Consider the following 55,763-nt stretch of genomic DNA (forward strand, 5'->3'; position numbering starts at 1 on the left):
TTTCGGCCATCTTCACGCTGCCGCAGGTGACCTTCGCGCGGCAGGTGCCGCACACCCCGCCGGCGCAGGCGAACGGAACGTCCGGGCGGACCCGCAGCGCGGCGTTCAGCACGGTCTCATTGGTGCGCACCGGGGACTTGACCTCACCCTGCAGTCCATCGAGCTTGAAGGTGATTTCGTAGCTTTCCTCGTTCTCATCCACCTCGACCGGGCGGCCGATCTGGCCCTGCGGCCGGTTCGGCTCACCGGTGGTGAACAGTTCGAAGCGGACCTTGTCGGCCGGGACCTGCAGTTCGGAGAGCTGGTCGCGCACCAGCTGGACCAGTTCGAAGGGACCGCACAGGAACCATTCGTCCACATCGTCGTGCGGGATGACGGAGTTCAGCAGGGCGGTGAGCTTCTCGGCGTCAATGCGCCCGGAGAGCAGCGGGGAGATGCGCTGCTCCCGGCTGAGCACGTGGTGCAGGGCCATCCGTGAGGGGTAGCGGTCCTTCAGGTCCGCCAGCTCCTCCAGGAACATCACGTCCATGGCGGCCTTGTTCGCGTAGATCAGGTCAAAGCGCGTGTTCTCGTTGGCTTCCAGGATGGTGCGGGCAATGGCCAGCACCGGGGTGATCCCGCTGCCCGCGGCAACGGCTACGAAGTGGTCCTGGGTGAGCGTATCCACGCTGGTCGGGTCGTTCATCCCGGTGAGCTTGTGCTTGGAGATGAAGGCGCCGGCCGGGCTCATCACATCGATCTGCTCGCCGGCCTCCAGTTCCTCGTTCGCCCAGGTGGAGAACACCCCGCCCAGGTCGCGCTTGATCGCGACCTTGATCTCGCTGCCGGTCGGTGCGGCACAGATCGAGTAGGAGCGGCGCACTTCCTGCAGCTCGCCCTCGGCGTTGGGCAGTTCCTTGCGCAGGGCCACGTACTGCCCGGCGACGTAGTCGTATTCCTCGGACAGCTCCGGCGGGATCGCGAAGGTCACCTCGATGGAGTCCTTGGTCAAGCGGCGGACCTCGGAGACGGTCAACCGGTGGAAGGTGGCCCGCCGGCGCGTCGGTGTGGTTTGTTCAGTCATGAAAGCACCTTGAAGTAGTCGAAAGGTTCCAAACAGTCGCTGCAGGTGTACAGCGCCTTGCACGCGGTCGAACCGAAGCGGGCGAGTTCACGGGTCTTCAGGGAGTGGCAGCGCGGGCATTTCACGCTCAGCCCCAGGGTCACCGGGCCGCGGTGGCCGGTGCCGGTGGGCGGGGCAATGCCGTATTCGCTGAGTTTGCGTTTGCCGTCCTCGCTCATCCAGTCGGTGGTCCAGGCCGGTGAGAGCACCAGCTTGACGTCCACCTTCTGGTAACCGGCGTCCTCGAAGGCGTGGTGCAGGTCCTGGGTGATCACGTCCATGGCCGGGCAGCCGGAGTAGGTCGGTGTGATGGTCACCTGGACGGTGCCATCCTCCAGCTGCTCGACCCCGCGCAGGATCCCCAGATCGGCGATGCTCAGCACGGGGATCTCCGGGTCATTGACCTTGGAGGCGATGTGCTGCAGCTTCTCGTGATCGGTGCTCATGCTTTGCTTCGTCATCTCTGCTCACCCATTCGGTTCGAAAAGATTGCTACCAGGTCGCGCCCGGGTGCTTGCGGGCCAGGACCTGCATTTCGGCCAGAATGTAGCCCAGGTATTCCGAGTGTTCGCCCTGGCGTCCACGGCACATGGCCTGCGGCACCTGCGGGGCTTCCAGTCCGGCGGCGTCCAGGACGCGGGTGATTTCCGCATCCCAGGCTGCGCGCAGGGTGGAGGGGCGCACGGCGATGCCTTCAAGCTCATCGTGCAGCGGCTCGTCGGCGAACATCTCCGAGACGTAGGGCCACATGATTTCCAGTGCGTGGCGCATCTTGGCGGCCGATTCCTCGGTGCCAAGGCCCAGGCGGATGGTCCACTGCTCGGCGTGGTCGTGGTGGTAGTGCACTTCCTTCTCGGCCTTGGCGGCGATGGCCGCCAGGGTTTCATCCGAGGAGTTCATCAGCTCACGGTAGAGCAGCATCTGGAAGGTCGAGACGAACAGCATCCGGATGATCGTCACCCCGAAGTGCCCGTTGTCCTGCTCCACGATGTGCAGGGAGGTGAAGTCCTCTTCCTCACGGAAGTAGGCCAGCTCATCCTCGGTCTTGTCCCACGCCAGCCCGGCGTAGGTCAGGAACGAGCGGGCGTGGCCCAGCAGGTCCAGGGTGATGTTCCCCAGTGCCACGTCCTCTTCGAGTTCCGGGGCGCGTGAGACCCAGTGGGCCATGCGCTGGGAGAGGATGAGCGAGTCGTCCCCCAGGCGCAGCGCGTACTGGGCGACCGCCTCGGAGGGCTTGACCCCATCCTGGGCGATGTCCTCCGGGCGCAGCGCGTTGCCCGGGGTGACCCGGGTGGCCGAGGCCAGCGCGTCGCCGAAGCTGTCCAGGGTGGCATCCAGTTCATCGGACTTCACAGGTGCTTCACCCCTTCGCTGGCCTTGTAGTAGGTGGCGTGGCGGTAGTCCTTGCCCTTGGGCGATTCAAAGAATTCATCCTTCGCCCCCGGGTCGGAGGAGATGATGTCATCGGACTTCACGACCCACAGCGACACACCTTCGTTGCGCCGGGTGTACAGATCCCGTGCATTGCGCACGGCCATCTGGGCGTCCGGTGCGTGCAGCGAACCGGCATGTACGTGGGACAGGCCACGGGAGGAACGCACGAAGACTTCCCACAGCGGCCACTGGTTCTTCTGGGTGCTCATCGTTTAGGCGACCTCACTTTGTGCTTGCTTGTTGGCGTATGCTGCGGCGGCTTCGCGCACCCAGGCACCTTCGCGGTGGGCGGCGCGGCGGCGCTCCATGCGGTGGGCGTTCATCGGACCGCCACCCTTGATCACGCTCATGAACTCATCCCAGTTCAGATCCTTGTGGATCCACTTGCCCGACTCCTGATCGAAGCGCAGTTCCGGGTCCGGCAGGGTCAGGCCCAGCACCTTGACCTGTTCGGCGATCATGCCCACGAAACGCTGGCGCAGGTCGTCGTTGGAGAAGCGCTTGATCTTCCAGGCCATGGACTGCTTGGAGTTCGGGGACTGCTCATCAGGCGGCCCGAACATCATCAGCGAGGGCTCGTAGAAGCGGTTGATGGCGTCCTGGGCCATCTTCTTCTGCGCCTCGGTGCCGCGGGAGAGGGCCAGCAGGATCTCGAACCCCTGGCGCTGGTGGAAGGACTCTTCCTTGCAGATGCGCACCATGGCCCGGCCGTACGGGCCATAGGAGGCGCGGCACAGCGGCACCTGGTTGGCGATGGCCGCACCATCGACCAGCCAGCCGATGGCCCCCATGTCCGCCCATGTGCGGGCCGGGTAGTTGAAGATCGAGGAGTACTTGGCCCGGCCGGTGAGCAGCTGCTCGTTCAGCTCATCGCGTGCGGTGCCCAGGGTCTCGGCCGCCGAGTACAGGTACAGGCCGTGGCCCGCCTCGTCCTGCACCTTGGCGATCAGGATGGCCTTGCGCTTCAGCGACGGGGCGCGGGTGATCCAGTTGGCTTCTGGCTGCATGCCGATGATTTCCGAGTGCGCGTGCTGCGAGACCTGGCGGGTCAGGGTCTTGCGGTAGGCCTCGGGCATCCAGTCGCGGGGCTCGATGCGCGAATCGTCGTCGATGATGGCATCGAAACGGGCCTGCGACTGCTGTTCCTCATAACTGGGAACGGCGCTAAGCTGCGAATCATTCTGTGTGGTTGCGGCCATGGTTCACCTCACTGATGTCAAAGATATTTACCGACCGTTCGTTCAGTATATTGGTGAGTCACGCATCACGTCAACATGAGTCACCGCTTACAGCACAAGCTGCGCCGCACGGCCCGCTCCCCCGCCCAATGGCCGGAAGCGGCCGGCGAAATCCGCAGGTTCTTCCGGCCCCTTGCCCTCCCGCCGGCGGTAGTCGCCTCCCAACACGAAGGCGCCCGCCCCGGTCTCCGGCCCCAAGGGCCAGGACACCGGAACGGGCGCCGTCTGCGTGGCGGCAGCCAGCCGTTAGAGCACCTTGGACAGGAAGTCCTGGGTGCGGGCCTGCTGCGGGTTGCCGAACAGCTCGGAGGGGACGTTTTCCTCGCACACCACTCCGTCGGCCATGAACACCACCCGGTCGGCCACCTCGCGGGCAAAGCCCATCTCGTGGGTGACCAGCACCATCGTCATGCCCTCATCGGCCAGTTCCTTGATCACCTGCAGCACCTCACCGACCATTTCCGGGTCCAGGGCGCTGGTGGCCTCGTCGAAGAGCATGATGCCCGGGCTCATCGCCAGCGCGCGGGCAATCGCCACACGCTGCTTCTGCCCACCGGAGAGGGAGGCGGGGCGGGCATCGGCCTTCTCCTCCAGCCCCACCCGGCGCAGCAGCTCCAGGGCGCGGGTGCGGGCCTCGGAACGCGACATCTTGCGCAGCTCCACGGGGGCGAGCATGATGTTCTGCGCCACCGACATGTGCGGGAACAGGTTGAAGTGCTGGAAGACCATGCCCACGTGGCGGCGGACCTCATTGATGTCCACCTTGGGGTCGGTGACGTCAAAGCCATCGACCACCACGGTGCCGCCGGTGATTTCCTCCAGCTTGTTCAGGCACCGCAGCAGCGTGGACTTGCCCGACCCGGAAGGCCCGATCACGCAGACCACCTCGCCCTCGGCCACCTGCAGGTCAATGCCCTGCAGCACCTCGTTGCTGCCAAAGGACTTGCGCAGCCCCTCGACCTGGATCTTCGGTTGGCGTGACCGCTTTTCGCTGACTTCACTCACTTGTTAAACCTCCGATCGGCGAAGTTCGCCAGTTTGGTCAGGGCCAGGATGGCCACCAGGTAGATCACGGCCACGATCAGCAGCGTCTCGGTGACCCGGAAGTTCGCCGCGTAGATCTGCTGGCCCTGGTAGAGCAGTTCGCCAAAACCGATGGCCAGCAGCAGTGAGGAGTCCTTGAGCATGATGATCAGCTGGTTGATCAGCGACGGGGTCATGATCTTGAACGCCTGCGGGATCACGACCTTCTGCATTGACTTGCCGTATCCCAGGCCCAGCGAGCGGGAGGCCTCCAACTGTCCAGGGTCCACCGACTGCACGCCGCCGCGCACGATTTCGGCGATGTAGGCCGCGCCGTTCAGGGACAGGGTCAGCACGCCGGCCACCCAGATGTTCACGCTCTGCCCGATCAGCTGGGCCAGACCGAAGTAGAAGAAGAACGCCCACACCAGGATCGGGGTGCCGCGGAAGAGGTTGATGAAGCCGGTGGCCAGTCCGCGGGCGAAGATGTTGCGGGAGATCTTCAGGAATCCGAAGAGCAGACCCAGCGCCATCGCCACCACGAAGGAGATCCCGGTGACCACCAGGGTGTTCTTCAGACCCATCATCAGGGCCGGGAAGGACTGCTTGAGCAGGTCGAAGAAGCCGCCGGAACTGGAGGCGGCCGGATCGGCCAGGTAGGAGTCCAGGATCTTGTCGTACTCCCCGCTGTCCTTCAGCTTGGCCAGCCCGTCATTGAAGGCGGCCAGCAGCGCGGAGTTCTTGCCCTTGTTCACCGCGAACCCGTAGGATCCGGCCGGCTCCTTCTCGGTCACGGTCTTCAGCCCGTTGCCCTGGGCGATGCCGTAGGCCAGCACCGGATAGTCATCGAAGACCGCCACCGCGGTGCCGGCCTTGACCGACTCATACATGGTGGCCGACTGGTCCAGCGACTTGACCTCGAACCCGTATTCGTCGGCGATCGACTTGGCGAAGGTTTCCCCCTCGGAGCCGGTCTTGGCGACCACGGTCTTGCCCTTGAGGTCCTCGTAGCCCTTGATGTCCTCGTTGCCGCGTTCGATGGCCATCTGGATGCCGGACTCGAAGTAGGGTTCGGAGAAGTCGTAGACTTCCTTGCGCTCGTCGGTGATCGACATGCCGGCGATCACGCCGTCGACCTGGTTTGAGCTCAGCGCCTGCAGGGCCGCGTTGAAGCCCAGGGAGCGGATCTCAACATTGAACCCCTCCTCCTCGGCGATGGCGCGCAGCAGGTCCATGTCGATGCCCACCAGATCCCCGCCCTGGCGGAACTCAAAGGGGGCGAAGGTGGTGTCGGTGCCGATGACGAAGGTCTTGCCCTCGACGCCGTCCTCGGGCTGGGCCACGGCGCCGGGGACGCCGATGACCAGGGCCAGCATGGCCAGTAGGGTGCTGGCCAGCCAGCGGCGCCACTGCCGCGGGCCGCTGGCCCGGCGCGGTCGCAGTTGCTCTGGCCGCGCAGAATTCTGTGTAGTTGTCACCAAGTTTCACTCTTTCTTCCAAGGTGCGGTTCCAAGGTGTTGTGCTTGTTATCTGGGTCATACCTCCTTGCTTTAGCCTAAAGCCATCGGTGAGTAGAAGGTACCCGCCGCGCTTTGGCGATCCTCCGGCCGGGGCGACGCGCCGGTTCGCGCAGGGCTAGATCCATCCCCGGCAGGGCGATGGTGGGTTTAGATGGGATCATGCATTCCGAATCGAAGATCCCGCACCCCCCGGTGGCCGCCAAGCGCCCCACCAGCCGCACCCACCACGGTGATACCTTCACCGATGACTATGAATGGCTGCGCGAGAAGCAGAACCCGCAGGTCATCGAGCACCTCCAGGCCGAGAATCGCTACACCGAGGCGATCAGCGCGAACCAGGAGCAGCTGCGCCAGGAGATCTTCGATGAGATCAAGTCCCGCACGGTGGAAACCGACCTGTCGGTTCCCACCCGGCGCCGCGGCTGGTGGTACTTCACCCGCTCCGTGGAGGGCCAGCCCTACCTGATCCACAGTCGGGTCAAGGCCGCGGACACCGGGGACCTGGAGGCGGACTGGACCCCGCCGGTGATTGACCCGGCCGCCGAGCTGCCCGGGGAGCAGGTGCTGGTGGACGGCAACCGGCTGGCCGAGGGCGAATCCTTCTTCGCGCTGGGCGGGATGGCCATCAATGAGACGAGCAACCTGCTGGCCTACTGCGTGGACACCACCGGGGATGAGCGCTTCACCCTCTACCTGAAGGACCTGCAGACCGGGCAGCTGCTGGCTGACACCATCGAGGGCGTGTTCTACGGGTTGGCCTTCTCCCCCGATTCGCGCCGCGTGTTCTACACCGTGGTGGATGAGACCTGGCGCCCCCACCAGATCCGGGCACACGTGCTGGGCACCGACCCGAGTAAGGATGCGGTGATTTTCCAGGAAGATGACCCGGGCATGTGGCTGGGCTTTGAGCTCAGCGCCGACCGGGAGCACCTGCTGATCTCCAGCGGCAACTCCGAATACTCCGAGACCAGCGTGCTGGATCTGCGGGATCCGGCCGCCGAGGTCCAGCTGCTGGTGGACCGTTCCCTGCGCCTGCTGCACGCGGTGGACCTGCTGCCCGGCGAGCGCGCCGACGAGGTGCTGATTACCCACGACCACCAGGCACCGAACAACCGGATCTCCCTGGTGCCCCGCGATCAACTCGGTGCCGCAGCCGATCCCGGGCAGTGGCCCGATGTGGTGCCGCACCGGCCCACCGTCAAATGCGAGGGCGCTCTGATCACCGCCACCCACCTGGTGCTCTCGGTGCGCCGGGACACCTGCGAGCGGGTGGAGCTGCTGCCGCTGCAGGGGCTGGGCACCGACGCCCAGCAGCCAGTGCTGGAGCCGCAGTTCGAGGAGCAGCTGTTCACCGCCTCCCCGGTGTTCGCCTCCCTGGAATCCCCGGTCGCGCGCATCGCCTACACCTCGGACTTCACGCCGGCCCGGGTCTATGACCTGGTCCTGGAGGACCACCGGCTACTGTTGCGCAAGCAGACCCCGGTGAACAACTATGACGCGGCCAACTACCGGGCCACCCGGCACTGGGCCAGCGCCGCGGACGGGACCCAGATCCCGCTGACCGTGATGCACCGGGTAGATGTGGATCTCTCCCGCCCGCAGCCCACCCTCATCTACGGGTACGGATCCTATGAGATGTCCATGGACCCGGGCTTTGGCATCCCCCGGCTGAGCCTGCTGGACCGCGGGGTGGTGTTCGTGGTGGCCCACGTGCGCGGCGGCGGCGAACTGGGACGCGACTGGTACCTGCAGGGCAAGAAGCTGAACAAGAAGAACACGTTCACCGATTTCGTGGACGCCACCACCTACCTGATCGAGAAGGGCATCGCCGACCCGCAGCGGATCGTGGCGTTGGGCGGTTCGGCTGGCGGGCTGCTGATGGGCGCGGTCGCGAACCTCGCCCCGCAGCTGTACGCGGGCATCATCGCCCAGGTGCCGTTCGTGGATGCGCTGACCTCCATCCTGGATCCGGAGCTGCCGCTCTCGGCCCTGGAGTGGGAGGAATGGGGCAACCCGATCCAGGACCGCGAGGTGTACGAGTACATGAAGTCCTACTCCCCGTATGAGAACATCCGCCCGGTGCCCTACCCGCGCATCGCCGCGGTCACCTCCCTGCACGACACCCGGGTGCTGTATGTGGAGCCGGCCAAGTGGGTGGCGAAGCTGCGTGAGGTGGGCACCGGCACCAAGCCGATCGTGCTGAAGACCGAGATGGAAGGCGGGCACGGCGGTGCCTCCGGCCGCTACGAGGGCTGGAAGAACCGGGCGTGGGATTATGCGTTCGCCCTCGATGCCCTGGGGCTGAACCCGGCCGGGAACAGCTGATGAGCTCCCCGCGGCCGGTGGAACTGCAGTGGCTGGAGCATGCCCGGTGGTGCGCCGAACCGGCGTTCACCAGGCTGCTTGGACTGGCCGCGGACCCACCGGACGCGGCACGGCTGCAGGGCCTGGTGCAGCACTGCGCGCAGCTGCACCTGCTCGGGGCGTTTGCCTCCCCCGGAGAGTTGGTGGGCCTGGCCGCCTACCGGCGCCGTCCGGGGCAGTGTGTGGAACTGGAATACCTGGCGGTGCTGCCGCAGGCGCAGCACCGCCAGGTGGCTTCGGCCCTGGTGCAGGCGCTGCGCACGGCCGAGCAGGCCACGGTGGTGGCCGCCACGGATGATGACGCCATCGGCTTCTACCGGGCCCGCGGCTTTCTGGTTTCCCGGGCGCCGCGGGATCCGCGCTGGCCCGCGGCCACCCGCTACTGGTGCACGCTGGCGCACCCGGCCGCCCTGCGTCAGCGGCCCACCGGCGATCCGGGGCTTCAGTATCTTGACGGGGCACCGGCCCCGGGCAGCATCCAGGTGGTGCCCGCCGACCCGGGCTGGGCGCAGCACTTTGAGCAGCTGGCCGAGCGCCTGCGCCGGGCCCTGGGGGCCACCGCGCAGGTGGTTGAGCATGTGGGCTCGACCTCGGTGCCTGCGCTGGCGGCCAAGCCGGTCATTGACATCAACCTGCTGGTGGATGATCCGCGGGACGAGGATTCCTACGTGCCGCAGCTGCGCGCGGCCGGGCTGCTGTTCTGGTTGCGGGAGCCGGGCTGGCACCAGCACCGGTTGTTCAAGCAGCTGGCCACCGGCAGCACGCTGGAGGCCAATATCCACCTCTTCGCGCTGGGCAGCGCCGAGCACTGCCGGATGGTGCTGCTGCGTGACCGGTTGCGCTCCGACCCGGCCATGCGGCGGGCGTACGCTCGGGCCAAGCTCGACGCGGCCGGCCAACTCAATGAGCGCACCGCTCACCAGGGTCTGGTCATGGACTACAACCGGATCAAGGAGCCGTTCATCCTGGGCCTGCTGGAGCAAATCGTCCACGGATTCCCGGAAGACTCTTTGCCCACCACGGCGTGAAACAGTAGACACCCCGACTTGACTTGAGTCACAATTCATTATTACCTAATGATCGTTCGGTAAATAATTCCTGCAGGGGTGCCCATGAGCGAAACACAAGTCGAAAAGTCCCTCCCCCACGCCATCCTGGCCAATGACTACGCCACCGAATGGATGGGCATTGAAGTGCTGCAGCTGGGGGACGGCACCGCCACCATCACCATGCAACTGCGCAAGGAGATGCTCAACGGTTTCGGCATCGCCCACGGCGGGATGGTCTTCGCCCTGGCCGATACGGCCTTCGCCCTGAGCTGCAACCCGGCCGAGGGCAGCGACAAAACCATCACGGTGGCCTCCGGGGTGGACATCAACTTCCTCAAGCCAGGCATTCCCGGACGCACGCTGACCGCCCACGGACAGCGGGTCGCCCAACAGGGCCGCAGCGGCGTGTACGACATCCGAGTCACCCAGGACACCCCGCAGGGAGACGAGGAACTGCTGGCCGTCTTCCGCGGCCGCTCGCGCACCATCCCCAAGCCGGCCTGACACCGCTCCCGACCAGGCCCCGGGGCGTCCCACCAGAAGGCGGCGCAGCAAAAGCCCGGGCAGCCTGGCTCCCCCGCACCGGTCCGCCGGTGCGCACGGCCCCACCACATCACGAACGAAAGATTTGAGCATGACCCAGAACCCCGAACGCGAAGAGCTACCCAACCCGCTGGATCCCGAGGAACTGATGAGCCGGGATGAGATCGAATCGATCCAGCTCACCCGGTTGCAGGAAACCATCGCCTACGCCTACCAGAATGTTCCGTACTACCGCCAGAAGTACGACGCGGCCGGTGTGCACCCGGGGGACATGAAGGAATTGTCCGACCTGGCCAAGTTCCCCTTCACCGAGAAGGAGGACCTGCGCAAGTCCTACCCGTTCGGGATGTTCGCGGTACCCCAGCACCAGATCGCCCGCCTGCACGCCTCCTCGGGCACCACCGGGCGGGCCACCGTGGTCGGCTACACCCAGAAGGACCTGGATGACTGGGCCCGACTCGGGGCCCGCTGCCTGCGCCTGTCCGGGGTCAAGCCGGGCTGGAAGGTGCACAACGCCTACGGCTACGGCCTGTTCACCGGCGGGCTGGGCGCCCACGCGGCGGCCGAGAAGCTGGGCACCACGGTCATCCCGATGTCCGGGGGCCAGACCGAAAAGCAGATTACCCTGATCCACGACTTCCAGCCCGACGCCATCCTGTGCACCCCCACCTACCTGCTGACCATTGGCGATGCGATGCAGCGCATGGGCCTGGATCCGCGCGGCACCTCGCTGAAGGTGGCGGTGCTTGGCGCCGAGCCGTGGACCGAGGAGATGCGCCACGAGCTGGAGGAGATGTTCGGGCTGGACGCCTGCGACATCTATGGCCTCAGTGAGGTCATGGGTCCGGGAGTGGCCGGGGAATCCAATGAGCTCAAGGACGGCAGCCACATCTGGGAGGACTACTTCCGCCCGGAGATCCTGGACGCCTACGACGAAACCAAGGTGCTGCCCGACGGGCAGCACGGCGAACTGGTGTTCACCTCGCTGACCAAGCAGGCGCTGCCGATCATCCGCTACCGCACCCATGACCTGACCCGGCTGCTGCCCGGCACCGCCCGGCCCGGGCACCGCCGCATGGGCCGGATCACCGGGCGCAGCGATGACATGATCATCCTGCGCGGGGTGAACCTGTTCCCCAGCCAGATCGAGGAACTGATCCTGAAGGTCCCGGCCCTCTCCCCGCATTTCCAGCTGGTGCTCACCCGCCCCGGACGCATGGACCAGCTGGCGGTCAAGGTCGAGCGCCGCAGTGACGCGACCGCCCACGAGGTCTCCACCGCCGGGCAGGAACTGGCCTCGCTGATCAAGATCCACATTGGCTCCAGCTGCGCCATCGAGGTCGTTGAGCCCGAGACCCTGGAGCGCTCCATGGGCAAGCTCAAGCGCATCTACGACATGCGCAACCTGTAGCGTTCGCATCCGCCACCCGGCGGGTACGGCCACAACGGGGTGTGGGGGCAAACCGGTGTTTGCGCCCACACTCCGTTTTTGTCTTCCGTAATGGGATAATCGAGGAATCATGTCTGAAACCGAAACAGTTAACGTCTCCGCCCGTCGGGGCCGGCCCGGCTACGACCAGGACTCCGTGCTGGCGATCGCGGTGGAGCTTTTCAACCTCCACGGCTATGACGCCACCAGCATGGGCAAGCTCGCCGACCGGCTGGGGATCAGCAAGTCCGCGATTTACCATCACGTGCCCTCCAAGGAGGACCTGCTGCGCCTGGCCCTGGATGAGGCCCTGATCCCGCTGGAGGCGGTGGTCGAGGACGAGCACACCCACGGGCGCAGCGCCGACGAGCGCCTGGAATACTTCCTGCGCGCCACCGTGCGGATCCTGGTTGCCAAGCGCTCCTACGTCACCCTGCTGCTGCGCCTGCGCGGCAACACCGCCCTGGAACGCGCTGCCCTGGAGCGCCGCCGCGCGGTGGACCGCAAGCTGGCAGAACTGGTGACCCTGGCCCAGCAGGAAGGCTCCCTGCGCCAGGACCTGGAGCCACGCACCACCGCCCGCCTGCTGTTCGGCATGATCAACTCGGTCGTCGACTGGTACCGGGAGGATGGTGTGATCACCGCCGCAGGCCTGGAGCAGCACGCGATTTCCATGGTGTTTGACGGGCTGCACGTCCAGCGCCCCTAGCGCCCCGGGGTGCCAGCTCCCGGGTGGCCGGCTGAGATTGCTTCACAGGTTTCAGATATAGCATCGTGAAGGTGCATGGTGATGCGCTGGGCCCGGTCCCGGACCGGGTGATCCTCCCTGCCCCGCCGGCAGGCAGCGCCCGCCGACCCCTATCATTGCCGAACTAGCTAAGTAGTGTCGTGGAAGAACTATTCTTTAATCTTTTCTCGCAGCTGCCGGGCACCCAGTCCGGGACCCAGGTTGCCCTGTTTTCGCTCAGCGCCCTGCTCTCGGTGATTGCCTGCCTGCTGCTGGCGCACCGCAACGACCTGGGCTGGTGGGCACAGATGCTCTCGGTCTTCGCCGGGCCGCTAGTCATTGCCCTGCAGTACGACCTGAAGCTGCTGATCTACGCGCTGCCCTACTTCATCCTCGCGGCCTTCGGCCTGTGGCGCTTCTCCCGCTATGAATTCCAGGGAAAGTTCACCCGGAAGGTCACCCTGGGCACGTTTGGTCCCGGCGCCTGGGCGCTGAGCGTCATCCTGGTGGCGGTGCTCACCGCGCTGCACCTGGGTGAGATGCTCACCAGCGGTTTTGCCTTTACCGCCGGCACCTCGGTGATCTGGGTCAGTTTCCTGTCCGAGGCGCTGGTGATCACCTCCTTCGTCCTGATCGCCTGCGGCTGGCGTCCGGGCTGGCTGCTCATGGCCCTTGGCTCGCTGGCGTACGTGGTGGCGATCTTCAGCAACAACCCGGCCCTGGCCCTGCTGGGCACCTGGGTGTTCATGGTCCTGGCCTCGCTCTACGGCTGGTGGGCATGGCGTAAGCTGCCGCGGCGCACCGACGCTGCCGCCGAGGCCACACTGGAGACCCAACCCTAGCCGTTAGCGCCCAGGGAAAGAACTCCCCGTCGGAACCTGCTGCCCCTTGGGGGCGGCGGTTCTGGCGGGGAGTTCTTTGCATCAGCTCGTTGCGGATTCACCGCACCGCGGGAGACCAAAGCCCAGCGGCCCGCCGCCGGCGCATGATGTGCCGGCGGCGGGCCGCTGGGTGGCTGCCCCAGTTGGGCAGCCGGACTGGGGAACTAGTCGGTCCAGTTGGCGTAGATGGAATTCTGCTTTTCGACCAGGGTCAGCACATCGTAGGTGGCCACGATCTCGTCATTCTGGTTGTGCAGCACCGCATCCCAGGCCACTTCCCCGTACTCGTCGGTGACGCGCGGGGTGATCCTCTTGGCGGTCAGGGTCACCCGAATCGAGTCCCCCGCCCCCACCGGGGTGATGAAGCGCAGGTTCTCCAACCCGTAGTTGGCCAGCACCGGCCCCGGCGCCGGTTCCACGAACAGTCCCGCGGCCCAGGAGACCAGCAGGTAGCCGTGGGCCACGATGCCCGGGAAGAACGGGTTGGCTTCGGCGGCCTTCTGGTTGGTGTGCGCGTAGAAGGTGTCCCCGGTTTCATTGGCGAAAGCGGTGATCTCCGCCAAGGTCACCTCCCGCAGGTCCGAGGCCAGCGCGTCGCCGATGCGCAGCTCGGCCAGCGACTTGCGGAACGGGTGCACATTGCCCGGCTGCGCCCCATACTTGGCGCTGCCGGCGATCTGCCGGTCCGCCCCCGTGTGCCAGACCCCGGTCAGCGCGGTCAGCATGTTCGGCGAGCCCTGCACGGCGGTGCGCTGCATGTGGTGCATCACCGAGCGGATGCCGCCCAGCTCCTCGCCGCCGCCGGCGCGTCCCGGCCCACCGTGGACCAGGTGCGGCACCGGGGATCCGTGTCCGGTGGAGGTGCGGGCGGTTTCCCGGTTCAGGATGTGCACGCGCCCGTGGTGGGCGGCGATGCCCAGGGTCAGGGCACGCATCGCCTCGGGGTCATTGGTGCACACCGTGGCCACCAGGGAGCCGGCGCCCTGCGCGGCCAGCTCCACCGCCTCATCCAGGCTGCGGTACCCGACCACGGAGGAGACCGGGCCGAACGCCTCACGCGAGTGCAGGATCGGGTTGGCCGGATCGGACCAGCGCAGCACCACCGGGGCCATGAACGCCCCGTCCTGGGCGATCTCGGTGCGTTCGCCGCTGGTGCGCACCCGCGGGGCATCCAGCGAGCCGTAGGCCAGTTCGCCGCCGGCGTCCAGCATGTCCTGCACCGCCTGGCGCACGTCGCGCAGCTGGTCCAGGGAGGCCAGCGCGCCCATGGTCACGCCCTCCACGCGTGGATCGCCGATCACGGTGCGGGCCTCGATGCGCTCGCCGACGGCCTTGATGACGGCGTCAACCAGCTGCTCGGGCACGATGCTGCGTCGGATGGCGGTGCACTTCTGCCCGGCCTTGCTGGTCATCTCGCTGACTACGGCCTTGACGAAGGCGTTGAACTCCTCGGTGCCCTCGACCGCGTCCGGGCCGAGGATTGCGGCGTTCAGCGAGTCGGTTTCCGAGGTGAACTTCACCCCGCCATCCACCACGTTGCGGTGGGCCTTGAGCTTGTTGGCGGTCGCCGCCGACCCGGTGAAGGCCACCATGTCCCGGTAGTCCATGTGGTCCAGCAGATCCCGGGCCGAACCGGAAAGCAGCTGCAGCGAGCCGTCGGGCAGGAGTCCGGAGTCCAGCATCATGCGCACCACGGCCTCGGAGAGGTAACCGGTGGGGCTGGCGGGCTTGACTATGGTCGGGACCCCGGCGATGAAGGCCGGGGCGAACTTTTCCAGCATTCCCCAGACCGGGAAGTTGAACGCGTTGATCTGCACGGTCACCCCGGCCATGGGGGTGAAGATGTGGGTGCCGATGAAGGACCCGTCCTTGCTCAGCGGCTCGGTGGGCCCATCCAGGATCACATTGGAGTTGGGCAGTTCACGCCGCCCCTTGGAGGAGAAGGTGAACAGCACCCCGATGCCGCCATCGATGTCGACCATCGAATCGATCTTCGTGGCACCGGTGCGGTAGGAGATCTCGTAGAGCTCTTCGCGGCGCTCGTTCAGGTAGAGCGCCAATTCCTTGAGCTTCAGGGCGCGCTGGTGCAGCGAGAGACCGGACAGTTCACGCTGTCCCACGGTGCGTCCGTAGTCCAGTGCGCCGGCCACGTCCAGCGCTCGGGCGCTGACGGTGGCAACGGGCTGGCCGGTGTTCGCATCGAGCACCTGCGTGCCGCCCTCGGCCTGCGGGCTGATCCATTCTCCGGCGATGAAACTAGGCACCACAGTGGCTTGGGCAGTCGACATCGACACAATTCCTTCCTGAACGATCGGTCAGTATTAGGATTAAGAGTAACAGTATTGCGTGATAGCCAACACTTTGAAAGGTCCGCCATGTCACAGAATGCGCCCCGCGCCACCCCTGCGCCCGGCTCGCCCCAACCCGAGGCGCTGGAGCCCTGGACGATCGAACTGGGCGAGCTGGATCAGAAGATGGGCGTGCGGATCATCGAGGAATCCGTGCAGCGCGTCGTGGCGCGCATGCCGGTGGCCGGCAACACCCAGTCCTTCGGCCTGCTGCACGGCGGGGCCTCGCTGGCCGTGGGCGAGGCGGTGGGCTCCTGGGCCGCCGTGAAGTTCGCCTCGACCTTCGGCAAGGTGGTGGTCGGCGTGGATGTCAATGCCACCCATCACCGCTCGGCCACCGGCGGCGAGGTGACCATCACCGCCACCCCGATCAAGCTGGGGCGGCGGCTCACCAGCCACGAGGTCATCATCACCGATGACCAGGACCGCCGGATCTGCACCCTGCGCATCACCAACCTGGTGGTGGACAGGCCCGCCCACTAGACGCCTCTCGCCAATGGCCGGGGCGCCGGCGGCGGTTAGCGGCCAGGACGGGAGTCCGCCTGGGCCTGCGACACCACCTGGCGCAGCCGCTGCACCGTGGCTTCGGACAGGCCCAGGCGGAGCAGGAACTCCTGCGGATCACCCACCCAGCGCATGAACTCCTTGAGCGCGGAAGCCCGGCTGGCGAGGATCGGAGTAAGTTTTCCGTCGGGCAGGTGGCTTTCGTGCGGGTGGCGGTACCCGCTGACCCGGTGCCATTCATTGATGCCGCGGGTCGCCAGGGCGTCCTGCTCCAACACCTCATCGCCACGCCCGGCCAGGGCCAGCAGCAGGCTGGCCACCAATCCGGTGCGGTCCCGGCCCGCCGAGCAGTGCAACACCACCCCACCCTCGCCCGCGGCAAGCTCGGTGAAGACCTCCCGCAGCCGGTGGGGAAACTCCTCGCACACCAGGCGATACATCGACGGGTGGTTCATGTACGGAACGGCCACGGCCGCGAACCGCTCATTACCGGCATCCTCCAGGGGCAGGTTGACCACCCGGATGCCCTCCAGCGCATCGGGACGCACCCGCGGGTCCAGTGCCCGGGCCTTGTTTTCCCCGGGATTGCGCAGATCCAGCACCCGCCGCACGCCGGACTCCCGCAGCTGCCGCCAGCCGGCCTCGGTCAGCCATTCGCGCCGGCCCATCCGGTAGACCGAGCCGGCAATGCGCCGGGCATTGACCGATCCATCCCACGTCACATCCCCGGCGCCGCGCCGGTAGGTCCCTGGTTCCATCATGCTCCCATTGCACCACAACGCCGCCTCAGGCTACGCTATGAACTGATTGAGTTTCATCAATCGGTATTTGTTCCAAGGAGGGATCCCGATGGCTGTTCTGACTTCACCCCATGCCCCATCCCGTCTTTCCAAGGACCGATTGTGTATCACTCTTCTGCCACAAACCGATTAGACCCCACCGCCGAACCTTTTGAACCCACCCGCCGCCGGCAGTGGCGCTGGGATGAATCCGGCCCGGAACCGCTGCCCGCCAGCCAACGCCACTCCACCTGGACCGGCATTGAGAAGGGTGCGCGCGGCCCGCGCCCGTATCCTTCCTGGCTGATCGAGGAGGCGGCCGCCATCGACACCGAGCTGGGCTTGATCAAGTCCGGCAAGGAGGCCGAGGTGCATCTGCTGGAACGCGCCACCGAGCAGCGGCGGGTCCTGCTGGCCGCCAAACGCTACCGCGCCAGCGAACACCGGCAGTTCACCCGCTCCCAGGCCTACAGCGAGGGCCGCGCCGCACGGCGTTCACGGGATAACCGCGCGGTAAGCAACAATTCCAGCTACGGCCGCCAGGTCGCCGCCGGACAATGGGCCGCCGCCGAATTCCACTACCTCACCCTTTGCCACCAGGCCGGGATCCCGGTTCCCTACCCGGTGCAGATCGATGGGACCGAGCTGCTGTTGGAATTCATCAGCGACCCGCAACACCCGCAGCTGGCGGCCCCGCGCCTGCAGCAGCTGCGCCGGGAGGATGAGCGGCTGCCGCAGCTGTGGGACCAAGCCGTGCGGATCCTGGAGGGGTTCGCGGCGGCCGGCCTGGCCCATGGGGACCTATCGGCCTACAACCTCCTGGTCGCCGGCCGGCGCCTGGTGGTGATCGACGTGCCGCAGTGCGTGGATTTGGCCGGCAACGCCAATGGCCTGGATTACCTGCACCGGGACTGCGTGAATCTGTGCGCCTGGTTCGCCTCGAAGAACCTGGAGCGTGATCCGGACGCGCTGTTCACCAGCCTGCTGGCGGTGATGTTCAGCTAAATCCGGCTCGCGGGCACCGGTTAAGCGCCGCAGGGGCGTGCCGCCGTAGGCAGCACGCCCCTGGTGGACCGTTTCCGGTGTCCTGGGCTCTTCTAGTCCTGGGACCAGTCGTAGAACCCCTGGCCGCTCTTGCGTCCCAGCTTGCCCTCGGCCACCAGCTCACGCAGGATCTGCGGCGGCTCGAAGCGCTCCCCCAGTTCCTGATGCAGGTATTCGGCAATACCCAGGCGCACGTCCAGGCCGACAATGTCGGTGGTCTTCAGCGGCCCGGTCGGGTGCTTGTAACCCAGCACCATGGCGTTGTCGATGTCCTCGGCGCTGGCCACGCCCTCCTGGACCATGCGCATCGCCTCCAGGGCGATGGCCACTCCCAGGCGGGAGGAGGCGAAGCCGGGGGCGTCATTGACCACCACTGCGGTCTTGCCCAGCGCGGCAACCCAGCCGCGGGCCTGGTCCACCAGTTCGGCGTCGGTCTGCTTGCCGATCACCACCTCGATCAGCGTCGAGGCCGGGACCGGGTTGAAGAAGTGCAGGCCCAGGAAGCGGGAGGGGCGGGACAGCTCGCCGGCCAGCCCGGAGACCGAAAGGCTGGAGGTGTTCGAGGCCAGCACCGCCGTGGGCGCCAGGACCTTTTCCACACCCTGCAGCGAGGAAACCTTCAGGTCCCAGATTTCCGGGACGGCCTCGACCACCAGCTGGCAGTCGGCAAACTGCTGGTAGTCGGTGCCCACGCTCAGCCGGGCCCCGAGCTGCTCACGGGTCTCGGACAGGGTGCCGCGGGCCAGGGACTTGTCCACCGAACCCATGACGCGTTCGCGGGCGGCGGCCGCCGAAGCCTCGTCGCGTTCAATGACGCGCACCTGGGCGCCGCTGATCAAAAATGCATGGGCGATGCCGGCGCCCATGCGCCCGCCGCCCAGCACGCCTACTGTTGCCGGAAGGGAATTGTTCATCGTCGCCTACTTCTTCTTTCGATCCAAAAACGCCTGCATGCGGTCAAACTTGGCCTGGGACTCAAAGAGCATCCCCTGGGCCAGGGTGTCGATCACCGGGTGCACCTCACGCGGGGTGTGGAACACGGCCTTGGTGATCCGCACCGCCAACGGGTCCTGGGCGCAAATCCGGTCGGTGAGCGCGTCCGCCGCGGCCTGCAGCTGCTGCGGGGCATGCAGTTCGGTGATCAGCCCGGCCTGCAGGCACTGGCTGCCGGTGAGCACCTTGCCGGCCAGCAGGATCTCCTTGGCCATCGGTTCACCAACCAGTTCCTTCAGCCGCCAGGTGGCCCCGGCGGCGGCCATGATTCCCAGGTTGGTTTCCGGGTTGCCCATGCGCAGCGCCTCGGTGCCGATGCGGAAGTCCGCCGCGTAGGCCAATTCCGCTCCCCCGCCCAGGGCGTAGCCATCCAGTGCCGCGATGACCGGCATCGGCAGCTTGGCGATCCGGTCAAAGATGGTGGAGTTGATCCCGGCCAGCGCATCATCACGCCGGCGTTCGCGCAGCTGGGCGATATCCGCCCCGGAGGCGAAGATTCCCTTGACGCCCTTGGGGTGCTCTTCGCTGGGTTCCTGGCCGGGGGTACCGGCCAGGATCAGCACCTTCGGGGTGGCCTCCAGGTGGCTGCACACCGCGTGCAGCTCATCGACCATCACCTGGTCGATGGCGTTGCGCACCTTGGGTCGGTGCAGGCGCACCCACAGCCGGTCCTCGCGCTCGCTGATCTGCAAGGTGGTGAAGTCTGTGGCATTCAGGCTCACTGGGACTAGACCCCCTCAACCAAAAGCGCGGTGCCCTGTCCCACGCCCACGCACATCGTGGCCACGCCAAGCTTGCGCCCGGTTCCGCTCAGTTCGCGTTCCATGCGCCCCAGCAGGGTGATCACGATGCGCGAACCGCTGGAACCCAGCGGGTGGCCCAGGGCGATGGCCCCGCCGTCGTTGTTCACGATTCCGGCGTCCACGCCCAGTTCGCGCATGCTGGCCAGGGACTGGGAGGCGAAGGCCTCGTTGATTTCCATGGCTCCCAGCTCATCGATGCCGATGCCGGCGCGCTCGAGCACCTTGTTGGTGGCCGGCACCGGGCCCATGCCCATGATTTGTGGGGCCAGGCCGGCGGCCTGGCCGTCGATGATGCGGGCGCGCGGGGTCAGCCCGAAGCGTTTGATGGCCCGTTCGGAGACGACCAGGATCGCCGAGGCGCCGTCGTTCAGGGAGGAGGCGTTGCCGGCGGTGACCACGCTGCCGCCCTTGACCACCGGACGCAGCCCGGCCAGCGCGTCCAGGGAGGTTTCGGGGCGGGGTCCTTCGTCGGTGTCCACCACGTGTTCGCCCTTGCGGGTCTTGACGCTCACCGGCACGATTTCCTCGGCAAAGCGCCCGGCCTGGATCGCGGCGATGGCCTTCTGGTGGGACTGGTAGGCGAATTCGTCGCAGTCCTCGCGGGAGATGTTATAGACCCGGGCCACTTCCTCGGCCGTCTCGGGCATGGAGTAGGTGGCTTTGCCCTCGCGGGCCAGTTCCCCGGAGAGGAACCGCGAGTTGGTAAAGCGCCAGCCGATGGAGGTGTCGAAGGTGGCTCCGGGCTTGGCGAAGGCCTTGGTCGGCTTTTCCATGACCCACGGGGCGCGGGACATTGATTCCACCCCGCCGGCGACGACGATGTCCGCCGCACCGGCCTTGATCATGTGGCTGGCCATGGTGATGGCGCTCATCCCCGAGGCGCACAGCCGATTGACGGTGATGCCCGGTACGGTGTCCGGGTACCCGGCCAGCAGCCAGGCCATGCGGGCCACGTTGCGGTTTTCCTCCCCGGCACCGTTGGCGTTGCCGTAGATGACCTCATCCACGGCCGAGGGGTCGATCCCGGCCTGTTCGATGACGCTGCGAATCGTCAGCGCCGCCATGTCATCCGGACGCACCGAACTCAGTGCCCCTCCGTAGCGGCCCACGGGCGTGCGCGCGCCACCGACCAAAAATGCCTCGGTCATGAAAACTCCTTTGTCTGCTGGCCCGATGCGCCCCGCCCGCCGTGCGGGCCGGACGCTGGGAATGCCGGACCGGACAGGGGCGGGAAACGCCCCTGAATACTTACCGACCATTCGTTCACTATTAGAATCCCATTGTGCCAATGTGGTGGTCAAGAACGCGAATGTGAACCAAGCAACAGTATAGGGCTAGTTAGTGAGGTCAGACGGGGTTTATCCGAATCCGCAGGCAAAGAATTCCATGTCAAAGCCTTGATATCTTCCGCAACGCCAAGTAGTCTCTTCTGCTTGACCGACTCTGGACCTGATTCCAGATCGTGGACCGTTACCAAGGCCGTGCCGCGGGCACCGGTTTTGGGCATCCGGTCGACGGAAAGCTGAACGACGACGGAGCAGTAATGCCACCGGTAAGCAGCCAACCAGATAACTCCGATAATTCACCACATTTCACTCCCGATCTGGACCTGGACATTGGCCCAGACATGAACACTGCCGCCGGGCGCAGCGAAATCCGCAAGGCCACGGCCGCATCGGCGATGGGTAACCTGACCGAGTGGTTCGACTACGGCATCTACGCCGTGGCGGTCACCTACATTACTGCCCACTTCTTCCCCTCCGAGGGTGGCACCCTGATGGCCCTGGCCACCTTCGCCCTCTCCTTCCTGGTGCGCCCGCTGGGCGGGCTGGTGTGGGGCCCGCTGGGCGACAAGCTGGGCCGCAAGAAAATCCTGGCCCTGACCATCCTGATGATGTCCGGGGCAACCTTCCTGATCGGTGCGCTGCCGACCTTCCAGCAGGTGGGCGTGCTGGCGCCGGTCCTGCTGGTGCTGCTGCGCATGATCCAGGGATTCTCCACCGGCGGCGAGTACGGCGGGGCGGCGACCTTCATGGCCGAATACGCCCCGGACCGCAAGCGCGGCTTCTTCGGCTCCTTCCTGGAATTCGGCACCCTGGGCGGCTTCGCCCTGGGTACTGCCGTGATGCTGGGCATGCAGCTGCTGCTGTCCGAGGACGCCATGATGGCCTGGGGCTGGCGCATCCCGTTCTTCCTGGCCCTGCCCATGGGCCTGGTCGGGCTGTACCTGCGTAACAAGATCGAGGACACCCCGGTATTCCAGGAGCTGGAGGAGGCCGGCGAGGTCGAGCAGGGCAGCTCACTGAAGGAACTGGTCAGCGAATACTGGCGCCCCATGCTGGTGATGACCGGCCTGGTCATCGCGCTGAACGTGGTCAACTACACCCTGCTGACCTACATGCCCACCTACCTGGAACAGCAGCTGGGGCTGAGCTCCAACGCCTCGCTGGCGGTCATCCTGATCGGTGAGGTCGCCATGATGGGCGTGATCCCGTTTGCCGGCTCCCTTTCCGACAAGGTGGGCCGCAAGCCGATGTGGTACACCTCGGTGATTGGCCTGTTCGTGTTGGCCCTGCCGATGTTCTGGCTGATGGGCCAAAGCTTCGCCTGGGCGATCGTGGCCTTCGCGGTCCTGGGCCTGCTCTACATCCCGCAGCTGGCCACCATCACCGCCACCTTCCCGGCGATGTTCCCCTCCCAGGTGCGCTTCGCCGGGTTCGCGATCACCTACAACGTGGCCACCGCCATCTTTGGCGGCACCGCGGCGATGGCCAACGAGGCGCTCATTGACGCCACCGGGTTCCTGCTGATTCCGGCGGTGTACATGATGGCCGCCTGTCTCATCGGCATGGTCGCCATCCGCTTCATGCCCGAAACCGCCGGCGCTTCGCTGCGCGGCACCGAGATCCCCGATGCCCTGGACACCGGCATCCTGGCCCAGGTGCCGCCGCGCACCGAAACCCAGGCCTAGTCGCCCACCGGGCCTCCGGCCCACTGGACGACCACGCCCCATGCAGGGCGAGCCGCGGGGTGGGAACACGACTGCTTGATCGTGTTCCCACCCCGCGGCTGTGTTGTTTGGCCCCGCCGCCCCGCACCGTGCGCGGCACACGCCGAGCCCCGGGTGAGATGCCCGCGCGGCGGTGAAGGGACTAGCATGCATAGGGTGAGTAGCCATAATAATTCCGCCCTGCCCGAGCAGGTTTCCGACATCTTTGACGCCCAGCGCTGGCGTGAGGTTGAAGGGTTCGACTTCACCGACATCACCTATCACCGCCAGGTGGAGCGTGACGCCAATGCGGCGGTGGTCCGTGACCTGCCCACCGTGCGCATCGCCTTCAACCGCCCCGAGGTGCGCAACGCCTTCCGCCCGCATACCGTTGATGAGCTCTACCGGGCCATGGATCATGCGCGGATGACCAGTGACGTGGCAACGGTCCTGCTCACCGGCAACGGCCCCTCCCCCAAGGACGGCGGGCATTCCTTCTGCTCCGGCGGGGACCAGCGCATCCGCGGCCGCGACGGCTACCGCTACGCCGAGGGTGAGACCCGGGAATCCATCGACCCGGCCCGCGCCGGGCGGCTGCACATCCTTGAGGTCCAGCGCCTGATGCGTACCATGCCCAAGGTGGTCATTGCCGTGGTCAACGGCTGGGCGGCCGGTGGCGGGCATTCGCTGCACGTGGTCTCGGACCTGAGCATCGCCTCCAAGCAGCACGGCAAGTTCAAGCAGACCGACGCCACCGTGGGTTCCTTCGACGCCGGCTATGGTTCGGCGTTGCTGGCCCGCCAGGTGGGGCAGAAGGCGGCCCGCGAAATCTTCTTCCTGGCCCGCGAATACTCGGCCGAGGACATGGTGCGCATGGGCGCGGTCAACGAGGCGGTGGAGCACGAGCAGCTCGAAGAGGTGGCCCTGCAGTACGCCGCCGACATTGCCCGCCAGTCCCCGCAGGCCCTGCGCATGCTCAAGTTCGCCTTCAACCTGGCCGATGACGGGCTGGCCGGCCAACAGGTCTTCGCCGGGGAGGCGACCCGCATGGCCTACATGACCGATGAGGCGGTGGAGGGACGCGACGCCTTCCTGGGCAAGCGCGAACCGAACTGGGCCGACTACCCGTACTACTTCTAGGGCCGGACCAGGCAATGCAACCGAACTCGCTGCACGAGCAGGTGCACACCGCACTGTCCCGGGCCATCAATGAAGGCGGCCCGGCCATTGAGGTGGTCGCCGACGCCGGGACGCCCGAAGGCGCCCGCGTGGAGTACCTGCAGCCCCAGCAGCTGCCGGGATTCACCGATCCGCTGCTGGTGGTGCGCACCTCCGGCTCCACCGGGCGGGCCAAGCGCACGGTGCTGTCCACCGCGGCGATGGCCGCCAGTTCACAGGCCACCGCCGAGTTCCTGGGGCTGCAGGGCCAGTGGCTGCTGGCCCTGCCGGTGCACTACATCGCCGGGCTGAGCGTGCTGACCCGTTCCCTGTTTGCCGGCACCACCCCGGTGGCCATGGAAACGAACGGCGGGTTCAGCGCCCAGAAGTTCACCGAGGCCGCCGAGCAGCTCACCGAGGCCAACAAGCTCACCTCCCTGGTGCCCACCCAGTTGGCCCGGCTGCTGGATAACCCGGCGCCGCGCACCGTCTCGGCCCTGAAGTCCCTTGACGCGATCCTGCTCGGCGGGGCACGGGCCAGCCGTGACCTGCTCACCGCCGCCCGGCACCTGGGGCTGAAGATCTTCCAGACCTACGGGTCCTCGGAGACCGCCGGCGGGCTGGTCTACAACGGCACCGCCCTGCCCGGGGTGAGCCTGCGGGAGGAAAACGGGCGGATTCTGGTCAGCGGCCCGATGCTGGCCGACGGATATCTTGCCGATCCACAGGCCACCGCCCGGCACTTTGTGCTGCGCGAGGGCCGGCGCTGGTACCTGACCGATGACCTGGGCAGCATTGAGAACAACAAGCTGCAGATCCACGGCCGGGTGGATGACGTCATCAATACCGGTGGAATCAAGCTCTCGGCCGGGCAGGTGGAGGGGCTGCTGGATGAGTTCTTTGACCAGTGCCTGGTGGTTCCGGTGCCCGACGGGCAGTGGGGTCAGGCGGTGGGTCTGGCGTTCAGCGGCCCCAGCGACACCGCCCCGGCGTTCGAGGCGGTGCGGCGCACCTTCGGAGCCCCGGCCGTGCCCAAGCGGGTGCGCCACTACCCGCAGGGCCTGCCGCTGCTGCCCAACGGGAAGGTCAACCGCCGGCTGGTGATTGAGCAGCTCTCCGCCATGTGAGCCAGCCCCATGGATTCGCGTCGAATGGGTTTTCGGGCGAAAATAGAGGGTCAGTCTTCCCTTCCCGAAAGGAATCCCCCGTGGCCTCCATCTCCCAGTGGGTTGCCGGAGCGCGTCTGCGCACCCTGCCGATCGTCATCGCCCCGGTGGTGATCGGAACGGCTGCCGCGGCCGGCGCTGCCGGTGAAGTGCACTGGGTTCGGGCCCTGCTGGCGCTGCTGGTCGGCCTGCTGCTGCAGGTCGGGGTGAACTATTCCAATGACTACTCCGACGGCATCCGCGGCACGGACGCGGACCGGGTCGGCCCGCTGCGGCTGACCGGCTCGGGGGCCGCCGAACCCCGGCAGGTGCGCAACGCGGCCTTCGGATGCTTCGGGCTGGCCGCCCTGGCCGGGCTGGTGCTGGTGATCATCTCCGCCTCCTGGCCGCTGCTGCTGGTCGGGGTGGCGGCGATTTTCGCCGCCTGGGGCTACACCGGTGGACGCAACCCCTACGGCTACCGCGGCTGGGGTGACGTGTACGTATTCATCTTCTTCGGCCTGGTGGCGACCATGGGCACCACCTACACCCAAATCGGGCGGATCACCGAGGCCTCACTGATCGGGGCGGTGGGCACCGGCCTGATCGGCACCGCCCTGCTGATGGCCAACAACGTGCGGGACATCGCCACCGACAAGCCGGCGGGCAAACTGACCCTGGCGGTGCGCCTGGGCGACCAGTTGGCCCGCATCAGCTATGTGGCCATGGTGGCGGTCGCCATCATCCTGCCGGTGCTGCTGACCACCACCTACCCGTGGATGTGGCTGATCCTGGCCACCGCATTGGCGGCCATCCGCCCGTGCTGGCTGATGCTGCGCCAGCCGGACGCGTCCCGGCTGGTCCCGGTGCTGAAGCAGACCGGGATCCTGAACCTGGCCTACGCCCTGCTGTTCACCCTGGCCATCGTGCTGCAGCTGCTGGGCTAGCAGCACCGGGCGTGACGCCCTCGGCTACTGGCCGTCGTGGCGCTGCTGTTCGTCGAAGGCGTCCTCGACGTCCTCATCGGCCCGCTGCTTCGGGGTCTTGCGGCTGCTGGTGCGGGAAAAGAGCCGCTGCACATCCGCCCCGGCGGCCAGCCGAAGCTTGTTGAAGAACAGGTAGGTGACCGCAAAGGCGATGATCAGCCCGATCAGCGCGGCAACAAAGATCGGCCAGCCCATCAGCTGCCAGAGCGCGAAGAAAACGATGAGGAAGATCCCCAGGCGGAGCACGGAGTATTTTAGAAACTGCACATAGTCCAGTCTACCGAGCAATAAGCCGAGGTATTTTTACTAGACTAGGTATATGGTCCGCTTTATTATCTTCGCAGCACTCGTCGCCGTTGCGGTAACGATCTACACCCTGATCGACTGTGCCCGCACCGACCGCCATCAGGTGCGCTCGCTTCCCAAGGCGGCGTGGCTCGTGGTGATCCTGCTGCTGCCGCTGATCGGCGCCGGACTGTGGTACGTGCTGGGTCGTCCCGGCGTCTTCTCCGCCCCGGCCGCCGCCCCGCGCAGCAACGCGCCGGATGACGACGAGGACTTCCTGCGTCAGCTGGAGGTGTGGCGCCGCCAGCAGCAGCGTGAAGCCGAACTGAACCAGCGTGAGGCGGATCTCAAGCGCAAGGAAGCCGAATCCGGTGAGGATCACGCCGATCCGGAGGACCACAACCACAACGGTTCTGCGGGCAATCCGAACTCCAAGGACAACTAGTCCCCACCCCGGCGGGCGGCTCCTAGGCGCTGGCCCGGGCGCACCGCCACCCCTCGGGCATCTGCCCGGTGGCCAAGAACTCCCCCAGCCAGCGTGCCGCGGCATCCTCCAGCCCCTCATCGGCCTGCGGGTAGATGATGGGCTCTTCCTTCGCGTTGTGCTTCTCCAGCGTCTGCAGCAGCCGCTGACACAGCTGGCGGGCTTCTGCCCCGCCCCACTGCCCCTGGCGCTGATCCAGGGCGTCCAGCAGGTCCCACAGCCGCCCGTGCTCACGCTCCATCACGAACAGGGCCATGTCCAGTGACCCGCCACGCAACGACGGGAAGAGGATCACCTCTTCCAGGTAAATGTGCCGCCGCAGGGCCGCCAGGGCGGCCCCCAGGGACTCCCGGGCCCGGGCACCGGTGGCTTGGCGGGCCAGGAAGTCCTCAATCCCCGAATCAATCCGGCGGTGTTCGGCCTCCAGCGCCGCCGCCAGCTGCTCTCCGCTCATGGTTGTTCCCCTTCCCGGCCCCAAGTCCGCCCACCGATAGGTGGCCAGGCCGCGTGCCTGCGGCAGCGTCGCCTGGGGCTTTCTTGTCTCCAGCGTCATCCCGGCCCGGGCGGAAGTCAACCAGAACAGGGAACGGTCAAGCCCGCGCCGATGATGCCACCGCGGAGGGTGAAGACAAAAAGGGCGCCGACGCAGTTGACCGCGTCGGCGCCCTGAGTACTGCCGGGACTAGATTCCGGCGTAGGAATGCAGGCCGTTGAAGTAGATGTTGACCACCGTAAAGTTGAAGATCACGCAACCGTAGCCGATGATCGACAGCCAAGCCGAACGCGGCCCGGTCCAGCCGCCGGTGGCGCGCGCGTGCAGGTAGCCGGCATAGACCACCCAGATCACGAATGACCATACTTCCTTCGGGTCCCAACCCCAGTAGCGTCCCCAGGCCGCCTCGGCCCAGATGGCGCCGGCCATCACGGTGAAGGTCCACATCACGAACGCGATGGTGTTGATCCGGTAGGCGAAGTTCTCCAGGGCACCGGCCCCGGGCACCAGACGCATGAACGGCAGCCGGTCGTTCTTGCCCTCGGCCAGGCGGTTCATCCGGGAGTGCTGCAGCAGCTGCAGCACGTTCATGGCGAAGCTGATGGAGAACAATGCCGAGGCCAGCACCGCGATGGACACGTGGATCACAATCCAGGGGCTCTGCAGCGCCGGCACCAGGTGGCCAACCGGGGTGGGGAAGCCGATGGTGGCCGCGCACAGCATCAGGGTCACCAGTCCGATGATGAAGGTGCCCATGAAGCGCAGGTCCTTCAGCAGCAGTGCCACCACGTACACGGCCGCGACCACGAACGCACCGGTGGTGAGGAACTCGTACATGTTGCCCCAGGGCACCCGGTTCGCGGCCAGCGCCCGGGAAACCACGGCGAAACCGTGCATCAGCACGCCCAGCCAGGTCAGCACGACGGCGATGCGGGCCATGCCGCGTTTGGCGGAGCTGGCGGTGTAGGTCATCTTGTCGTTGACCACGTGCTCGCCCATCAGGTCGGCGCGCGCGTTCTTGGTCCGCCGCGGTTTGCCGCCCGAGGCGCCGGCGGTCACCAGCGACTTCTGGTCGCTTTGCAGGGCGGCGGCGTCCAGTTCGGCGATGGTCTTGTTCGACTGCACCAGATCCAGTGCGTAGAAGATGAACGCGACCGCGTACACCATGGCCGACAGCAGCATGAACAGCTGGCTGTACACCCCAAGGGTCTCGTTAATGGGTTCCAAGGCGCTGTTAGTGCCCACGGTCTTCTCCTAGTTCGTGCTCGTCCGAATCCGGCTCATCAGCCACCGGCCATGTTTTCTCAAAGATGCGCCGCAGTTCGCGGGCCTCGTTTTCCAGCCGCGGGTCCTCGCCGCGGGCCAGCAGCGCGAACTCGATGCCGCGCTGCCCACCCTCATCGGTGAGCTTGACCCACACGCGCCGGCGCGGGGTGAACAGCGAAACCGCCAGCCCCACCAGGGCCAGCCCGGCGAAGATCGCAATCGGCAGCTTGCCCGGGTCGGCGTTGATGTCCACCGCGATGTACCGCTTCAAGTCCTCGAAGGTGATGCTACCGGCATTGTCCGGCAATTCGTAGGTCTGCCCGGCTTCCAGGATGATGCCGCCGGCGTCCTGGGAACGCGAGTTCAGCTCGGTCATCTTCTCGGTGTCCAGTACGTACACGTTCTGCGGCACCCCGTCATCCACGCCCAAATCCCCGGCGTAGGAGTTCAGGTGCAGCTGCGGGTTGATGGCGTTGGGGTCCCCGGAGATGCCAAAGCCGTTCTCGTCCAGCATCGCTGTGGGCAGCAGGAATCCCTGGAAGCCCAGCTGTTCGGGCTTGGCGTCGGGGACCTTGGCCACCATCAGGGAGGTGTACACCGAGTCCTGCGGCACCGAAACCACCGGGCCGGAGAATGCCACATCCCCGTTGCCGTCACGCACCGTGACCACCGGGGCGTAGCCGTTGCCCACCAGGTACACATCCGCGCCGTTGATGCGCAGCGGATGGTTGACCTTCAGCTCTTCCTTTTCCGGCTCCGCGTCCGGGGAGCGCCGGGTGGTCACGTGCGCGGTGAAGTCCAGCGGCTGGCCGAAGTGGGTTTCGGATTCCCGGTCGAAGAGGATGTCGAACTTGTCCAGGGTCACCGAATACGGTTCCAGGTTCTCGGCATCAAAATAGGTGCCCGGGGAGAAGGAGTCGTAGGAAACCAGCGAGTTCACGAACGTCTCGCCCTCCACGATGACCCGCTGCCCGCCGTAGCCGAAAGCCCCGCCCAGGGCCATGGACAACAGCACGCCGACCAGGGAGATGTGGAAGGTGAGGTTGCCGATTTCACGGGTGTAGCCGCGTTCGGCGGCCACCGAGGCCCCGGCCCCGCTCCCCCGGGCCTCGGCGCGGTAGCCGCGGCGCTTGAGGATCTTGTGGGCGGTGGCGATGACCTCGTCCTCGCCGGGCAGCTGCCCGGCGCTGGCGGCAAATTCCAGGCGGGTGTACTGCGGCAGCCGGTTCAAGCGCGCGGGGGTGCGCGGCGGCGGGGTGCGCAGCGCCTTGGCGTGCTTCTTGATGCGCGGGATGATGCAGCCGACCAGCGAAATGAACAGCAGAATGTAGATCGCGGAGAACCACGCCGAGGAGTACACGTCAAAGAGCTGGAACCGGTCCAGCCACGGCGCGCTGTCCGGGTTGTCCACGAAGTACTGGTTCACCATTTCCGGGTTCACCCGGCGCTGCGGGAAAATCGAGCCCGGCACCGCGGCGACCGCCAACAGCAGCAGCAGGAACAGCGCGGTGGGCATGGAGGTCAGCTGGGTCCAGATCCAGCGCAGCATGCCCAGCGGGCCCAGGGCCGGGGCATCGCCCCGGTTGTTTTTCCCGCCCTTGCCCTTGCGGGTCTTGGTGGCACCGCCGGTGCCGCGGCCGGCCGCGGTGCTCCCGGCGGTACCGGGTGCGTCGGCAGGTGCGGACGGGTGCGGGGTGTGATCGCGTTGTGCCATCAGATCGGCAACCTCACTTCATTGGCAAACCAGTTCTGCAATTCGGCCACCCAGCTGCCCCACAGGCCGGTGGCCATGACGATGCCCAGCGCAATCAGCAATCCGCCACCAAAGCGCATGATCGCCAGTTGGTGCCGGCGGAAGAAGTCCAAGGTGCCCATGCCGCGGCGCATCCCCAGGGCGATCAGCACGAACGGCACGCCCAGCCCGAGGCAGTAGAAGAAGGTCAGCAGCGCGCCGCGGGCCACGTTCGCGTCGGTGCCGGTGCTCATGATCAGCACCGCCGAGAGGGTCGGGCCAATGCACGGGGCCCAGCCCAGACCGAAGGTCAGCCCGAGCACCGGGGCTCCCCACAACCCGGCCGGGGGCCGGCGGTGGATCTTGCGGTCGCGCTGCAGGAAGGAGATCCCGCCCATGAACACCACGCCCATGATGATCACCACCACGCCCAGCAGCTGGGTCACCCAGGCGCCGTTGAAGCGCATCCACGCGGTCACCTGGCTGAAGAGCACCCCGGCGGAGATGAACACCACCGAGAACCCCAGGATGAACAGCAGCACCCCGGCCAACACCCGGCCGCGGCGGTGTTCACGCAGATCCGCCCCGGTCAGCCCGGTGACGTATCCCAGATACCCGGGAACCAGCGGCAGCACGCAGGGAGAGAGGAAGGAGACCAGCCCGGCCAGCAGGGCCACCGGTCCGGCAAGAAACAGCGACCCGTCCAGCGCGATCTGGGAAAACTGGTTGGTCGTCACGGCCAGGTTCACAGTTCCTCGTTCAGTCCAGACTTGATCAGGGCACGCAGGGTGGTTTCCTCCACGGCACCGATCACCCGGGCGCGCACCCGGCCCTGGCGGTCGAGCACCAGGGTGGTGGGCACCGCCTGCAGCGGCACGTATTGGGTCATGGCCAGCTGGATCTTCCCGTCGGTGTCCTGCACGGACTCATAGGGGATCTTGAAGGTGCGTTCGAAGGCCAGCGCCGCTTCCTTCTCATCACGCACGTTCACGCCCAAGAAATGGACCTTTTCCCCGAATTCCTCGCTGAGCTTGCGCAGGTGTGGGGCCTCGATGCGGCACGGGGCGCAGGCGGCGTACCAGAAGTTCATGACCACCGGCGCGCCCTGGAACTGGGCCAGCTCCACCTTGGTGCCCTGATAGGTGCTGGCGCTGATCTGCACCGGGTCGGTGCGCTTTTCGACCGCGTATTCCTCCACCGCGCCGTCCCCGGCGATGTAGTTCTTGTTGTCCCCGCTGCGGGCCTGTTCGGCCAGCGGGTCATCGGTGGCGCAGGCGGCCAGCGGAATCACCGCGGCGGCCAGGAACGCCGAACGCAACAGGCTCCGCCGCCCGATGCGTGCTGCGGGATTCGACGAATCAGTCATGGGTGTCAGGCTCCAGGGATGTTTGCGGCACCGGCCAGCAGGTCGGCGCACGGTTCGTGGTACGACAGGTTCACCAACTGGTCGTCCGAGAATTCAAAACTGGTGATCGAGGTCAGCGTGCATTCGCGCTGGCGCGGATCATGCCACAGGCGCTGGCCCTGGGAGGCGCGGCGGGTCACCCAGATCGGCAGCTGGTGGGAGACGATGACCACCTCGGCGCCGTCCCCGGCCTCGGCGACCGCGGCCCTGCGGTGCTCCTGCATGGCCAGGCGCATCCGATCGACCTGTTCGCTGTAGGGTTCGCCCCAGGAGGGCTTGAGCGGGTTGATGATGTAGGGCCAGTAGCGCGGCTCCCGCAGGCGGTTGGCAATGCGGGACAGACCCTCAAAACGGTTCCCGGCCTCGATGACCCGCTCATCGGTGAGGATCGGCAGTTCCAGGGCCGCGGCGGTGGGGGCAGCGGTTTGCTGGGCCCGCAGCAGCGGGGAGGCGACCAGGCGCACCAGTTTCGCGCCCTCCGCGGCCTGCTCGCCGAAGTGCTTTCCGGCGCGTTCGGCCATTTCCATTCCCAGTTCGGATAACCCGTAACCGGGGATCCGCCCGTAGAGGATGCGATCGGGGTTCTGCACTTCCCCATGGCGCAGCAAATGGACGGTCGATTTAGGCATGGACTCATTCTCTCAAAGATTTTCGGGAAAACCGTCGGATTGTGGCCACACTCAAGTTTTCACAGCCTGCGCATGGGATTCGCATATACAAAAACCATCCTTTCGGAGGTGTCCGGCGCAAACCCCCATCCACTAGGGTTGTGGTAGATAATCCAGCAGTCGCATGAAGGAAGTTCCCATGAGTTCCACTGACCCGAACCAGCCCGGCGACCAGCCGCAGGGTTCCACGCCCTACAACCCCTACGGGGGTGCGGCGCCCCAACCCCCGGCGTACGGCTCCAACCCGTACGGGCAGCCGGATCCTTCACAACAAGCCAATCCCTATGCCCAGCCCCCGCAGTACGCCTACCCGCCAGCCGGCGGGTACGCTCCGGTGCAGCCCCCGGCAGAGCGTCCCCGCACCCTGCAGCTGGCGTTCTGGCTGATCCTGGCCGCCGGTGTGGTCTCGGCCCTGAGCAGCTGGCTGCTGGACCGCACCCAGTTCTTCGCCGGCATCATCCGTTCGGAGTGGGACCTGTTCCAGTCCGAACTGCGCCGCCAGATGGAAGCGGATCCGAGCCTGGGCAATGACCCGCAGCTGCAGCAGATGCTGGAGAACCCCGACCAGATGATGAACGCGATTTCCGGGGCGATGACCGCCTTCACCATGGTCTCGATTGTCCTGACCCTGATCGCCTACTTCCTGGTTGGCTTCTTCGTTGGCCGCGGCGTGAACGCCATGCGCATCATCGCCACCATCCTGGCCGCCCTGTCGCTGCTGGGCCTGCTGAGCGTGGTGCCGACCATCGCCATGTACGCCAATGCCGCGGACGTGGGAATGTTGACCACCGCCTACGTGGCCAGCGTGCTGCTGGGCATCGCCGGCGTCGTGTGCTCCTGGCTGCGTCCCTCCAGCCAGTACATTGCCCAGCGCCGCGCCGCCCGGCAGGCCGGCTACCGCTAGACCACACCCGCTCACCCAGCCTTCGAACCCCACCGGCACCGGCCTCACGGCCCGGAGCGCCGGTGGGGTTCGGTCGTTAACGCCTGGCCGGTTCCCGAGAAAAATATCCCCGGTCCACCGGTTCCTTTCCCCGTCAAGGGGCGCACAATAAGGTCATGGTTGCCCAGCACCGGACCAGCAGGCCGCACCACCGCCCGAACCGTTTTCCAAGGTCGGACCCGTCACCTCAGGCAAAGCGCGCCACCGCCGGGCCCAACCGGGGCCGCGGCATCAGCTCCCAGGGGGCGGCCACGGCGGGGCTGGGGGCCCTGGGGGTGGTCTTTGGGGATATCGGCACCAGTCCGCTGTACGCGTTGCACACCGCCTTCAGCATGGAGCACAACGCGGTGCCCGTGGACGCCGAGAACCTCTACGGGGTGATCTCCATGGTGTTGTGGACACTGACCCTGATCGTCACGGTGAAGTATGTGCTGCTGGTGACCCGGGCAGACAACCATGGGCAGGGCGGGATCCTGGCGCTGCTGGGGCTGCTGCGCTCCCGGCTGACCTCCGCCCGAGGCATGGTGCTGGTCACCGTGCTGGCGATGGCCGGGGCGGCGCTGTTCTTCGGCGACTCGGTGATCACCCCGGCAATCTCCGTGCTCAGCGCCGTGGAGGGGCTAGCCACCGTCTCCCCGGCCCTGGCCGGGCTCATCCTCCCGGCGGCCGTGGCCGTGCTGCTGGTTTTGTTCGCCATCCAGCCCTTCGGCACCGGCAGGGTCGCCCGCGCCCTGGGACCGATCATGCTCGGCTGGTTCCTCCTCCTGGCGGCGCTGGGGCTGCCGCAGATCGCCGCGCACCCGCAGATCCTGCTGGGATTGTCCCCACAGTGGGCCGGCCTGCTGCTGCTGAACCACCCGGTGCAGGGGTTCATCCTGTTTGGGGCGATCGTGCTGACGGTGACCGGGGCCGAGGCCCTGTACGCGGACATGGGCCTGTTCGGCGCCCGGGCGGTGCGCCGGGCATGGCTGTGGGTGGTGATGCCCGCCCTGCTGCTGGTGTACCTGGGGCAGGGCGCCCTGGTGCTGGGTACCCCGCAGGCGGTGGAAAACCCGATGTTCTACCTGGCCCCGCCGGCCCTGCGGGTGCCGCTGGTCATCTATGCCACGCTGGCCACCGTGATCGCCTCCCAGGCGGTGATTGCCGGGGCCTACTCGGTGACCCGCCAGGCGATGCGGTTGGGGTTGCTGCCCCGGCTGAGCGTGAAGTACACCTCCCGGCGCGACGAGGAACAAATCTACCTTCCCGGCGTGAACTGGGTACTGTTGGCCGCGGTGCTCACCGTGATGGTGGTCGCCGGGTCCTCGTCCGGGCTGGCCAACGCCTACGGCCTGGCGGTGACCGGGACCCTGCTGCTGGAATCGGTAATCTTCCTGATCTTCGCGGTGCTGGTGTGGCGCTGGCGCTGGTGGAAGGTCGGAGCCTACCTGCTGGCCATCGGACTGCTGGAAGTGGTGCTGCTGGCGGCGAACTCGGCCAAGCTGCTTTCCGGGGGCTGGGTGCCGCTGGCCCTGGCCGGGGGCATGCTGGTGGTGATGACCACCTGGCAGCGCGGGTTCCGCACCGTGGCGGCCTACCGGGCCGAGCTGGAGGGCTCATTCAGCGGCTTCGTGGAAGCACTGTCCGCCACCAACCTGCGCCGTACGGCCGGGGTGGCGGTCTTCCCGCACCCGAACCTGCACAGCACTCCCCTGTCGTTGCTGCTGTGCACCCGGATTTTCCGGATGCTGCACGAACAAGTGGTGATCGTGCGGATCGCCTACGCGCACCGCCCGCACGTACCGGTGCACTCGCGCTTTGAGGTGGACCAGCATTTGAGCGCCAGCCACGGCATCACCCGGATCACCATCCACACCGGCTACCTGGACCGGCAGAACATTCCGGCGAACCTGGCGCTGGTGCACGACCAGGTGCCTGAGTGCGACATCGATTTCAGCCAGGCGCTGTATTTCCTCTCGGTGCTCACCTTGCACAGCCCGCACCCGGAAAGCCTGCGCCGGTGGCGGCGCAGGCTGTTTGTGGCATTGGAGAAGAACCAGGCCCCGCGCGCGGAAATGTTCCAGCTGCCGCCCGAACGCACCATCGTGCTCGGCTCCGAGGTGCGGCTCTGAGGTGGAGCCCAAGAATCCTAGGTTTCGGTCCCCAACCCGGACAGTGGCCCCTGCCCGGTTTCCAGGTCGTTGCGCACCGCGTGGTAGGCCAGGATCTGCAGTTCGGTGGACAGATCCACCCGGCGCACCTCCACCCCCCTGGGGGCACGGATGACGTGCGGGGCGAAGCTGAGGATGCTTTTCACCCCGGCATCGGCCAGCTGGTCCACCAGCGGCTGAGCCGCCGCGCCGGGCACCGCCAGCACCGCGATGTTGATCTGCTGCTCGGTGACCACCGCACCCAGTTCGGCTGCGTCGCGCACCACCAGTTCCCCGACCAGATGCCCCACAAGGTCCGGGTCGCTGTCCAGCATGGCCTTGACGTGGAAGCCGCGGGAACGGAATCCGGCGTACCCGCTCAGGGCGCGCCCGAGGTTGCCGGCCCCGATGATCAGGACCCGCCAGTCCTGATCCAGGCCCAGGGTGCGGCTGATGTGGTCGGCCAGTTCACGCACCACGTAGCCCACCCCGCGGGTGCCGTAGGAGCCCAGCAGCGACAGGTCCTTGCGCAGGATCGCCGGATTCACCCCGGCCGCCTCGGCCAGGACCCCCGAACTGGTGCGTTCCACGCCCTGGGTGTCCAGGGCGTTCAAGGCCCGCAGGTACTGCGTTAGACGCATCAGCGTGGCCTCGGGCAGGATTCGCGGTTCGGATAGGGGCAAGGAGGGCCCTTTCGGTTGGGGTCAGCGGCGGAACGGGCTGTGGCCTAGTGCTCGCGCAGCAGGCGTTCGAGCCGTTGCGGGTCGATTCGCCAGAAGTCCCGGACCTGCCCGTCGATCAGCAGCACCGGCACCTCTTCATGGTGTTGCTCACGCAATTCTGGGCGGGTGTCGATGTCCACTTCACTGAAGCTCATTCCCAGGCGCGAGGTCACCTCGGCCACGGTCTGGCGGGCGGCAGCGCACAAATGGCATTCCTGGCGCACCAACAGCTGGATTTCGGGAGTCTGTTTCACCCTTCCATGTTCTCACGCCGCATCCCGGGCACGGGTGTTGGCGCCGCTTTGCGACGCCCCGCCCGGGGCCGGCCCCTCGGGAAGAAGCGCAGGGCCACCGGCTAAACTTGGGCTAATGGAAGCCAACGAAGTACGGGACACTGCGCAGCATCCTGCCCCCACCGAGGGGCGGATCGCGGCGTTCTTTGACGTTGACAACACCCTGGTGCGCGGAGCCTCGCTGTACGCGGTGGCCCGCAAGATGCACCAGCACAAGTTCTTCCACTTCCGCGAGGTGCTGTTCTTCGCGCTCAAGCAGCTCAGCTTCCTGGCCCGTGGGGAGCACCTGGGCGACATCACCGCCATCCGTGACCGGGCCCTGGACATGGTGCGCGGGGTGAAGGTCGAGCAGATGCGCGAGCTCGGGGATGAGATCTATGACGAATTCATTCACCCCAAGCTGTGGGGCGGGACCGTGGCCATTGCCCGCCAGCACCTGAACGTGGGGCGCGAGGTCTGGCTGGTCACCGCCACCCCCACCGAGGTGGCCGGGGTGATCGCCCGGCGCCTGGAACTGACCGGAGCCCTGGGAACCCGGGTGGAAAGCGAAAACGGGGAATACACCGGACGGCTGACCGGCCCCATCCTTCACGGCGCGGACAAGGCGCAGGCGGTGCTGGAGCTGGCCCAGCAGCAGAACATCAATCTCGCCGGGTCCTGGGGATACTCGGATTCCTACAATGACGTGCCGTTGCTGGAGGTTGTCGGCCACCCGGTGGCCATCAACCCCGATGCCCGGCTGCGCGCCTACGCCAAGGAGCGCGGCTGGCAGGTTTATGACTTCCGCACCGGGCAGCGTGCGGCCCGCGTGAGCCTGAAGCTGGCCGGGGTCATTGGCGCCCTGTGGGCGGCCCGGCGCAGCCTGCAGCGGCTGCGGCACGGCGGCGGCCGCTAACCGGTCTCAGCGCCCAACGCCTCCGCCATCGCCCATCAGGTAGCTGCTTGGTGGGGGTGCCGGTGTCGAAGGCGGCCCGGTCCTGCGGCGGCACGCCGTCGACAGCTTGGGGATACAACAATCGCCACCGCCAAGGGCAAAGCCTTCGGGCGATGGCGATCATCTCCAAGAACGTGTTTCGCGGTGCGAGACTACTTCTTGTTGCGGCGCTGGTGGCGAGTCTTGCGAAGCAGCTTGCGGTGCTTCTTCTTCGACATACGCTTGCGGCGCTTCTTAACAACTGAGCCCATAGTGGTTCCTCACAGACTAAATAAATGCATCGACCGCGTTACCATCAAGCCAACAAAGGCTTCACGCACGGCCGACCGGACGTTAAACGTTCCTTAATAGGTTACCCGCTCCATGGCCGGTTTCTGACCACGGTCATCCTATCTGCCGTCTACCTGCCGTACGATCCAGTTCCCCTGTGAGGATCGACACCTGCGGCCTGCAGGTAGGCTTCAACGGCGTTTTCCGGAACGCGATAGGAGCGGCCGAACTGCACGGCGGGTAAATCACCGGCGTGGATCAGACGATAAACGGTCATCTTTGAAACACGCATCATCTCGGCCACCTCGGCCACAGTCATGAATCGTGCTCCAGCAAAATTCTGTTTATCCGCCATAGGGGACTTTCTCCTGACGCTGATCTCTGTTTCGTCGCGCTGTCGGCATACATGAACTTCTTCGACTTGTGATCAACGTCGGTAACGTCACGTACACCTTCACCATAGTCTACTGGGTGGCCGACCGCTTTTCGAAGCATGAACACACGCGCACGCACCAGTAGTTCGCGATCCGCAAGGTGCCGGACACGCCGCGGGCGCGGCCGTGGCTGTCGCCTGCGGCCGCGCCCGCGGTTCCAAGGCCGTGCCCGGCCCGAAGGCCGAAGCCCGGGCTTAGATCAGCCCCTGGGCGAGCATCGCGTCGGCGACCTTCACGAAACCGGCAATGTTCGCCCCGGCCACGTAGTTGCCCGGTACCCCGTATTCCTCGGCCGTGGCCGCGCACCGGTCGTGGATGCCGATCATGATTTCACTCAGGCGGCGCTCGGTGTGGGCGAAGGACCAGGAGTCACGGCTGGCGTTCTGCTGCATTTCCAGCGCGGAGGTGGCCACGCCACCGGCGTTGGCCGCCTTGCCCGGGCCGAAGAGCACCCCGGCGTCCTGGAACAGGGAAACCGCCTGGGCGGTGCAGGGCATGTTCGCGCCTTCGGCCACCGCGATCAGCCCACCGGAAATCATCTTCTTGGCCGAGCTGGCCCCCAACTCGTTCTGGGTGGCGCAGGGAAGGGCGACCGTGCACTTTTCGTCCCACACGTTCCCGTCCGCAACGTAGCGGGCCTTCTTGCTGCCGCGGCGCTTGGTGTATTCGCTGATCCGCTCGCGCTCAACTTCCTTGATCTGGCGCAGCAGCGGAACATCGATGCCGTTCTCATCCACGATGTAGCCGCCCGAATCCGAGGCCGCCACCACGTGGGCGCCGAACTGCTGGGCCTTTTCGATTGCGTGGATCGCCACGTTGCCCGACCCGGAGACCACCACACGCTGGCCCTCAAAGCTGGTGTTGCGGGTGGCGAGCATCTCCTGGGCGAAGAGGACCGCACCGTAGCCGGTGGCTTCCGGACGCACCAGGGACCCGCCCCAGCTCAGCCCCTTGCCGGTGAGCACCCCGGACTCGTAGCGGTTGGTGATGCGCTTGTACTGGCCGAACAGGAAGCCGATCTCGCGCCCGCCCACGCCAATGTCCCCGGCCGGGACGTCGGTGTATTCGCCGATGTGCCGGTACAGCTCGGTCATGAAGGACTGGCAGAAGCGCATGACCTCCGCATCGGACTTGCCGCGCGGGTCGAAGTCCGAACCGCCCTTGCCGCCGCCGATGGGCATGCCGGTCAGCGAGTTCTTGAAGATCTGTTCAAAGCCCAGGAACTTCACGGTGCCCAGGTAGACCGAGGGGTGGAAGCGCAGTCCGCCCTTGTAGGGGCCCAGCGCGGAGTTGAACTCGACGCGGAAGCCGCGGTTGATCTGAACCCGTCCGGCGTCATCGGTCCACGGCACACGGAAGATGATCTGGCGTTCCGGCTCGCACATGCGCTGCAGGATCGCGGCTTCGGCGTATTCCGGGTGCTTCTGGGAGACGGCTTCGAGGCTCTCGAAAACCTCGGTAACGGCCTGGTGGAATTCGGCTTCCCCGGGATTCCTGCGGAATACCTCATCGCGGATAGTCGCTAAATGCTGGTCCAAGTTACTCTCCTCATCACTTGGGGCAGGCGCTGGGGCAGAGTTCTACCGCAGAACCGGCGTCACTGCCCCACCGAAGAGAATGCCACGGTGGTGCGCGATGTCGGAAATTTTACGTCAATTTTTTTGTGCCGCACGTAACGTTCGGCGGTGGTGCGCAGCCTAGCGTTTGCGCCCGAAACGGGGGAAACGCTCAATCAGTTCATGGGCCCGGCCGGTGACGTGTTCCAGGCTGCGCCCCACGGTGCGCCCCAGCTGCTGGGCGGCGGTGGTGGCCGGGGTGCCGGCGTTCGCGGGCATCACCGCAGCGGTCGCGGCGGTGACCTCGGTGAGCTGGGCGGCGGTTTCCTCCGCCGGCTGCGGCTCGGGCAGGAAGTCCGCGCACCACTGGCCCAGGGTCTCAATGGCGGCCAGGTCCAGGGCATAGATGCGGCGCTGGCCCTGGGCGGTCATGCTCACCAGCGACGCCTCGCGCAGCACCTTCAGGTGCTTGGACACGGTGGGCTGGGAGATCTGCAGGCGCTCGACCAGCATCCCCACGGCCAGGGCCTCGTCCTTCAGTTCCTCCATGATGCGCCGCCGGGTCGGTTCGGCCAGCGCTGCGAACAGTTCATCAATAGCCACAGACATAACCCTAGCGGCATATAGGGCGTTTTGCCGGTAGCCGGTGCCGGGGCGGGGCTAGTCGAACCAGGGGTCCAGTCCGTAGAGCGGGAAGACTTCCTTGCGGGTGGCGATGATGGAACGGTCCACCGGGTCGGCCGGGTCGTAGCCGATCTCCCAGTTGCGCCACCACAGCTCCGCGTCGTCCCCCATCAGGTACGGCATCGCCTTGCCGTAGGTTTCCAGCACGTAGCGCCGGAAGGTCTCGGGCACATAGGTGCGCAGCGGCACCGGCTTGTCCGCGGCAATCGCGATCAGGTGGCTCCAGGTGCGCGGCACCACGGCGGTGACGTTGTACCCGCCCCCACCGGTGGCGATCCACCGGCCCTCGCAGACCTCATCCGCCAGCTGGGAGATATCCAGCGCCACCTGGCGTTGGGCATCAACGGACAGCTTCAGGTTGGTCAGGTCATCGTCCCGGTGCGAGTCGCAGCCGTGCTGGGAGACGATCACCTCGGGTTCAAAGGCCTTCACCAGCTGCGGCACCACCGCATGGTAGGCCCGCATCCAGCCGGCGTCCCCGGTCATCGCCGGCAGCGCCAGGTTCACCGCACTGCCACGCGCCCGCTCCCCGCCGATCTCGTTGGCGAACCCGGTGCCGGGAAACAGGCTCATCCCGGATTCGTGGATGGAGATGGTCAGCACCCGCTCCTCATCCCAGAACAGGGATTCGGTGCCGTCCCCGTGGTGCGCGTCCACGTCGATGTAGCACACCCGCTGCACCCCCTGATCCAGCAGGTACTGGATGGCGGCGGCCGCATCGTTGTAGATGCAGAACCCGCTGGCCTTCTCCCGCGCCGCATGGTGCATCCCGCCGGCGAAGTTCACTGCCCGCACCGCCTTTTGCTGCACGATGGCCTCGGCGGCGACCAGCGAGCCGCCAAAGAGCCGGGCGCTGGCCTCGTGCATGCCGGCGAACGCCGGATCATCCTCCGTGCCCAGCCCATAGTCCGGGGCCTGGAGGGTGGGGTCCTGGCTGACCCTGCGCACCTGGTCCAGGTAGTCCTGCGAATGCACGGTGAGCAGTTCGCTGTCCGCGGCAACGGTGGGCGGTGCCACCTCCAGGTTCGCCCCGCGCATCACCCCCAGCTCCTGGCTCAGGCGCATGGTCAGCTCCAGGCGGGAGGGATGCATGGGGTGGTAGTCGCTGAATTTGTACTGCAGGTACTTTTCATCCCAGACCACCAGTGTCGGGCGCGGAGCACGTTGAGGTTGTAGCACGTCTTCTACGCTACCGGATTGTGACCGAACTCAATGCGTCGGCTCACATTTGTGCCCCAGTGCTACCTTGGCGCCGCGTGCGCCTGCGCGCAGGCGGTGCGGGGCGTAGATTACTCTGAAGAGTCAGTACTTCTATCCCCACTTCTTTCCCGCAGGAGAGGCATCGATGAGCGACCCCATGCAGCAGCGCCCCAGCGGGCCCGCTGACAGCTTGTGGTTACGCAAACGCAAGCAGCTGTTGCGCGTCAAGGCGGCACTGTCCGACTTCACCGCCCGCTCCCCCGCCCGGCTGGCCCTAGGCGCGTTCCTGCTGGTGATCACCCTGTTCACCGCGCTGCTCTCCGCGCCCTTCGCCTCGGCCAGCGGCGAACCCACCGCGCTGCACGACGCGCTGTTCACGGCCGTCTCCGCGGTGTGCGTGACCGGTCTGACCACGGTGAGCACCGCGGTGCACTGGTCGTTCTTTGGCCAGCTGATTCTTCTGGTGGCGATGTTCATTGGCGGGTTGGGGATCCTCACGATCGCCTCCCTGCTCTCCCTGGCGGTGTCCAAGCGCCTGGGCGTGCGCGGGAAGCTGGTGGCGCAAAGTTCGATGAACACGGCCGCGACCTCCACCCTGGGTGAGGTTGGTTCGCTGCTGCGCGTGGTGATCCTGACCGCGATCACCCTGCAGGGCCTGCTCTCGCTGCTGCTGATTCCACGCTTCTACGTGCTGGGCGAAGGCCCGCTCTCGGCGATCTGGCACGGGGTGTTCTACGCCGTCTCGGCGTTTAACAATGTGGGCTTCACCCCGCACTCCAATGGGCTGGTGCCCTATGAGATGGACCTGTGGATCCTGATCCCGCTGATGCTCGGGGTATTCGTCGGTTCGCTGGGCTTCCCGGTGATCATGGTGTTGGCCGCGCACCGGCTGAACCACCGGCGCTGGACGCTGCATGCGAAGCTGACGCTGCTGACCACCACGATCCTGTTGCTGAGCGGCACCGTGCTGTGGCTGCTCTTTGAATGGAACAACCAGCGCACCATCGGCGCGGAGGATGTCGGGGAGAAGATCGTCAATGCGCTCTTCGCCTCGGTGATGATGCGTTCGGGCGGGATGAACCTGGTGGAGCCCTCCGACATGCAGCCGGTGACGGTGCTGCTGACCGATGCGCTGATGTTCGCCGGCGGCGGCTCGGCCTCCACCGCCGGCGGCATCAAGGTCACCACCATTGCGGTGATGTTCCTGGCGATCTTCGCCGAGGTGCGCGGCGACAAGGAGGTGCGCGCCTTTGGCCGCCGCCTGCCCGAGAGCACCATGCGCGTGGCGATCTCGGTGGTCGTGCTCGGTGCCACGCTGGTGGCGGTGGCGGTGGGGGCGCTGCTGGTCATTGATGACACGCTCTCCTTCCAGCGGGCGCTGTTCGAATCAATCTCCGCTTTTGGCACCGTGGGGCTGAGCATGAATGTTTCGGCCGAACTGCCCCCGGAGGGCAAATACGTGCTCTCGGCGCTGATGTTCGCCGGGCGCATCGGTAGCATTACCTTGGCAAGCGCGCTGACCATGCGCCAGCGCGATACCCTGTACCAGTTCCCGGAAGAGAGGCCGATCATTGGCTGATAGATCTATTTCGCACAATGCTCCGGTCCTGGTGATCGGGCTGGGCCGATTCGGCATCGCGGTGGCCGAGCAGCTGGTCAAGCAGGGCCGTGAGGTCCTGGCCATTGAACGTGACCCCGAACTGGTGCAGAAGTGGGCCAGTTCGCTGACCCACGTGGTGGCCGCGGACGCCACGAACATCGACGCGCTGCGCCAGTTGGGCGCCCAGGAATTCTCCTCCGCCGTGGTCGGGGTGGGCACCTCCATCGAGTCCTCCGTGCTGATCACCGTGAACCTGGTGGATCTGGGGATCGAGCACCTGTGGGTCAAGGCGATCACCCCGGCCCACGGCAAGATCCTCACCCGCATCGGGGCGAACCACGTGATCTACCCGGAAGCGGACGCCGGGGTGCGCGCCGCCCACCTGGTGGGCGGGCGGATGCTGGACTTCATCGAATTCGATGACGGGTTCGCGATCGTGAAGATGTACCCGCCGAAGGAAACCCAGGGCTTCACCCTGGCCGAATCCAATGTGCGTTCCAAGTACGGGGTGACGATTGTGGGGGTGAAGTCCCCCGGCGAGGACTTCACCTACGCCGTGCCCGATACGGTGGTCACCCGCCGTGACGTGCTGATCGTCTCCGGCCACGTGGATCTGCTCGAGCGCTTCGCCTCCCGCCCCTAGCCGGGCCCGGACGCCCAAAGACCACGGCCGGCAGCCAGAACCCCGAAGGGTCCAGGCCGCCGGCCTTTGCGTGAGCGTGCTGCGCGTGTTCCCGGCTTGTGCCGGCTAGCCCAGTTCGCGGCTGATCTGGGCGGCGCGCTGGGCGGCGGCGGCGGCGCCGTCGGCGATGAGCTGCTCCATGCCGCCCTTTTGGAAGGTGGCGATCGCCTGCTCGGTGGTGCCATTGGGGCTGGTGACCTTCTTGCGCAGCTGCCCGGGGTTCGCCTGCGGATCGGCCAGCATCTTCCCGGCCCCGGCGACGGTGGCCCTGGCCAGGTCGATGGCCAGCTGCTCGTCAAGGCCCAACTTCATCCCGGCCTTGGCCATCGCCTCGGCCAGGAAGAAGCCGTAGGCCGGCCCGGAGCCGGAGATCGCCGAGAGCGCGTCCTGCTGGGCCTCCTCGATCACGTGCACCTCACCGGAGCCGGCGAACAGGTCAATGACCTGCTGCAGCTGCTGTTCACTGACGGCCGCGGCCGGGCTAAGGCCCACCACCCCGGCCCCCACCTGCAGCGGGGTGTTGGGCATGGCGCGCACCAGCGGCTGGTCCTGCGGCAGGTGGGCGGCCATGGACTGCAGGGTGATGGCCGCGGCCACCGAAACAATCACGGTCTGCGGGCGCAGCGCTGCGGAGATCTGGTCGCACAGCTCGGTGATCCCCACCGGCTTGACCCCCAGGAAGACGACGTCCGCCTCGGCCGCGACCCGCGCGTTCGCCTCGGGATCCTGCCCGGTCACCACCACGTTCACTCCCAGCTCGCGCAGCTCGGCCTCACGCGCGTCGCTGCGGATGGTCGCGGTGATCAGCTTCGGGTCGTGCCCGGCTCCCAGGATGCCGCGCAGGATCGCCCCGTTCATGGAGCCGGTGCCCAAAAAGGCCAGGGTCAACGAGTTGGTCAGTTCGCTCATGGTGTCCTTACTTCGTTCGATCTGCGGTATCCGGCAGCGCCAGGTGGGTGCGGGCGTATTCGAGGGTTTCCCCCAGCCACTGTTCCTTCTGCCCGGTGCCCTTGGCCTTGCGGGTGGAGACCTCCACCGCGATGACCCCGCCAAAGTCGGTGTCGCGCAGGTACTGCAGGGTTTCGGCCACCGGCTGGGTGCCGCGCCCGGGCACCAGGTGTTCGTCCTTGCCGTTGTTCAGCCCGTCGCACAGGTGCAGGTGCGCCAGGCGCTCCCCCAGCTGCTCCACGGCCTTGCGCGAATCCATCTCAGCAATCGCCGCGTGGGAGAAATCCCAGGTGACGTGCGGGTAGGACTGCGGTACCGGGTCCCAGTGCGGCAGGTACATCTTCGCTTCGCGTCCGCGGGCCCGCCACGGGTACATGTTCTCCACCGCGATCTTCATCCCGGTCGAGTCGGTCAGCCGCTGCACTCCCCCGGCGAACTCCAGGGCATAGTTCCCCTGCCAGCGGAACGGCGGGTGGGCCACGACGACCTCGGCCCCCACGGCCTGGGCCAGGATGACCGAGCGTTCGATTTTTGCCCACGCCGAGCCCCACACCTGCTGGGTGAGCAGCAGCGTCGGGGCGTGGATGGCCCGAATGGGCAGCTGGTACTTGTCCATCAGCGCCAGCAGGGCGGTGGCCGACTGGGTGGCCTGGTTGCCGGTGATCAGCACCTCCAGCCCGTCGTAGCCCACATCCTTGGCCACCGCGAACGCGTCGTGCACGGTCAGGGGGTAGACCGAGGCACTGGACAGCGTGATGGGGATTGACGTTGTTGCAGGCTCTTGCATGACTCAGCCCCTTCTTCCAAGCACTGGTGTGCCGATCAACCCCGAGCCGGGGCTAATTCGTTTCCGCGGGTGCGGGCAGTTGCCCCATCCCGGCACCGAGCGCTACCTCTCCAACTCCCACGCTACTACTTAGCGGAGTCGAAGAGTCAAACAAGACATGATCAAAACGGCGCAGCATCAGCCCTTCGCGCAGCGCCCACGGGCAAATGCGCAGGTGTTTGATCTTCAGTTTCTTCATGGCCTCGATCGCCACCAACGCGCCGGCCAGCAGCTGCGGGGCCCGCACCTGGGAAACCCCGGGCAGTTCGGCGCGTTCCTCCCAGCTCATGGCCATCAGCCGGTTCGTCCACAGTTTCAGGCTTTCGCGTTCCAGCACCCGCTTCACATAGGGCCCCTCGGTGCTGGGGGCGGCCCCGGTAATCCGGGCCAGGGAGCGGAAGGTCTTGGAGGTGGCGGTGGCCAGGGACGGTTTGCCGTACTGGGCCAGCTCCGTGGTGGGGTCCGAGAGCACATCGCGCACATAGGTGCGCAGCTCCTTGACCTGCTTGGGGGTGGGCCGGTCATCGGGCAGCCATTCGCGGGTCAGCCGCCCGGCGCCCAGCGGCACCGAGTAGGCCACCTGCGGGAATTCATCGTTGCCCAGGGCCAGTTCCAGCGAACCGCCGCCCATGTCCAGGTTCAGGATCGAGTCGTAGGCCCAGCCGAACCAGCGGCGCACCGCATAGAACGTCATGCCCGCTTCCTCTTCACCCGAAAGCTCCAGCAGCTTCACCCCGGTCTCGGCCTCCACGCGTTCCAACACGTGGGCGCCGTTGGAGGATTCGCGGATCGCGGAGGTGCAGAACGCCATGAAGTCCTCCACCCGGTGGCTGCGCGCGAACCGGGAGGCCTCGGTGATGAAGCCGATCAGTTCGCGCTGCCCCTCCTCGGTGATGGCCCCGTACTCGTTCAGGTACTGCACCAGGGAGAGCGGGCGCTTGTGCGACGCGTAGGGGTTGGGCCGGGCGCCGGGGTAGGCGTCCACCAGCAGCAGGTGCACGGTGTTCGAACCGATGTCCAGTACGCCCAGCCTCATCAGATGTCCTTCGCGTCGGGTAGCCTGCGCTACTTCTCGGTCTTCTTCGCGGTGGTCTTGGCCGTGGTGGCCTTCTTTGCCGTGGAGGCCTTCGTGGTGCTCTTCTTGGTGGTCGTCGCCTTCTTGGCCGGGGCCTTCTTGGCGGCGCTCTTGCGCTTGACCGGGCCGCGGGCCCGTTTCTCGGCCAGCAGCTCGATGGCCTTTTCCCGGGTCAGCTCCTCGATCGCGGTGCCTCGCGGGACGGTGATGTTCGTTTCCCCGTCGGTGATGTACGGTCCGAAGCGGCCGTCCTTGACCACGATGTTCTTCTCACTGGTCGGGTCGGTGCCGAATTCGGCCAGCGGCGGCACCGCGGCACGCCGGCCGCGCTGCTTGGGCTGGGCGTAGATCGCCAGCGCCTCCTCCAGGGTGATGGTGAAGATCTGCTCCTCGGATTCAATGGAACGCGAGTCGCTGCCCTTCTTCAGGTACGGGCCGAAGCGCCCGTTCTGCACCGTGATTTCCTCACCCTCGGCATCGGTGCCCACCACGCGCGGCAGGCTCAGCAGCTTCAGCGCCTCCTCCAGCGTGACGGTCTCAATGCTCATTGACTTGAACAGCGAACCGGTGCGCGGCTTGATCTTGGCCGGCTTCTTCGGCGGCTTGGGCTTGCCGTTCTTGTAGTACTCCACCGGCTGGGCGGCCAGTTCCTCGGCGGTCGGCTCCGGGATCACCTCGGTGACGTAGGCCCCGTAGCGCCCGTCCTTGGCCAGGATGGTGCGCCCGGTCTGCGGATCCACCCCCAGCTCGCGTTCGGAAACCTGCGAGTTGGCGAACAGCTCCTCGGCCTTTTCCGCCGTCAGCTCATCCGGGGCCAGGTCCTCGGGCACGTTCGCGCGCTCCGGGGTGGCGTCCTCGGCCGCATCGGCGGGCAGGGCGCGTTCCAGGTAGGGGCCGAACTTGCCCACGCGCAGCACGATGTCATCGGTGATGGCAATGGAGTTGATGGCCCGGGCGTCAATGTCCCCCAGGTTTTCCACCACGTGCTTCAGCCCGCTGGCCGCGTCGCTGCCGAAGTAGAACAGGTTCAGCCAGTCGCTGCGGGCGCGCTGGCCCTTGGCGATCTCGTCCAGGTCATCTTCCAGCCGGGCGGTGAAGTCGTAGTCCACGTACTGGGCGAAGTGCTCCTCCAGCAGGCGGATCACCGAGAAAGCGATCCAGCTGGGCACCAGGGCGCCGCCGCGCTTGGTGACGTAGCCACGGTCCATGATGGTGGAAATGGTCGGCGCGTAGGTGGAGGGGCGCCCGATCTCCCGCTTTTCCAGTTCCGCCACGATCGAGGCTTCGGTGTAGCGGGCCGGCGGGGTGGTTTCGTGCCCCAGGGCCTCCAGTTCGGTGCCGTTCAGCCCGTCCCCGACCTTCAGCTGCGGCAGGCGGGCCTCGGCGGACTCGCTGGCCTCGGCCTCCGGGGTGGTGTCCTTGCCCTCCTCGTAGGCGGCCAGGAAGCCGCGGAAGGTGATCACGGTGCCGGAGGCGGAGAACTCGGCCACCCGCTGGTCGCTGGCGGTGCCGGCCAGCTTGATGGTGGCGGTAAAGCCCTTCGCGTCGGACATCTGGGAGGCGACGGTGCGCTTCCAGATCAGCTCGTACAGGGTGTACTCGTCCTTGCTCAGCGAAGCGCGCACATCCCTGGGCCGGCGGAACATGTCACCGGCCGGGCGGATGGCTTCGTGGGCCTCCTGCGCGGCATCGGTCTTGGCCTTGTAGACGCGCGGACGCTCGGGCACGGAGTCCGCGCCATACAGTTCGGTGGCCTGGGTGCGGGCCGCGTGCACGGCCTCGTTGGAGAGGAACACCGAGTCGGTACGCATATAGGTGATGTAGCCGTTTTCATACAGGCGCTGGGCGACCTGCATGGTGATCCGCGAGCTCCAGCGCAGCTTGCGCGAGGCTTCCTGCTGCAGCGTGGAGGTGGTGAACGGTGCGGCCGGGCGGCGGGTGTAGGGCTTGTCCTCCACCGAGGTGACCTTGAAATCGGCCTCGGCCAGGTTTTCCACCAGCGAGCGGGCGGCCGCCTCGTCAAGGTGGGTCACCGCGCTGCGCGAGCTCTTGAGCTGCCCACGGTCATCGAAGTCGCGGCCGGAGGCCACGCGGGCCCCGTCCACGGAGGAAAGCTTGGCGGCAAAGGATTCGGCGTTGCCGGTGGCGAAGACGCCCTTGATGTCCCAGTAGCCGGCGGAGATGAACGCCATGCGTTCGCGTTCACGCTCCACCACCAGGCGGGTGGCCACCGACTGAACACGGCCGGCGGAGAGCCCGCGGGCGATCTTGCGCCAGAGCACCGGGGAGATTTCATAGCCGTAGAGGCGGTCCAGCACGCGCCGGGTCTCCTGCGCGTCCACCAGGTCGGTGTCCAGTTCGCGCATGTTGCCCAGGGCGCGTTCGATGCCCTCCTTGGTGATCTCGGTGAAGGCCAGGCGGCGCACCGGCACCTTGGGCTTGAGCACCTGCAGCAGGTGCCACGCGATGGCTTCGCCCTCGCGGTCCGCATCTGTGGCCAGGTAGAGCTCGTCGGCTTCCTTCAGCTTGGCCTTCAGCTCGGAGACGCGCTTCTTCTTGTCCGGGTAGACCACGTAGTAGGGTTCGAAGTCGTTGTCCAGGTCGACCGCAAACTTGCCCACCGAGGTCTTCTTCAGCTCGGTCGGCAGTTCCGAGGGCTGGGGAAGGTCACGGATGTGCCCCACCGAGGCGTCCACGTCGAAGCCTTCGCCCAGGTATTTGGCAATCGACTTCACTTTGGCAGGGGACTCGACGATGACGAGCTTCTTACCGGTTTTTTCCTTGGCCTTCGGGGGCACGGCTCTCCTTCACACGGTGTCGGCAACAACCCGACCCCGAAACTATCAGACCCGCTGTCGTTGTCGCCAAGATGCATCCATGGCTCCAGTGCTGAGCCACGATTCCCGATGATCATACATCGGGCAGCAGCCTGTCCTTGCTACGCCCCGGCCGGGGAAGGATGCGGGTACTCGGGCAACAACGATACCAAGTAGAACATCCGGGTGGAGTGGATACTGCGCTCCTCGGCTGTGGCCATGGCCTCATATTCGTAGATCAGGTCCATCAGCCGGCGGTTAAATTCCTTCTGCTTGTCCTCCGGGAGGAACACCAGCCCGCTGCTGAGCAGCGGTGGGCGGTCCGCGGGGGCCACGATGCCGGCCTTGGCCTCGGCCTCGCGGCGGGCCACCTCGGCGTTCAGCCGGGTGCGGAAGTTGTTCAGCTGCACGTTCAGGTAGGCGGTCTTGGCGTTGGCCGAACCGTCGTGGGTGTTCAGCTCCAGGCGTTCACCGGCCGCCTTCCACCGACGTTCGCGCGCATCACCCTCATTGGCGGCGCGCACCACGTATCCGTACTTCTCCAGCGCCCGCAGGTGGTAGCTCATCGCACTGGGGGTCAGCGAGCACAAGGTGGCCAGCTCGGTGGCGGTGCGGGTGGCCTGGGAGGCAAAGAGTTCGTCGAGCACGATGAGCCGGGCGTCGTGGGCCAGCGCGCGAATCGCCTGGGGGTCGGTGATGGACACCAGTTTCGGGTCCGGCGCGGCCCCAGGGGCCTGGTGCTCGTCAGGCCTCTCGGATGTGTTCTGTGTCATACCGAAAAACTTTAGTCCTTGTTTCACACTTTGCGAAGAAAGCCATGCCGGATTAAGCGTTCCACCCCGTCACGCAGGCGATCGGCGAAGGATTCATCCCCCTCCCCGATCAGCGCGTCCAGCGCATTGACCAGCTGGTCCACGCTCAGTTCCCCGTCACTGGCGGACACGAACCCGGCCTGGGCGGTGTCCAGCACCTCGCTGCGGCGCAGTCCCGCGCCCTGGCGCAGCAGGATCACCCCGGGATGTTCGGCGCCCGGGCGCTGGTGGCGCTCCTCGGTCACGTCCTCCGCGACCTCCAGGTGCCACTGTCCCCATTGCCCGTTGGCGGCACGCAGCTCGGCTGCGGTGTGCAGGTCCCGCTGCAGGAAGGGCGCCAGCGGCTGCTGGACCGGGTGGGTGATGGATTCGAAACGCTGCTCGGGCCGATGCCCGTCCCGGGCCAGGCCAAGGTAGACGTAGCCGAACCCGATCCCGGCGACCGAACGGCCGGCAAAGTCATCCAGGTACGCCTGGTAGGCCTGCTGATACTGTTCGGGGTCCTGGTCCTGGGAGGCATCGCGCAGCCAGGTTTCGGCGTACAGGCTGGGGCTGGACTGCTCCCGCTGGATGACCCAGACATCCAATGCCGGATCAAACCACGGGCGGATCCGCTGATCCCAGGGCTGCTCGCCCAGCGGGATTTCCCAATTCGCCAGCATCTGTGCACTGCCCCCGGGCTCCAGGTAGCTGGGCAGCTGCGAAATCAGGGCCTGGACCAGGCTGTCCCCGGCCATCCCGCCATCACGGTAGGTGAAGATCGCTTCGTCCTCCGCGCGCGGGGTGATGACAAAGGGCGGGTTGGTGGCGATCAGGTCAAAGCGCCGCCCCTGCACCGGTTCAAACAGGCTGCCGCACCGCAGGCTCACCCGCTCCTCCAGCCGAGCCGGATCCACCTCCAGCTGCCGGTGGTTCAGCAGCAGGTTAAACCGGGTGAAGGCCAGGGCGCGCACGGAAAGGTCGGTGGCCGTGACATGCCGGCAGTGGGCCAGCAGGTGGAATGTCTGGATGCCGCACCCGGTGCCCAAATCCAGGGCCCGGTCCACCTGGGGACGCAGCGTGATCTGCGCCAGGGTCAAGGACGCCTGGCCGATGCCCAGCACATGGTCCGCCCGCAGGACCCCGGGGCGCTGGTGCGCGCCCAGGTCGTGCGCCACCCACAGTTCCGCGGAGCTGTCCGATGCGTGTGGGGTCAGGGCCACACTGGCCCGCAGCCCTGGACCATGCTGCTCAATCAATCCCAGCCGCAAAAGCCCCTGCACCCCGGTGCGGCTGAAGGCCGCATCGATCCGGTCGGCCGGGTAGCCCTGGCCCAGCTGGAACAACCCAATCACCGTGGCCAGCCCGGACTGCTTCGGGGTCGCCCGGCGCACCTGGCGCAATGCCGGCGGGATCTGGTCGCGGCCGAACGCCTCCACCGCTTCCTGCCCGAGCAGGGCCGTGATCGCATCGAACGTGAAGTCCAGTGCGGTTAGATCGAAATACAGGGAATCAAGCAGCGCCTGCTGGTCACTGCGTGGGGCGTCGTCAACGGCGGCAAAATCGGTGGAAGTCACAATTGCGATTCTAGCTAGTTGCGGCAGAAATGACCGGGGGCAGGCGCGTACGATGCGGTCATGGCCTTAGTCACCGTCACCTACCTGCAGCAAACCGATCCCTCCCAGCTGGTCCCCTCCTCGCGTCCCCTGCCCGAGGACGCGCGCATCGACTGGGTCCAGCAGATCACCCCGGAGTTCTCCCGCTTCCTGTACCTGGGGGTGGGCAGCGAACTGCACTGGGCCGATCGCCTGGTGCTCACCCGTCGACAGTGGCTGGAGCAGCTGCGGGCCCCGGGCTCCGAAACCCATGTGCTCTACCGCCATGGGGCTCCGCAGGGGTACATCGAGTTGGCCGCTGTGCCCGGCACCGCCGGGACCGAGGTGGAAATCTTCTACTTCGGCCTCTTCCCCCAGGCCATCGGCCAGGGGCTGGGTGGCGCCCTGCTCACCGAGGGGATCCGGCGGGCCTGGACACTGGACGAACGCCATGCCGGGATGGCGCCGGTCAGCCGGGTGTGGCTGCACACCTGCTCCCTGGATGGGCAGCAGGCCCTGCCGAACTACCAGGCCCGCGGGTTCACGGTCTATGACGTGCAGGAAGAGCAGACCGAGCTGCGTGATCCCTCCAAGGACCTGTGGCCCGACGCTTCCCGGGTGTAGCCCGAAACGAAGCAAGGCCTGGAGATCCCCACCAGGGATCACCAGGCCTTCACACTGTAGCCGGGCCTAGGCGCTGAGCGCCGCCTGCTGGCACGTCGGGCAGCGGCGCAGCTGCTCGTCCTGGGCGCATTCGGTGCAGAACAGCCGCAGGTTGCGGCAGGAGAGCTCGGCGCAGTTCTCAAACTTGTTGGTCGGCGCCTGGCAGCCCACGCATTCGCCGATGGTCACCGCGTCGTCGGTGAATTCCATGTGCATGCGCTTGTCGAAAACGTACAGCGAACCCTCCCACAGGCCGGCATCCCCATACTTTTCTCCGTAGCGCACGATCCCTCCCTGCATCTGGTAGACCTCTTGGAAGCCACGGTTGATCATCAGCGCCGAGAGCACCTCACAGCGAATCCCACCGGTGCAGTAGGTGACGATCGGCTGGTCCTTGAGGTGGTCGTATTTACCGGAGTCGATCTCTTCCAGGAAGTCCCGGGTAGTGTCCACCTCGGGCACAATCGCGTTCTTGAACCGGCCAATCTGTGCCTCGAACGCATTGCGCCCGTCGAAGAACTGAACCTGGGTTCCTTCCTTCTGCTTGGCCTCGACCAGTTCATGCAGCTCTTCCGGACGCAGGTGCGTGCCGCCGCCAACGACGCCGTTCGCGTCGACCTGCAGCTCCCCCGGTGCCCCGAAGGTGACAATCTCATCGCGCACCTTCACCGAGATGCGCGGGAAGTCCTCGGCGGAGCCTTCGGACCACTTGATGTCCATCTTCTTGAAGGCCGGATATTCGCGGGTGGCCTTAACATACTGCTTCACCGCGGAGATCTCCCCACCGACGGTTCCGTTGATGCCGTCCTTGGAGATGATGATGCGTCCTCGCAGACCCCACTGCTCCAAAAGGGAGCGCTGCCACAGGCGGATCGCCTCGGGGTCGTTCAGCGGTGTAAAAGCGTAATACAAGACAATGCGATGAATGGCCACAAGGTATAAGGGTAGTGGGTTTAGCGTCCATTCAGGTGCTACGTGGAGCAACGTCACATCAGTTTGACTATGATTTCAAGTAAGCAACGATTGGCCTTTGTCAGCGAGTTACTAGGAAAGACAGGGTAGGGTCAAAGCATGGCATCAAACGCAAGCGATGAACTAATTGGCACCTGGGTTGCAGGCTGGTCCGGCGCGCGCGGCTATGAAGCGCGCCATGAAGGCCGTGTCCATGCGGCGCTGCGGCACGACACCACCGAGGACTGGGAGTACGTCATCTACGACCCCTCCCGCGAGGAACTGCAGGCCGTTGCCGAGACCCTGAAAAAGCATCCGGCGCGACGACTGACCGCCTTTTCCGAAGACGTTCCGGGGCTGATTGAGCTGGCCAACGAGGTCGGTTTGCAGATCGCTGCCGATGACGAAGTTTTGATGGTTACCGAGTTGGCTGCCCACGACGTGGAGGTGCCGCTGCCCCCGGATGGCTTCGTGTTCCAGATTGAACGCGATGGCACCCACGCCTACGTCTCGCTGCACCCGGAGGATAACGAGGAAGTCGTTGCCGCCTCCGGCCACGTCTCGGCAGTAAATGGTTATGCCATCTTTGACCGCATCATCACCGGTCCCGAATTCCGCCGCCGCGGCCTGGGCACCCTGGCCATGCGCGCCCTGGCCTCCTTGGCACAGGAACACGATGTGGACGAAGGCCTGCTGATTGCCTCCGTTGACGGCCAGAAGCTCTACGCGTCACTGGGTTGGACGAATCTGGGCAGCGTTGTGGCCTTCAAAGGCTAACTCGCACGCGTCCGCCCCCTCGCCGCCGAGCCCGCTTCGGCGGCGAGTAGCATTTAACGGACCGGGCAGGCCCGCGTGCTCACCCCGGCTGTGAGCTTGGGGCTGCACCCCGCCGGCCCTGCCAATCATGCGTCCATCCCGCCAACCACCGAGGTGATCCCAGCCCATGGCCAAGACCGTCAACGCGCTGCTGGATCCATTCGAACGGCACAATGACCCGGACGCAGTAGTGCACCGCCGCGTGGTGCCGGCCAAGGATGAAATCACCGCACCGTGGCCCGAATGGCTTGACCCGCAGGTGCGCGGGATTTTCCAGGGGCTGGGGATCAACCAGCCCTGGCTGCACCAGGTTCAGGCGGCCGAGCTGATCCATCAGGGACAGCACACGATCGTGGCCACCGGCACCGCCTCGGGCAAATCCCTGACCTACCTGATGCCCGGACTGGACGCACTGTACCGGGCACGCCAGGCCTCCCCCAACGACTGGGACGCCCAAGCCACCATCTTGTACATTTGCCCGACCAAGGCGCTGGCCGCCGACCAGCTGGCCACCGTGCAGGCCCTGCAGGTGCCCGGGGTACGGGCCTCCAGCTATGACGGCGACACAGACCCGGCCAGCCGCTCATGGATCCGGCAGCACGCGAACTTCATCTTCACCAACCCGGACATGCTCCACCGCGGCATCCTGCCGAACCATCAGGGCTGGGACCGCTTCTTCAAGCGACTGCGCTATGTGGTCATTGATGAGGCGCACTCCTACCGCGGGGTCTTTGGTTCCCATGTGGCCAACCTGCTGCGCCGGCTGCGTCGGGTGTGCCAGCACTACCGGTCCGGCCCCGTCTTCATCGGCGCCTCGGCCACCAGCGCCGACCCGGCAGCGTCTTTCTCGCGGCTCATCGGCGCCCAGGCCGAAGCGGTGACCCATGACTTCTCCACCTCCGGCGAGCTGGTAATTGGGCTGTGGGAACCGCCCCTGACCGAACGCGTGGGAGAAAACGGGGCACCGGTTCGTCGCACCGCGATCGCCGAAAGCGCTTCCATCCTCACCGATTTGATGGCCGACCACACCCGCAGCATCGTCTTCATCAAGTCCCGGCGCGGCGCCGAAACGATTGCCACGCTCACCCGCCGTCACCTGGAACAGTTCGCCCCCGAGCTCAGCGTCCGCCTGGCTGCCTACCGCTCGGGCTATCTGCCCACCGAGCGCCGGGAGATCGAATCGGCTCTGCGCTCGGGCAAATTGCTGGCAGTCACATCCACCTCCGCGTTGGAACTGGGAATCGACATCGCCGGACTGGACGCCGTGGTGGTCGCCGGCTGGCCGGGCACCCGGGCCTCCTTCTTCCAGCAGATCGGCCGGGCCGGGCGGGCAGGACAGGGTTCCCTGGCCATTTTTGTGGCCAGTGAAGATCCCCTGGACACCTACCTGGTGCACCACCCGGAGGCGATCTTTGACCTGGGCGTTGAGGCGACGGTGTTCGA

The 55,763-nt window shown here is 66.4% G+C and carries 54 protein-coding genes (2 of these 54 cut by a window edge); 21 read left to right on the forward strand and 33 right to left on the reverse strand.

Annotated features, from left to right (window positions below; genetic code table 11):
• From paaE to AC6I21_RS11380, 7 genes are all read right to left on the reverse strand, one after another.
• Positions 1-1,063 carry the 5' portion of a 1,2-phenylacetyl-CoA epoxidase subunit PaaE gene (gene paaE / locus AC6I21_RS11350; protein ID WP_138177002.1) on the reverse strand. It extends 98 nt beyond the left edge of the window, so 1,063 of the gene's 1,161 nt are visible here — the first part of the coding sequence; its start codon is at positions 1,061-1,063; its stop codon lies off the left edge, out of view.
• On the reverse strand, positions 1,060-1,548 hold the full coding sequence (gene paaD / locus AC6I21_RS11355; RefSeq protein ID WP_054821074.1) for a 1,2-phenylacetyl-CoA epoxidase subunit PaaD: 489 nt from the start codon (positions 1,546-1,548) through the stop codon (positions 1,060-1,062). Before paaD ends, paaE begins: the two co-directional genes overlap by 4 nt.
• A gap of 46 nt (positions 1,549-1,594) precedes the next feature.
• Positions 1,595-2,455, reverse strand: coding sequence for a 1,2-phenylacetyl-CoA epoxidase subunit PaaC (gene paaC, locus AC6I21_RS11360; RefSeq protein ID WP_138176999.1), 861 nt, complete (start codon positions 2,453-2,455; stop codon positions 1,595-1,597).
• Positions 2,452-2,745 (reverse strand): 1,2-phenylacetyl-CoA epoxidase subunit PaaB, encoded by a 294-nt coding sequence (paaB, locus tag AC6I21_RS11365; RefSeq protein ID WP_138176996.1) that lies wholly within the window; start codon positions 2,743-2,745, stop codon positions 2,452-2,454. Before paaB ends, paaC begins: the two co-directional genes overlap by 4 nt.
• Before the next feature lie 3 nt (positions 2,746-2,748).
• Positions 2,749-3,735 (reverse strand): 1,2-phenylacetyl-CoA epoxidase subunit PaaA, encoded by a 987-nt coding sequence (gene paaA, locus AC6I21_RS11370; protein ID WP_138176993.1) that lies wholly within the window; start codon positions 3,733-3,735, stop codon positions 2,749-2,751.
• Positions 3,736-4,020: 285 nt separating this feature from the next.
• Positions 4,021-4,779, reverse strand: a complete 759-nt coding sequence (locus AC6I21_RS11375; RefSeq protein ID WP_138176990.1) for an amino acid ABC transporter ATP-binding protein — start codon at positions 4,777-4,779, stop codon at positions 4,021-4,023.
• Positions 4,776-6,173: an amino acid ABC transporter substrate-binding protein/permease gene (locus AC6I21_RS11380; RefSeq protein ID WP_138177583.1), complete on the reverse strand. Its 1,398-nt coding sequence runs from the start codon at positions 6,171-6,173 to the stop codon at positions 4,776-4,778. Before AC6I21_RS11380 ends, AC6I21_RS11375 begins: the two co-directional genes overlap by 4 nt.
• Positions 6,174-6,476: 303 nt before the next feature.
• Between AC6I21_RS11380 and AC6I21_RS11385 the strand changes: the two genes are divergently transcribed.
• The 6 genes from AC6I21_RS11385 (at position 6,477) to AC6I21_RS11410 (ending at position 13,271) form a co-directional block, all read left to right on the forward strand.
• Positions 6,477-8,642, forward strand: a complete 2,166-nt coding sequence (locus AC6I21_RS11385; protein WP_138926642.1) for a S9 family peptidase — start codon at positions 6,477-6,479, stop codon at positions 8,640-8,642.
• Positions 8,642-9,709, forward strand: a complete 1,068-nt coding sequence (locus AC6I21_RS11390; protein ID WP_138176985.1) for a GNAT family N-acetyltransferase — start codon at positions 8,642-8,644, stop codon at positions 9,707-9,709. Before AC6I21_RS11385 ends, AC6I21_RS11390 begins: the two co-directional genes overlap by 1 nt.
• Positions 9,710-9,793: 84 nt before the next feature.
• The gene (gene paaI / locus AC6I21_RS11395) at positions 9,794-10,234 is read left to right on the forward strand and encodes a hydroxyphenylacetyl-CoA thioesterase PaaI (protein ID WP_054821979.1); all 441 of its coding nucleotides are present in this window, start codon (positions 9,794-9,796) and stop codon (positions 10,232-10,234) included.
• Between the two features lie 130 nt (positions 10,235-10,364).
• Positions 10,365-11,684, forward strand: a complete 1,320-nt coding sequence (locus AC6I21_RS11400; protein WP_054821471.1) for a phenylacetate--CoA ligase family protein — start codon at positions 10,365-10,367, stop codon at positions 11,682-11,684.
• Between the two features lie 109 nt (positions 11,685-11,793).
• Entirely contained in the window at positions 11,794-12,411 is a 618-nt protein-coding gene (locus AC6I21_RS11405; RefSeq protein WP_138176982.1) for a TetR/AcrR family transcriptional regulator, read from the forward strand.
• A gap of 179 nt (positions 12,412-12,590) precedes the next feature.
• Positions 12,591-13,271 (forward strand): nicotinamide mononucleotide transporter, encoded by a 681-nt coding sequence (locus AC6I21_RS11410; protein ID WP_497762400.1) that lies wholly within the window; start codon positions 12,591-12,593, stop codon positions 13,269-13,271.
• Between the two features lie 203 nt (positions 13,272-13,474).
• Here the strand turns inward: AC6I21_RS11410 and paaZ are convergent, their stop codons facing one another.
• Positions 13,475-15,598 carry a phenylacetic acid degradation bifunctional protein PaaZ gene (paaZ, locus tag AC6I21_RS11415; RefSeq protein ID WP_175419408.1) on the reverse strand — a complete coding sequence of 708 codons (2,124 nt, stop codon included), beginning with the start codon at positions 15,596-15,598 and terminating at the stop codon, positions 13,475-13,477.
• Positions 15,599-15,685: 87 nt separating this feature from the next.
• On the opposite strand from paaZ, the gene AC6I21_RS11420 reads away from it, so the two are divergent.
• Positions 15,686-16,141 (forward strand): hotdog fold thioesterase, encoded by a 456-nt coding sequence (locus AC6I21_RS11420; RefSeq protein WP_138926645.1) that lies wholly within the window; start codon positions 15,686-15,688, stop codon positions 16,139-16,141.
• A gap of 35 nt (positions 16,142-16,176) precedes the next feature.
• Here AC6I21_RS11420 and AC6I21_RS11425 read toward each other — a convergent pair whose 3' ends face one another.
• Positions 16,177-16,923, reverse strand: coding sequence for a tyrosine-protein phosphatase (locus AC6I21_RS11425; RefSeq protein ID WP_246049543.1), 747 nt, complete (start codon positions 16,921-16,923; stop codon positions 16,177-16,179).
• A 141-nt stretch (positions 16,924-17,064) separates the two neighbouring features.
• Here AC6I21_RS11425 and AC6I21_RS11430 point away from each other — a divergent pair, with 141 nt between their 5' ends.
• The gene (locus AC6I21_RS11430) at positions 17,065-17,946 is read left to right on the forward strand and encodes a serine protein kinase RIO (RefSeq protein ID WP_175419409.1); all 882 of its coding nucleotides are present in this window, start codon (positions 17,065-17,067) and stop codon (positions 17,944-17,946) included.
• Between the two features lie 92 nt (positions 17,947-18,038).
• Here the strand turns inward: AC6I21_RS11430 and AC6I21_RS11435 are convergent, their stop codons facing one another.
• Genes AC6I21_RS11435 through AC6I21_RS11445 form a run of 3 tightly spaced genes read right to left on the reverse strand, consistent with a single transcriptional unit; the run spans position 18,039 to position 20,929 of the window.
• The gene (locus tag AC6I21_RS11435) at positions 18,039-18,899 is read right to left on the reverse strand and encodes a 3-hydroxyacyl-CoA dehydrogenase family protein (protein WP_343831939.1); all 861 of its coding nucleotides are present in this window, start codon (positions 18,897-18,899) and stop codon (positions 18,039-18,041) included.
• 6 nt (positions 18,900-18,905) lie between these two features.
• A complete protein-coding gene (locus tag AC6I21_RS11440) occupies positions 18,906-19,700 on the reverse strand; it encodes an enoyl-CoA hydratase/isomerase family protein (RefSeq protein ID WP_497762401.1) in 795 nt (264 codons plus the stop codon).
• Positions 19,701-19,705: 5 nt separating this feature from the next.
• Complete coding sequence (locus tag AC6I21_RS11445) at positions 19,706-20,929, reverse strand: thiolase family protein (RefSeq protein WP_497762402.1); 1,224 nt, start codon at positions 20,927-20,929, stop codon at positions 19,706-19,708.
• 479 nt (positions 20,930-21,408) lie between these two features.
• Here AC6I21_RS11445 and AC6I21_RS11450 point away from each other — a divergent pair, with 479 nt between their 5' ends.
• From AC6I21_RS11450 to AC6I21_RS11465, 4 genes are all read left to right on the forward strand, one after another.
• A complete protein-coding gene (locus AC6I21_RS11450) occupies positions 21,409-22,752 on the forward strand; it encodes an MFS transporter (RefSeq protein ID WP_246049544.1) in 1,344 nt (447 codons plus the stop codon).
• A 186-nt stretch (positions 22,753-22,938) separates the two neighbouring features.
• Complete coding sequence (locus AC6I21_RS11455; RefSeq protein ID WP_138176961.1) at positions 22,939-23,910, forward strand: 1,4-dihydroxy-2-naphthoyl-CoA synthase; 972 nt, start codon at positions 22,939-22,941, stop codon at positions 23,908-23,910.
• A gap of 14 nt (positions 23,911-23,924) precedes the next feature.
• The gene (locus AC6I21_RS11460) at positions 23,925-25,055 is read left to right on the forward strand and encodes an AMP-binding protein (RefSeq protein ID WP_497762403.1); all 1,131 of its coding nucleotides are present in this window, start codon (positions 23,925-23,927) and stop codon (positions 25,053-25,055) included.
• A gap of 80 nt (positions 25,056-25,135) precedes the next feature.
• On the forward strand, positions 25,136-26,020 hold the full coding sequence (locus tag AC6I21_RS11465; RefSeq protein ID WP_138926649.1) for a 1,4-dihydroxy-2-naphthoate polyprenyltransferase: 885 nt from the start codon (positions 25,136-25,138) through the stop codon (positions 26,018-26,020).
• A 24-nt stretch (positions 26,021-26,044) separates the two neighbouring features.
• Here the strand turns inward: AC6I21_RS11465 and AC6I21_RS11470 are convergent, their stop codons facing one another.
• Positions 26,045-26,326 carry a DUF4229 domain-containing protein gene (locus AC6I21_RS11470; RefSeq protein ID WP_138176953.1) on the reverse strand — a complete coding sequence of 94 codons (282 nt, stop codon included), beginning with the start codon at positions 26,324-26,326 and terminating at the stop codon, positions 26,045-26,047.
• Between the two features lie 52 nt (positions 26,327-26,378).
• On the opposite strand from AC6I21_RS11470, the gene AC6I21_RS11475 reads away from it, so the two are divergent.
• The gene (locus tag AC6I21_RS11475; RefSeq protein WP_446753794.1) at positions 26,379-26,789 is read left to right on the forward strand and encodes a PLDc N-terminal domain-containing protein; all 411 of its coding nucleotides are present in this window, start codon (positions 26,379-26,381) and stop codon (positions 26,787-26,789) included.
• 22 nt (positions 26,790-26,811) lie between these two features.
• Here the strand turns inward: AC6I21_RS11475 and AC6I21_RS11480 are convergent, their stop codons facing one another.
• The 6 genes from AC6I21_RS11480 to AC6I21_RS11505 all read right to left on the reverse strand — a co-directional run bounded on the left by AC6I21_RS11480 (position 26,812) and on the right by AC6I21_RS11505 (position 32,353).
• Positions 26,812-27,282, reverse strand: a complete 471-nt coding sequence (locus AC6I21_RS11480; RefSeq protein ID WP_446753795.1) for a hemerythrin domain-containing protein — start codon at positions 27,280-27,282, stop codon at positions 26,812-26,814.
• A 228-nt stretch (positions 27,283-27,510) separates the two neighbouring features.
• Positions 27,511-28,548 carry a c-type cytochrome biogenesis protein CcsB gene (ccsB, locus tag AC6I21_RS11485; protein WP_446753807.1) on the reverse strand — a complete coding sequence of 346 codons (1,038 nt, stop codon included), beginning with the start codon at positions 28,546-28,548 and terminating at the stop codon, positions 27,511-27,513.
• A gap of 7 nt (positions 28,549-28,555) precedes the next feature.
• On the reverse strand, positions 28,556-30,301 hold the full coding sequence (gene resB, locus AC6I21_RS11490; RefSeq protein WP_446753796.1) for a cytochrome c biogenesis protein ResB: 1,746 nt from the start codon (positions 30,299-30,301) through the stop codon (positions 28,556-28,558).
• Entirely contained in the window at positions 30,301-31,056 is a 756-nt protein-coding gene (locus tag AC6I21_RS11495) for a cytochrome c biogenesis CcdA family protein (RefSeq protein ID WP_171021239.1), read from the reverse strand. Before AC6I21_RS11495 ends, resB begins: the two co-directional genes overlap by 1 nt.
• Before the next feature lie 8 nt (positions 31,057-31,064).
• The gene (locus tag AC6I21_RS11500) at positions 31,065-31,685 is read right to left on the reverse strand and encodes a TlpA family protein disulfide reductase (RefSeq protein ID WP_346923007.1); all 621 of its coding nucleotides are present in this window, start codon (positions 31,683-31,685) and stop codon (positions 31,065-31,067) included.
• A 5-nt stretch (positions 31,686-31,690) separates the two neighbouring features.
• Positions 31,691-32,353, reverse strand: a complete 663-nt coding sequence (locus AC6I21_RS11505) for a histidine phosphatase family protein (protein WP_497762404.1) — start codon at positions 32,351-32,353, stop codon at positions 31,691-31,693.
• A gap of 178 nt (positions 32,354-32,531) precedes the next feature.
• Between AC6I21_RS11505 and AC6I21_RS11510 the strand changes: the two genes are divergently transcribed.
• Positions 32,532-33,296, forward strand: coding sequence for a hypothetical protein (locus AC6I21_RS11510; protein ID WP_497762405.1), 765 nt, complete (start codon positions 32,532-32,534; stop codon positions 33,294-33,296).
• A gap of 155 nt (positions 33,297-33,451) precedes the next feature.
• A complete protein-coding gene (locus AC6I21_RS11515) occupies positions 33,452-35,446 on the forward strand; it encodes a potassium transporter Kup (protein WP_497762406.1) in 1,995 nt (664 codons plus the stop codon).
• 17 nt (positions 35,447-35,463) lie between these two features.
• Here the strand turns inward: AC6I21_RS11515 and AC6I21_RS11520 are convergent, their stop codons facing one another.
• Positions 35,464-36,147, reverse strand: coding sequence for a redox-sensing transcriptional repressor Rex (locus AC6I21_RS11520; RefSeq protein ID WP_497762407.1), 684 nt, complete (start codon positions 36,145-36,147; stop codon positions 35,464-35,466).
• 44 nt (positions 36,148-36,191) lie between these two features.
• Complete coding sequence (locus AC6I21_RS11525; RefSeq protein ID WP_246049548.1) at positions 36,192-36,440, reverse strand: glutaredoxin family protein; 249 nt, start codon at positions 36,438-36,440, stop codon at positions 36,192-36,194.
• Positions 36,441-36,555: 115 nt separating this feature from the next.
• Between AC6I21_RS11525 and AC6I21_RS11530 the strand changes: the two genes are divergently transcribed.
• Positions 36,556-37,374, forward strand: coding sequence for an HAD family hydrolase (locus AC6I21_RS11530; RefSeq protein WP_138926656.1), 819 nt, complete (start codon positions 36,556-36,558; stop codon positions 37,372-37,374).
• 191 nt (positions 37,375-37,565) lie between these two features.
• Here the strand turns inward: AC6I21_RS11530 and AC6I21_RS11535 are convergent, their stop codons facing one another.
• The 5 genes from AC6I21_RS11535 to AC6I21_RS11555 form a co-directional block, all read right to left on the reverse strand.
• Complete coding sequence (locus AC6I21_RS11535) at positions 37,566-37,664, reverse strand: 30S ribosomal protein bS22 (protein WP_019174583.1); 99 nt, start codon at positions 37,662-37,664, stop codon at positions 37,566-37,568.
• Positions 37,665-37,813: 149 nt separating this feature from the next.
• Complete coding sequence (locus AC6I21_RS11540; protein ID WP_054822018.1) at positions 37,814-38,038, reverse strand: helix-turn-helix domain-containing protein; 225 nt, start codon at positions 38,036-38,038, stop codon at positions 37,814-37,816.
• Between the two features lie 273 nt (positions 38,039-38,311).
• Positions 38,312-39,655 (reverse strand): NADP-specific glutamate dehydrogenase, encoded by a 1,344-nt coding sequence (gene gdhA, locus AC6I21_RS11545; RefSeq protein ID WP_497762408.1) that lies wholly within the window; start codon positions 39,653-39,655, stop codon positions 38,312-38,314.
• 159 nt (positions 39,656-39,814) lie between these two features.
• Positions 39,815-40,282, reverse strand: coding sequence for an ArsR/SmtB family transcription factor (locus tag AC6I21_RS11550; protein WP_497762409.1), 468 nt, complete (start codon positions 40,280-40,282; stop codon positions 39,815-39,817).
• Between the two features lie 51 nt (positions 40,283-40,333).
• Complete coding sequence (locus tag AC6I21_RS11555) at positions 40,334-41,449, reverse strand: acetoin utilization protein AcuC (protein WP_346922347.1); 1,116 nt, start codon at positions 41,447-41,449, stop codon at positions 40,334-40,336.
• A gap of 253 nt (positions 41,450-41,702) precedes the next feature.
• Between AC6I21_RS11555 and AC6I21_RS11560 the strand changes: the two genes are divergently transcribed.
• Together AC6I21_RS11560 and AC6I21_RS11565 are read left to right on the forward strand one after the other, a co-directional pair.
• Complete coding sequence (locus AC6I21_RS11560) at positions 41,703-43,136, forward strand: TrkH family potassium uptake protein (RefSeq protein WP_497762410.1); 1,434 nt, start codon at positions 41,703-41,705, stop codon at positions 43,134-43,136.
• Positions 43,129-43,800: a potassium channel family protein gene (locus tag AC6I21_RS11565; protein WP_054821453.1), complete on the forward strand. Its 672-nt coding sequence runs from the start codon at positions 43,129-43,131 to the stop codon at positions 43,798-43,800. Before AC6I21_RS11560 ends, AC6I21_RS11565 begins: the two co-directional genes overlap by 8 nt.
• A gap of 105 nt (positions 43,801-43,905) precedes the next feature.
• Here AC6I21_RS11565 and proC read toward each other — a convergent pair whose 3' ends face one another.
• The 6 genes from proC to AC6I21_RS11595 all read right to left on the reverse strand — a co-directional run bounded on the left by proC (position 43,906) and on the right by AC6I21_RS11595 (position 51,872).
• Positions 43,906-44,748 (reverse strand): pyrroline-5-carboxylate reductase, encoded by an 843-nt coding sequence (gene proC, locus AC6I21_RS11570; protein WP_497762411.1) that lies wholly within the window; start codon positions 44,746-44,748, stop codon positions 43,906-43,908.
• 7 nt (positions 44,749-44,755) lie between these two features.
• A complete protein-coding gene (locus AC6I21_RS11575) occupies positions 44,756-45,574 on the reverse strand; it encodes a sugar phosphate isomerase/epimerase family protein (protein WP_138176918.1) in 819 nt (272 codons plus the stop codon).
• A 52-nt stretch (positions 45,575-45,626) separates the two neighbouring features.
• Positions 45,627-46,649, reverse strand: a complete 1,023-nt coding sequence (locus AC6I21_RS11580) for a Ppx/GppA family phosphatase (protein ID WP_138176915.1) — start codon at positions 46,647-46,649, stop codon at positions 45,627-45,629.
• 29 nt (positions 46,650-46,678) lie between these two features.
• Entirely contained in the window at positions 46,679-49,486 is a 2,808-nt protein-coding gene (topA, locus tag AC6I21_RS11585) for a type I DNA topoisomerase (protein ID WP_497762412.1), read from the reverse strand.
• A 140-nt stretch (positions 49,487-49,626) separates the two neighbouring features.
• A complete protein-coding gene (locus AC6I21_RS11590) occupies positions 49,627-50,277 on the reverse strand; it encodes an ArsR/SmtB family transcription factor (RefSeq protein ID WP_138176910.1) in 651 nt (216 codons plus the stop codon).
• Positions 50,278-50,300: 23 nt separating this feature from the next.
• Entirely contained in the window at positions 50,301-51,872 is a 1,572-nt protein-coding gene (locus AC6I21_RS11595) for a DUF7059 domain-containing protein (RefSeq protein ID WP_497762413.1), read from the reverse strand.
• Positions 51,873-51,932: 60 nt separating this feature from the next.
• On the opposite strand from AC6I21_RS11595, the gene AC6I21_RS11600 reads away from it, so the two are divergent.
• Complete coding sequence (locus AC6I21_RS11600) at positions 51,933-52,514, forward strand: GNAT family N-acetyltransferase (RefSeq protein WP_396277068.1); 582 nt, start codon at positions 51,933-51,935, stop codon at positions 52,512-52,514.
• Positions 52,515-52,580: 66 nt separating this feature from the next.
• On the opposite strand, the gene trhO is transcribed toward AC6I21_RS11600, so the two are convergent.
• Positions 52,581-53,486 carry an oxygen-dependent tRNA uridine(34) hydroxylase TrhO gene (trhO, locus tag AC6I21_RS11605; protein ID WP_497762414.1) on the reverse strand — a complete coding sequence of 302 codons (906 nt, stop codon included), beginning with the start codon at positions 53,484-53,486 and terminating at the stop codon, positions 52,581-52,583.
• A 138-nt stretch (positions 53,487-53,624) separates the two neighbouring features.
• Here trhO and AC6I21_RS11610 point away from each other — a divergent pair, with 138 nt between their 5' ends.
• The gene (locus AC6I21_RS11610) at positions 53,625-54,281 is read left to right on the forward strand and encodes a GNAT family N-acetyltransferase (RefSeq protein ID WP_138176898.1); all 657 of its coding nucleotides are present in this window, start codon (positions 53,625-53,627) and stop codon (positions 54,279-54,281) included.
• 166 nt (positions 54,282-54,447) lie between these two features.
• Positions 54,448-55,763, forward strand: the 5' portion of a protein-coding gene (locus AC6I21_RS11615) for a DEAD/DEAH box helicase (protein ID WP_421014096.1). It continues 1,018 nt past the right edge of the window; only the first 1,316 of its 2,334 coding nucleotides appear in the window; its start codon is at positions 54,448-54,450; its stop codon lies beyond the right edge, outside the window.

Source organism: Glutamicibacter sp. St.4D3 (genome assembly GCF_059728615.1).

Excerpts from the sequence above, each read along its gene's own strand:
- paaD (WP_054821074.1), bottom strand. The coding sequence starts at position 1,548 with ATGAGCACCGATCACGAGAAGCTGCAGCACATCGCCTCCAAGGTCAAT.
- paaB (WP_138176996.1), bottom strand. The coding sequence starts at position 2,745 with ATGAGCACCCAGAAGAACCAGTGGCCGCTGTGGGAAGTCTTCGTGCGT.
- paaA (WP_138176993.1), bottom strand. The coding sequence starts at position 3,735 with ATGGCCGCAACCACACAGAATGATTCGCAGCTTAGCGCCGTTCCCAGT.
- AC6I21_RS11380 (WP_138177583.1), bottom strand. The coding sequence starts at position 6,173 with ATGCTGGCCCTGGTCATCGGCGTCCCCGGCGCCGTGGCCCAGCCCGAG.
- AC6I21_RS11385 (WP_138926642.1), top strand. The coding sequence starts at position 6,477 with ATGCATTCCGAATCGAAGATCCCGCACCCCCCGGTGGCCGCCAAGCGC.
- AC6I21_RS11390 (WP_138176985.1), top strand. The coding sequence starts at position 8,642 with ATGAGCTCCCCGCGGCCGGTGGAACTGCAGTGGCTGGAGCATGCCCGG.
- paaI (WP_054821979.1), top strand. The coding sequence starts at position 9,794 with ATGAGCGAAACACAAGTCGAAAAGTCCCTCCCCCACGCCATCCTGGCC.
- AC6I21_RS11400 (WP_054821471.1), top strand. The coding sequence starts at position 10,365 with ATGACCCAGAACCCCGAACGCGAAGAGCTACCCAACCCGCTGGATCCC.
- AC6I21_RS11405 (WP_138176982.1), top strand. The coding sequence starts at position 11,794 with ATGTCTGAAACCGAAACAGTTAACGTCTCCGCCCGTCGGGGCCGGCCC.
- paaZ (WP_175419408.1), bottom strand. The coding sequence starts at position 15,598 with ATGTCGACTGCCCAAGCCACTGTGGTGCCTAGTTTCATCGCCGGAGAA.
- AC6I21_RS11420 (WP_138926645.1), top strand. The coding sequence starts at position 15,686 with ATGTCACAGAATGCGCCCCGCGCCACCCCTGCGCCCGGCTCGCCCCAA.
- AC6I21_RS11425 (WP_246049543.1), bottom strand. The coding sequence starts at position 16,923 with ATGATGGAACCAGGGACCTACCGGCGCGGCGCCGGGGATGTGACGTGG.
- AC6I21_RS11435 (WP_343831939.1), bottom strand. The coding sequence starts at position 18,899 with ATGAACAATTCCCTTCCGGCAACAGTAGGCGTGCTGGGCGGCGGGCGC.
- AC6I21_RS11445 (WP_497762402.1), bottom strand. The coding sequence starts at position 20,929 with ATGACCGAGGCATTTTTGGTCGGTGGCGCGCGCACGCCCGTGGGCCGC.
- AC6I21_RS11450 (WP_246049544.1), top strand. The coding sequence starts at position 21,409 with ATGAACACTGCCGCCGGGCGCAGCGAAATCCGCAAGGCCACGGCCGCA.
- AC6I21_RS11455 (WP_138176961.1), top strand. The coding sequence starts at position 22,939 with ATGCATAGGGTGAGTAGCCATAATAATTCCGCCCTGCCCGAGCAGGTT.
- AC6I21_RS11460 (WP_497762403.1), top strand. The coding sequence starts at position 23,925 with ATGCAACCGAACTCGCTGCACGAGCAGGTGCACACCGCACTGTCCCGG.
- AC6I21_RS11475 (WP_446753794.1), top strand. The coding sequence starts at position 26,379 with ATGGTCCGCTTTATTATCTTCGCAGCACTCGTCGCCGTTGCGGTAACG.
- AC6I21_RS11480 (WP_446753795.1), bottom strand. The coding sequence starts at position 27,282 with ATGAGCGGAGAGCAGCTGGCGGCGGCGCTGGAGGCCGAACACCGCCGG.
- resB (WP_446753796.1), bottom strand. The coding sequence starts at position 30,301 with ATGGCACAACGCGATCACACCCCGCACCCGTCCGCACCTGCCGACGCA.
- AC6I21_RS11500 (WP_346923007.1), bottom strand. The coding sequence starts at position 31,685 with ATGACTGATTCGTCGAATCCCGCAGCACGCATCGGGCGGCGGAGCCTG.
- AC6I21_RS11505 (WP_497762404.1), bottom strand. The coding sequence starts at position 32,353 with ATGCCTAAATCGACCGTCCATTTGCTGCGCCATGGGGAAGTGCAGAAC.
- AC6I21_RS11510 (WP_497762405.1), top strand. The coding sequence starts at position 32,532 with ATGAGTTCCACTGACCCGAACCAGCCCGGCGACCAGCCGCAGGGTTCC.
- AC6I21_RS11515 (WP_497762406.1), top strand. The coding sequence starts at position 33,452 with ATGGTTGCCCAGCACCGGACCAGCAGGCCGCACCACCGCCCGAACCGT.
- AC6I21_RS11530 (WP_138926656.1), top strand. The coding sequence starts at position 36,556 with ATGGAAGCCAACGAAGTACGGGACACTGCGCAGCATCCTGCCCCCACC.
- AC6I21_RS11535 (WP_019174583.1), bottom strand. The coding sequence starts at position 37,664 with ATGGGCTCAGTTGTTAAGAAGCGCCGCAAGCGTATGTCGAAGAAGAAG.
- AC6I21_RS11540 (WP_054822018.1), bottom strand. The coding sequence starts at position 38,038 with ATGGCGGATAAACAGAATTTTGCTGGAGCACGATTCATGACTGTGGCC.
- AC6I21_RS11550 (WP_497762409.1), bottom strand. The coding sequence starts at position 40,282 with ATGTCTGTGGCTATTGATGAACTGTTCGCAGCGCTGGCCGAACCGACC.
- AC6I21_RS11555 (WP_346922347.1), bottom strand. The coding sequence starts at position 41,449 with ATGCATCCCTCCCGCCTGGAGCTGACCATGCGCCTGAGCCAGGAGCTG.
- AC6I21_RS11560 (WP_497762410.1), top strand. The coding sequence starts at position 41,703 with ATGAGCGACCCCATGCAGCAGCGCCCCAGCGGGCCCGCTGACAGCTTG.
- proC (WP_497762411.1), bottom strand. The coding sequence starts at position 44,748 with ATGAGCGAACTGACCAACTCGTTGACCCTGGCCTTTTTGGGCACCGGC.
- AC6I21_RS11575 (WP_138176918.1), bottom strand. The coding sequence starts at position 45,574 with ATGCAAGAGCCTGCAACAACGTCAATCCCCATCACGCTGTCCAGTGCC.
- AC6I21_RS11580 (WP_138176915.1), bottom strand. The coding sequence starts at position 46,649 with ATGAGGCTGGGCGTACTGGACATCGGTTCGAACACCGTGCACCTGCTG.
- AC6I21_RS11590 (WP_138176910.1), bottom strand. The coding sequence starts at position 50,277 with ATGACACAGAACACATCCGAGAGGCCTGACGAGCACCAGGCCCCTGGG.
- AC6I21_RS11600 (WP_396277068.1), top strand. The coding sequence starts at position 51,933 with ATGGCCTTAGTCACCGTCACCTACCTGCAGCAAACCGATCCCTCCCAG.
- AC6I21_RS11610 (WP_138176898.1), top strand. The coding sequence starts at position 53,625 with ATGGCATCAAACGCAAGCGATGAACTAATTGGCACCTGGGTTGCAGGC.